A 56,724-nucleotide genomic window follows, 5' to 3' on the forward strand; every position below is an offset into this window, starting at 1 on the left:
TGGTGCCGCCGGCGGGGCGGCGGTCGCCGCTGCCTGCGGGGCCTGCTGAGGCACGGGCTGGCCAGGGGCCTGCTGGCCCGGAGGCTGCTGACCCGGGGCCTGCTGACCGGGAGCCTGCTGGCCCGGCGCGGGGGCGTAGCCCTGCGGGGCCTGGCCGGGCATGCCGGGGTGACCCTGCTGCGGGGTGCCGGGCTGGCCGTAGACCTGGCCCTGCTGCGGCGGGCGCTGGCCCTGCGGCGGGCCGTACTGCGGCTGCCCCTGCGGGTGGCCGTAGGTCTGCCCCTGCTGCGGCTGGCCCTGGCCGGGGTGCGGCTGGCCGTACTGCTGGGGGCCGTTCGGGTGCTGGTTCGGGCCGCCGTAGACCTGGCCCTGCTGCGGGCGCTGCTGGCCCTGCTGCGGGTGGCGTCCCTGTTGGGGCGGCCCGTACTGCCCCTGCGGGCCGGGGCCCTGCGACGGGTGCGGCTGGTTCGGGCCGCCGTAGACCTGGCCCTGCTGGGGGCCGTTCGGGCGGTACTGCGGGCCGGGCTGCGGGGGCATCGGGCCGGGGCGCTGGCCGCGCTGCGCGTTCGGGTCCCAGTTGCCCTGCTGCGGCTGGCGCTGCCCGTTGGCGGGCGGGAACGGGCCGGGCGGCGGGCCCTGACCGGCGTGCGGCTGGCCGTACTGCTGGGGGCCGTTCGGCTGCTGGCCGGGGGCGTGCTGGCCGGGCTGCTGCGGACCCTGCTGCTGGCCCTGCGCGTTGGCGGGCTGCTGCGCGGCGGGGTCGGGCGCGTCCGAGGGCGGGCGTTGTCCGGGCACCCGCGACCACGGCGACGTCGGCGTACCGGCCCAGGCCGGCGTGCCGCGGTGCCGCTCGTCGGTGCGCTCGTCGGTCACGCCCCACCTCGCCTGGTTCCGAGTCTTGTATGGCACAAATGCATCGCGAACCGGGTTGCCACGAAGGTATGGTCGCGCCCGGCCGAAAAAAGAATGCGGTTGCGAGTGGAGGGTACGGGGTGGGCTTCGTCACCGCCACTGCGGATCGGCTCACAATCCGAAACTTCATCGAAACGGTAGGGATTTTCCGGACATTAAGTTCATCCGGATTCCGGCGGTTCTCCACATATCGCCAGGCGACCGTGGCGGCCACGGCCACCAACACCATGTTCGGCTTCGTCAGGACCTACGTCATGCTGGCCGTGGCCGGTTCCGCGGTGGCCGCCGGCGGGCAGGTCGCCGGATACGACGCCCCACAACTGGTCACCTATGTATGGGCCGGGCAGGGCCTGATCGGCGTCGTGGCGCTGTGGGGCTGGACCGAGCTGGCCGACCGGATCCGCTCCGGCGACGTGGTCACCGACCTGCTGCGCCCCGTCCACCCCGTGCTCGGCTACCTGCTGCCCGACCTGGGCCGGGCGGCGTACGCCCTGCTCACCCGGTTCGTCGTGCCGGTCGCGGTCGGCGGGCTCGTGTTCGACATGTACCTGCCGCAGCGTGCCGCCACCTACCCGCTGTTCGCGGCCTCGGTGCTGCTGGCGGTGCTGGTCTGCTTCGCCGGGCGGTTCCTGGTCAACGCGGCCGGCTACTGGCTGCTCGACACCCGCGGCGTACTCATGGGCTGGGCCGTCTGCGCGGGCATGCTCGGCGGGCTGTACTTCCCGATCCGCTTCCTGCCCGACGGCCTGGCGGCCGCCGTATACCTGGGCACCCCGTTCCCGTCGGTGCTGCAGATTCCGCTCGACGTGCTGGTGGAACGGGATCCGCCAGCCGGACAGCTGGGCCTGCTCGGCATCCAGGCGCTGTGGGCCGGGCTGCTGTTAACGGCCTGCGTGCTGGTCCAGCGCCGGGCCGAACGGCGGCTGGTGGTGCAGGGTGGCTGAGCCCTCGACCCTGGCGATCTACCGCAGGCTCGTCGCGGCGCAGGTGCGCTCGCAGGCCTCGTACCGGGCGAGTTTCGCCCTCGACCTGGTGTCCAACGTCGTCTTCCTCGGTGCCGACCTGCTGGCCGTGCTCGTCGTCTTCTACCGGGTGCCGGTCCTGGGCGGGTTCTCGCTGACCGACACGCTGCTGGTGTTCGGGCTGTCGTCGCTGGGCTTCTCGCTGGCCGACCTCACCGTCGGCAACATCGACAAGATGTCGCGCCACGTGCGCACGGGGCTGCTCGACGCGGTGCTGATCCGCCCGCTCGGCGTGCTGTGGCAACTGCTGGTGCTCGACGTGGGCGTACGGCGGCTGGGCCGGGTCTGCTCCGGCGTCGTCGTGCTCGTGATCGCGGTGCGCCTGGCCGAGGTGCCGGTGACACCGGCCAACCTGCTGCTGCTGGTGGTCACGCCCTTGGCCGGCGCGGTGTTCTTCAGCGCCGTCTTCGTGGCGACGGCGACGGTGGCGTTCTGGTGGGTGGACTCCGGCGAGCTGACCGCCGCGCTGACCTACGGCGGGCGCGACTTCACGTCATACCCGATGACGGTCTACGGCGGCTGGTTCCGGCACCTGCTCGCCTTCGGGCTGGGCTTCGGCTTCGTGGCGTACTACCCCGCCCTGGTCCTGCTCGACCGCCCCGATCCGCTGGGCGGTCCCGCCTGGCTGGGCTGGTGCGGCCCCCTGCTGGCGGCGGTCGCCGCGGCCCTGGCCGCGCTCGTCTGGCGCACCGGGGTGCGCCAGTACCGCAGCACCGGCTCTTGACCGCGAACGGAGGCACGGCGGCGTGAACGTCATCGAGGCGCACGGGCTGCGCAAGGACTTCACCGTACGGGTGCGCAAGGGCCTGCTGCGCCGGGAGAGCCGCGCCGTCGCCGCCGTCGACGGGGTGGACCTGACGGTGCGGCGCGGCGAACTGCTCGGCTACCTCGGGCCCAACGGCGCGGGCAAGTCCACCACGCTCAAGATGCTCACCGGCGTGCTGCACCCGTCCGGCGGCACCGTCGCGGTGTGCGGGCTGACCCCGGTGCCGCAGCGCATCCAGCTGGCCCGGCGCATCGGCGTGGTGTTCGGGCAGCGCTCGCAACTGTGGTGGGACCTGCCGCTGGGCGACTCGTACGAGCTGCTGCGCCACATCTACCGGGTGCCCGCCGCCGAGCACGCCGCCCGCCTGCGGCGCTGCCGCGACCTGCTCGAACTCGACCCGTTCCTGGACACCCCGGTGCGCCAGCTCTCGCTGGGCCAGCGCATGCGGGGCGAGCTGACCGCCGCCCTGCTGCACGGCCCCGAGGTGCTGTTCCTCGACGAGCCGACGATCGGCCTGGACGTGGTCAGCAAGCAGGCCGTCCGTGGCTTCCTGGCCGAACTCGGCGCCACCGGTGACACCACGATCGTGCTGACCACGCACGACCTCGCCGACATCGAGCGGCTGTGCCGCCGCATCGTCGTCATCGACCACGGCCGGGTGGTGCACGACGGCGGCATCGACGCCCTGCACGCCCGCTACGGCTCGCAGCGGCGGGTGGTCGTCGACTTCGACACCGCGCCGGCTGCCGTGCCCACGCTTCCCGGCGTACACCTCGAAGCCACCGCCGGGCCTCGCCTGACCTTCACCCTCGACGGCACCGCCTCGGTGGGCGCCCTGGTCTCCGCGCTCTCGGCTCTCGGCGGACTGCGCGACCTCGCGGTGACCGAACCCGAGATCGAGGAGGTGATCGCCCGGCTCTACCGCTCCTGAGAAAGGAGGTCACCCTCACAGGCGCATCCGCCTACCGGAAGCGATCTTGGCTGGTTACACTGGGTGCTGCACAGGGCCGCAAGGGGTGCGCCGGTTGGGTGGGACGGCGTACATCGCCCCTGCCGTACCCGGAGTTGATTCGTGGCCGCCCGTGCCTCCTACCGTGACCTCGTCCGCATCACCGGACCCTGGTTCCTCGTGCTCGCCTTCCTCGCCCGGCTGCCCGCCGCCATGGGTCCGCTCGGCGTGATCACCCTCGTCGTCGCCGCCACCGGCAGTTACGGCACCGCCGGTCTGGCCGCCGCCGCGTTCGGCATCGGCGCGGCGCTCGGCGGCCCCGTCACCGGCACCCTGGCCGACCGTTTCGGCCAGCGCGCCGTCGGCATCGCCACCGCCGTCGTCGACGCCGCCGCGTACGCCGCGCTCGTGTTCGCCGTCACCGGGGGCCTGTCCGCCGCCGCCGTGCTGCCGTTCGCCGCGCTCGCCGGATTCGCCATGCCGCAGGTCGGGCCGCTGGTCCGGGTGCGCTGGGCGGTGCTGCTCGGCGACCGCGGCCGGCAACGGCAACTACCCACCGCCATGGCGTACGAGGGAGCGGTCGACGAGGCCTCGTTCCTCGCCGGTCCGGCGCTGGTCGGCATCCTGGCGCTGACCGGCTGGGCGGGCGTGCCGCTGCTGGTGGCGGCCGTGCTGACCGTGCTCGCCGCGGTGCCGTTCGCGCTGCACCGCACGGTGCCCCCGGTGCTGCGCGCGCCCCACGCCGCGTCGCCGTCGCCCGCCCAACCTGTCGGGCGGATGCCGTTCGCGCGGGTCGCGGTGCTGGTCGCGGCCATGTCCGTGATCGGCGTCGTGTTCGGGGCGACGCAGACCGGGGTGACCGCGTTCGCCGACACGATCGGCTCGGCCGGGTCGGCCGGTCTGATCTACGCCGTGCTGGGCGTCGGCAGCGCCGCCGCCGGGCTCGCCGTGGCGTGGCTGCCGGAGTCCCTCGGGCCGGTCAGCAGGTACGTCTGGTCGGCTGTCGCGCTCGTCGGGGGCACCGCGGCGCTGCTGCTCGCGCACTCCACGCTCACCGCGCTGGCGGCCGTGGTCGTGCTCGGGGTCACCGCCGCGCCGTACCTGATCTCCGGGTACGCCCTGGCGGGACGGCTGTGCCCGCCCCGCCGCGCGGGCATGGTGATGACCCTGCTGGCCAGCGGCGTGGTCGCCGGGGTGTCGCTGGGCGCGGCCGCCGCCGGCCGCCTCGCCGACGCGTACGGCTACCGTGGCGCGTTCGCGGTGCCGCTGGTCGCCGCGGTGCTCGGCCTGCTGCTGGCCGCGCTGGTCACGCCCGGCCTGCGCCGCGCGGTCCGCGCCGCCGACGCGGCCGACGCCGCAGTCGCCGCGAAGGCCGCCCGGCGTCCCGCGCTCACCGCTGCCTGAGCCGACCGCCGTCGCCCACAGGATGGGCGGCCCGCCGGCCGTCGTCAGCGCATCACCGGACGGCGCTAGCGTGGCGGTAACTGACGAAGTGACTTGAGGTGATTACCGGTATGCGGCAGGCTGACGGGCGCGACGCCAGGCTGTGGCGGGACGCGGCGGCCATCGGCGCGGCGGTCGGCGTCATCGGGCTGTCGTTCGGCGCGATCGCGGTGGCCTCCGGTCTGCCCGCCTGGGTGCCGGCGGCGATGTCGGTGCTGGTGTTCGCCGGTGGTTCCCAGTTCCTCGCCGTCGCCCTGATGACCGGCAGCCCAGTGGCCGCCGTGGTCGGCGGGGTGCTCATCAACATCCGGCACCTGCCGTTCGGCCTGGCCGTCGGCCCCGCGATCGGCCGGAGCAGGGTGGCCCGTTTCGCCGGGGCACATCTGATCATCGACGAGAGCACCGCGTTCGCGCTGGCCGAGCGCCACCCCGAACGCCGGGGTCGAGCGTTCTGGACCGTCGGCGTGACCATCTTCATCACCTGGAACATCGGCACGCTGATCGGTGTCCTGCTCGGCGGCGCGGTCAGCGACCCTGCCGTGTACGGGCTCGACGCCGCGTTCCCGGCGGGTCTGCTGGCCCTGCTGCTGCCGTCGCTGCGCGACCGGGCCACCCGCGCCGCCGCGATCGCCGGTTCCGTGCTCGCCATCGCGTCGACGCCGCTGCTCCCGGCGGGCCTGCCCGTACTGGCCGCCCTGCTGGGCGTCGGCGCGGCCCTGCTGCTGCCCACCCCGCCGACACGAGCAGGCGACCAGCCGGAACGCGTGACTCCGGCGCAGCGGGGGCCACGATGACGATGCTGCTGGTCGTGCTGGCGCTGGCCGTGGGCACCTACGCCGTCCGGATCGCCGGAGTCCTGCTCCACGACCGCCTGGTGCTGCCCGAGCGGCTGCGCCACCTGCTGCCGATCGCCGCCACGACACTGCTCGCCGCCCTGGTGGCGACCGCGGTGTTCACGGAGGCGGGACGGCTGTCGGTCGGCGTCGCCCGCCCGCTGGGCGTCCTGGTCGGTGCGGTCCTCGCCTGGCGCAGGGCCCCGTTCGTCCTGGTCGTGGTGGCCGCCGCCCTTACTGCGGCTCTGCTCCGCCTCGCCGGCCTTCCCTGAGCCGCTGCCGCCCGCTGGAGGTGGGTCACAGCCAGCCCTGGGTGCGGGCGGTCTGGAGGGCTTCCATGCGGTTGCGGGTGCCGGTCTTGCCGATGGCGGCGGAGAGATAGTTGCGGACGGTGCTCTCCGACAGGTGCAGGCGGATGGCGAGGTCGGCGATGGTCGCGCCGTCGGCGGCGCTGGCCAGGACCTCGCGCTCGCGCTCGGTCAGCGGGTTCGGACCGGCGGCCAGGGCGGCGGCGGCCAGCGCCGGGTCGATGACGGTCTGGCCCGCGAGCACCCGGCGGATCGCCTCGGCCAGTTCCTCGACGGGACCGTCCTTGACCAGGAAGCCCCGCGCCCCGGCGTCCATGGCCCGGCGCAGGTAGCCGGGCCGGCCGAAGGTGGTCAGGATCAGCACCCGGCACGACGGCACGGCGGTGCGCAGCAGCGCGGCGGCGTCCAGGCCGGACAGGCCGGGCATCTCGATGTCGAGCAGTGCCACGTCCGGCGACGCCGCGACGGCCGCGGCGGCGACCTCGTCACCCCGGCTCACCTGGGCGACCACCTCGATGTCGGGTTCCAGGCCGAGCAGCAGCGCCAGCGCGCCGCGCATCATGCCCTGGTCCTCGGCGAGCAGCACCCTGATCACGAGTGGCCCCCGGCCGCGCGTGACCCGAGCGTGGCCCGCCGCCGGATCACGCGTGGCCTCCCTCGGGCACGGTGGCGCGCAGCACGAAACCGCCGCCGGACAGGTCCACGGTCGACAGCGTGCCACCGACCAGCGCCAGGCGTTCGGCCAGGCCACGCAGGCCGTTGCCGGGAGCCGGGTCGGCGGGCACGCCACGGCCGTCGTCGCGTACCTCCAACTGCCAGTGCCCGGCCCGGCTGAGCGCGATCACGCACGAGCTCGCGCCGCTGTGCCGGATGACGTTGGTGGCGGCCTCGCGCACCGCCCAGGCGAACGCGTCGTCGACGGCGGCGGGCAGCGGTTCGGCCGTGGTACGCACGGTCGGCTCGATGCCCGCGTCGGACAGCGCCGCCCCGGCGGTGGCGAGTTCGGCGGTGAACGCGCGGGCCCGGTAGCCGGTGACCGCCTGCCGGACCTCGGCCAGCGCCGTGCGCCCGATCTGCTCGATCTCGGCGGCCTCCCGCGCGGCGGCCTCGGCGTCGCGCCCGGCGGTGCGGCGTACGACCTCGGCTTTGACGACGATCAGGGACAGGCTGTGGCCGAGCAGGTCGTGCAGGTCGCGGGCGAAACGCAGGCGCTCGCCCTCGACGGCGGCGCGGGCCAGCTCCTCACGGGTCGCGCTCAGCTCGCGGATCAGGCGCATCATCCGGCGGACGACCATGATCAGCGCACCGGCCATGATCGTGTTGAAGACCGACTCGGCGATCTCCGGGGCGGGCTCGCCGTGCATCATGCCCAGCACGACCTGCACGGCGACCATCGCGCCGAGCCAGTAGTAGGCCAGCGGCAGGCCGTACAGCGCCACTCCGGCGGCGGCCATGTAGAGCACCAGTCCCAGCCAGCCGCCCGGCTGCCCGCCGTATGCCGCCGCCAGGGTCACCCCGAGGACCGTGACCAGCGCGAGCAGGGCCTGGTTACGCAGGGTCGGCTGGCCGGTGCCGCTGAAGCCCTGCACCACGACGAACAGGTACAGCACGATGAACGCGGCCAGCCCGGCACCGGCCGCCAGGGGAGCGGTGACCTGCCCGACCAGTACGGCATGGATCGCCGGAGCCATCGGCCACAGCCAGAGCGCGGCGAACACCGCGCCCCGGCGCTGCCCGCGCCGTCTCGCCTGGCCGGACGCGGCCGAGCCGGGCCGGTGCGACGAGGTCGCACCCGCCCGGCTCAGGCCGTCCAGGAACCCGGACATCACCGCAGTGCCGCCGAGCGACGGTAGGCCCACGCCGCGAGCGCGCCGAAGACCAGCGCCCAGGCTGCGAGGATGGCGAGCCCGCCGACCGGCGGGGCCTGCCCTGCGACCACGGACCAGCCCAGCTCGGCGAAGCGGTTGCTGGGCAGCCAGGTGGCGATCGAGGCGAGCACGTGCGGCATCACGGCGACCGGCACGAACAGCCCGCCCAGGAAGGCCAGGCCGAACACGCCCAGCATGCTCACCGGCTGGGTCAGCTGCGGCGGCAGGGTGAAACCCAGGGCCAGGCCGAACGCCGCGAAGGGCAGGCTGCCCAGCCACATCAGCACGACCAGCGCGACCCACTGCCCGGCGCTGAACGACACCCCGTTCGCGAACGCGGCGACCAGGCCCACCGAGACCACCGGCGGGATCGCCAGCAGCGAGGCCAGCAGTGCCTTCACCGCGACCACCTGGGTCGGGGCGAGCGGCGTGATCCGCAGCTGGCGCAACCAGCCGTTGGCGCGCTCCTGGGACACCGCGATGCCGACCGACAGCGCGCCGACCAGCGCCCCGTACGCGGCCATGCTGACCATCAGGTATGCCGCGACGTCCACGCCGCCGACCTGGCCGGCGTCCCCGGAGCTGCCGCTGCTGATCGTGTAGATCAGCACGGGCAGCACCACGGTGAAGATCGCCATGCGCGGCTCGCGGATCAGGCGGCGCAGTTCGAAGATGAGATAGGCGCGCATGGTCACTCCTTGCCAGCGGACGCGGTCAGGGACAGGAAGGCCTCTTCCAGGCCCGCCCCGGTGATCTCGAGGTTGCGCCAGGCGTGGCCGTCGGCCAGCAGGGCGCGCACGGTGCGGTCGGAGTCGTCGCAGCGCAGCAGGGCACGCTCGCCGCGCTGCTCGGCCTCGACCACGCCCGGCAGGCGGCGCAGCACGTCGAGGTCGGTGCCCGCACGGTCGAAGCTGACCGTACGCCCACCGGTGAGCTGCTTGATGTCCGCGCCGCTGCCGTCGGCGACGACCTGGCCGCGTGCGATCACGATGACGCGGTCGGCGAAGTCGTCGGCCTCTTCGAGATAGTGCGTCGCGAACAGCACCGTGCGCCCGGTCGCCGCGTAGCGTCGCATCGCCGCCCAGAACGCCTGGCGGCTCTCCACGTCCAGCGCGGCGGTCGGCTCGTCGAGCACGAGCAGTTCGGGGTTTCCGGCCAGCGCGAACGCGAAGCGCACCCGCTGGGTCTGCCCGCCGGAGAGCTTGTCGAGCCGCCGCCCGGCCAGGTCCGTGAGGTCGGCCGTGGCCAGGACCTCGGCGGTGGGCAGCGGGTCGCGGTACAGCGCGCGGGCGAGTTCGACCAGCTCGCGTACTGTCGCGTTGGCGGCGAAGCCCGACTCCTGCAGCATCGCGCCGACCTTGCCGGCCCGCACCGCCTCGGTGGGAGTGCCGCCGAACACGCGCACCGTGCCGGCCGTGGGTTCCAGCAGGCCGAGCAGCATGTTGATGGTGGTGGACTTGCCTGCACCGTTGGGGCCGAGCAGCGCCACCGTCTGCCCGCGGGCGATGGACAGGTCGATGCCGTCCACCGCCCGGACCGGGCCGTAGTTCTTCGCGACCGCTTGCAGCCGCACCGCTTCCGTCATGCGTCCGACGCTAGGCGGAGCCGGGACGGCCGGGCAGATCCGGCGATCCCGACTCCGGCAGGACAGATGTCCTAGGCCTTGGTGGGAACGACCGGGTCACCGATCTTGACCTGCGGGTTCGGCATGCGCATGCGGCGGAAGGTGATCCCGCGCATGACCGCGTACATGTACAGCGAGCCCATACGCTGGGTGGTCTTGGGGTAGTTCGCCTTGATCAGCTTCTTGATCTTCCGGCAGATCAGGATGCTGTCCACGATCACGGCCAGCGCCAGCAGCAGCCAGATGATGTTCGCGGCGAGCGCGATGCGCGGGTCGCGGACCTGGATCAGGAAGAAGATCAGGAATGCGCCGCCGAAGAACCAGGTGCCGACGGTACGCCGGGAGTCGACGTAGTCGCGCACCAGCCGCCGCTCCGGTCCCTTGTCCCGGGGCAGCAGGAAGCGCTCGTCGCCCGCCTTCATGCCGGCCATGGACTCGGCCCGCTCGGAGCGCATCTTCTCGCGCGAGCGCTTCATCGCCTCGCGGCGGTTCGCCGGCGGCGGCTCGGCCTTGCGGCGCTGGGCCTCGGTGCGCTTGGGCGTCGCCTTGCCCTTGCCGGGCGTGTGGGAGCGCGACGCGCGCACGATCTCCGAGGCGGCCTCGGGCTCAGCACCCGTGGTCGCGGCGGAAACGTCGGTGGTCTTGCGGGAGAACAACGGCACGCAGCAAGGGTAGCCGACCCGGCGGCGCACCCGACGCCCACCGCGTCGCGCCCTGTGACGAACAGCTCCCCACCCACCCCGCCCCTGCCCACCGCCCCACCCCGCGCCCGCTCCACCCGCCTCACCGAGCCTGCTCCCCCCGCGCGCCCCACCGCCCCCGAACCGCCCCCGAACCGCCCCCACCCCGGTCGCGCCCACCGGGCCGCAAATAGACGTTGGCCTATCTGGATGAGTTTTTGGCGATCGAACTCATCCAGATAGGCCAACGTCTATGTAAAACGGGTTGCCCGACGGCGATCGGACGGGCGGGCCGGTGGGGTCGGGTCAGCGGGAGACGGTGGCGCCGAGGTTGGCGAGCTTGGCCTCGAAGTCCTCGTAGCCGCGGTTGATCAGGTCGACGCCGTGCACCCGCGAGGTGCCCTCGGCGGCCAGGGCCGCGATGAGGTGGCTGAAGCCCGCCCGCAGGTCGGGGATGACCAGGTCGGTCGCGTGCAGCTTGGCCGGGCCGGCGATGACGGCGCTGTGGCGGAAGCCCATCCGGCCGAAACGGCACGGGGTGCCGCCCAGGCAGTCCTGGAAGACCTGGATGTGCGCGCCCATCTGGTTCAGCGCGCTGGTGTAGCCGAAGCGCTTCTCGTACACCGTCTCGTGCACCACGGACAGGCCGTTGGCCTGGGTCAGCGCCACGACCAGCGGCTGCTGCCAGTCGGTCATGAAACCGGGGTGAACGTCGGTCTCCAGCGCCACGGGGCGCAGGTCGCCACCGGGGTGCCAGAAGCGGATGCCGCCGTCGACCGGGTTGTCGTCGATCTCGAACTCGCCGCCGATCGACCGGAACACGTTGAGGTACGTGGTCATGTCGGCCTGGCGGGCGCCCTTGACGGTGATGTCGCCCTTGGTGGCCAGCGCGGCCGAGGCCCAGCTCGCGGCCTCGATGCGGTCGGGGATGGGCCGGTGCGAGAAGCCGCCCAGGCGCGGCACGCCCTGGATCTCGATCACCCGGTTGGTGTGCACCTTGATGATCGCGCCCATCTTCTGCAGGATGCAGATCAGGTCGATGATCTCGGGCTCGACCGCGGCGTTGCTCAGCTCGGTGACACCCTCGGCGAGCACGGCGGTGAGCAGGATCTGCTCGGTCGCGCCGACCGACGGGTAGTCCAGCTCGTACTTGATGCCGTGCAGGCCGTCCGGGGCCGACAGGTGCAGGCCTTCCGGGGTCTTGTCGACGACGGCACCGAAGCGCCGCAGCGCCTCCAGGTGGTAGTCGATGGGGCGCGGGCCGATGTGGCAGCCGCCCAGGTCCGGGATGAACGCGTGGCCGAGCCGGTGCAGCAGCGGGCCGCACAGCAGGATCGGGATGCGGCTGGACCCGGCGTGCACGTTGATCTCGTCGACACCGGCGCGCTCGACGTTGGACGGGTCGAACCGCAGCTCGCCGTCGAGGGCGCCGTTGGTCACCTTGACGCCGTGCAGCTCCAGCAGGCCGCGCACGATCTCGACGTCGCGGATGCGCGGGACGTCGTACATCGTGCTCGGACTCTCGCCCAGCACGGTCGCGACCATGGCTTTGGAGACCAGGTTCTTGGCCCCGCGAACCCGCACCTCGCCCTTGAGCGGGCTACCTCCGCTGACGATGAGCACGTCGTCCGACAAGGCGACCTCCTGGGTATGGCGCGAGTGAAAAGCAAACCCCGGCAGCATAGCGCTGCGTGATGTGTGACGGAATACACGGCAAGCTTAAATGAGTACGAGCGCCGCGATTCGGGCGCGGCGCTCGCACGGAGAGTTACCGGTTGCCTACGGCAGGGCCAGCATCTGGTCCAGGGCGACCCGGGCGTGGTGCGCGGTGTCGGGGTCGACCGTGATCTGGTTCGGCACCCGCCCCGCGACCAGCTCCTCCAGCGCCCAGACCAGGTGCGGCAGGTCGATCCGATTCATCGTGGAGCAGTAGCAGACCGTCTTCTCCAGGAACATGACCTGCTTGTCCGGGTGCGCGGCGGCCAGGCGGCGGACCAGGTTCAGCTCCGTGCCCACGGCCCACGCCGAGCCGGGCTCGGCAGCCTCCAGCTTCTTGATGATGTACTCCGTCGAACCGACGTAGTCGGCCGCGGTGACCACCTCGTGGCGGCACTCCGGGTGCACCAGGATGTTGACGCCCGGCACCTGCTCGCGCATGGCCAGCACGTTCTCCAGGGTGAACCGGCCGTGCACCGAGCAGTGCCCGCGCCACAGGATCATCTTGGCGTCGCGCAGCTGCTGGTCGGTCAGCCCGCCGTTCGGCTTGTGCGGGTCGTAGAGCACGCAGTCGTCGAGCGAGTAGCCCATCTCCAGCACCGCGGTGTTGCGCCCCAGGTGCTGGTCGGGCAGGAACAGGACCTTCTCGCCCTTCGCGTATGCCCAGTCGAGGGCGCGCTTGGCGTTGGAGGAGGTGCAGACCACGCCGCCGTTACGGCCGACGAAGCCCTTGATGTCGGCGGAGGAGTTCATATAGGTGACGGGCACCACATCATCGGCGATGCCCAGGTCGCTCAGCACATCCCAGCACTGCTCGACCTGCTCCAGCACGGCCATGTCGGCCATGGAGCAGCCCGCGGCCAGGTCCGGCAGGACCACGCGCTGGGCCTCGGTGGTGAGGATGTCGGCGGACTCGGCCATGAAGTGCACGCCGCAGAACACGATGAACTCGGCGTCGGGCCGTGCCGCGGCCTCGCGGGCCAGCTTGAAGGAGTCGCCGGTCACGTCGGCGAACTGGATGACCTCGTCGCGCTGGTAGTGGTGGCCGAGGACGAAGACCCGGTCGCCGAGCGCGGCCTTGGCGGCGGCGGCACGCTCGACCAGACCGGGGTCGCTGGGCGCGGGCAGGTCACCCGGGCAGTCGACGCCGCGTTCGGAGTTCGAGTCCTTGCCGCGGCCGAGCAGCAGCAGTACGGGAGCAGTCACGCCTCCCATCGTCGCACCAACCGGGCACGGCAGGCGCGCCCCCATGACTGTGGCCTGCCCCACGGCGGGCACCTGCCACACCCTCGCCGGAGCAATCCGCCGGAACAGGCGTGCCGCGCACGTGGGCCGGGCATAGGGGCGGGATGGCGTGCCGCGCACGTGGGCCAGGTAACCGGGCCGGGGCAGGCGTTCGCGGCGCTGGGGCGTGGGACGGGGCCGCGCCGGTCGCCCACCCGGCCGGGGCGGGTCACTATCGTGCAGCCCATGCGAGTGCTGATCTGTCCCGACAAGTTCGCCGGCACACTCACCGCGGTCGAGGCCGCGCAGGCCGTCGCCGACGGCTGGCACGAGACCGCCCCGGCCGACGAGCTGATCTGCCGTCCCATCGCCGACGGCGGGCCGGGCTTCGTCGAGGTGCTGCACGCCTCGATCGGCGGAGACCTGATCGAGGTCGACACGACCGACCCGCTGGGCCGCCCGGTGCTCGGCGCAGTGCTGCTCACCGGCGACGCCTCGGCCACCGCGTACGTGGAGAGCGCACAGGCCTGCGGCCTGCACCTGGTCGAGCCGGGGGAGCGGGACCCGAAGGTCACCTCGTCGTACGGCCTGGGCGCGCTGATCACGGCGGCGATCGAGAACGGGGCCCGGCGCGTGGTGATCGGCCTGGGCGGCTCGGCCACCAACGACGGCGGCGCGGGCCTGCTCGCCGCCCTCGGCGCGGTCGGCCTCGACGCCGCAGGCGAGCCCCTGGCCCCGGGCAGCGCAGCCCTGACCACCTGCACCTCCCTAGCCCTCGCCGCCGCCACCCAGATCCCGGCCGTCGCCCAGAGCGTGGACGGCGTGGGGCTCCAGGCCGGTGCGGGCCTGGTGCCCGCCGGGGTCGAACTGATCGCCGCGACGGACGTCGACAACCCGCTGACCGGCCTGCACGGCGCGTCCGCGGTGTACGGCCCGCAGAAGGGCGCCACCTCCCAAGACGTGACGCTGCTCGACGCCGCCCTGGCGAACTGGGCGGCGGTGCTGGAACGGGAACTGCCGGGCTGCCCGGCCAAGCTCGCCGAACTGCCCGGCGGCGGCGCGGCGGGCGGCCTCGGCGCGGCGATCCTGGCGCTCGGCGGCACGGTCTCCTCGGGCATCGACCTGGTACGTGAGCTGACCGGCCTGGACGAGGTGCTGGAGAACGCCGACCTGGTGATCACCGGCGAGGGCTCGTTCGACCACCAGTCCCTGCGCGGCAAGGCGATCTCCGGCCTGGCGGGAGCCGCCCGTGACCTGGGCGTCCCGTGTGTGGTGCTCGCGGGCCGGGTCACCACCGGCCGCCGCGAGCAGGGTGCGGCCGGTGTCACCGAGGCGTACGCCCTGGTGGACCACTTCGGCAGCGTCGACCTCGCCCTCGCCGAACCTGCCCGCGGCCTGCGCGAACTAGCCACCCGCCTCGCCCGCCAGTGGTCCCGGCGTTGATCGCTGTTTGAGGTCAAAACCTATGGTCAGACCGCAGTTTCTGACACGAGATAGCGATCATCACCGCGCTCCGCCCCACCAAGGCCGCGCCTAGCGCCGGGCGGGCGGCTGGACGACATGGGGCGAACGCTAGTTGCGCGTGCATTGAATGCGTAAGCATAAGATGCGTTCACATTTACTGCATCTGCATGTTATGCTCGCGGGCATGCCCGACGAGGTGGCGGTGAAGGCGTGGCGTGAACTGTCCCGGCAGTACGCGGCACTGTCCTGCGCGCTGGAGAGTGCGCTGCAGGATCAGCACCAGCTCGGCATGAGCGAGTTCGAGGTGCTGGACCGCCTGGTCGACGGCGGCGAGTGCGCCACCGGCCTGCGGATGCAGGAGCTCGGCGAGCAGATCCACCTCAGCCAGAGCGCGCTGTCGCGCACGGTCGCGCGGCTGGAGAAGGACGGCCTGGTGGAGCGCAAACTCTGCACCTCCGACCGGCGCGGGGTGTTCGTGCACCCCACCGACGCCGGGCGGGAACGGCACGCCGAGGCGCGGCCCACGCACCGCGCAGTCGTGAACACCACACTGGGGCAGTAGCCCGTGAGGCGCTCTGGGGAATCAAACCGGGGCGCGCTAGCGTTACCTCGAAGGATTATCAGCACTTCACGCTTGGGGAGCACCACGTGACGACGCCAGACATCTCGACGACCGACAGCAAGACGGACGCCACCGGCATCAACCTCACCGAGGTCGCGGCCGGCAAGGTCAAGGCTCTGCTGGAGCAGGAGGGTCGCGACGACCTCCGGCTGCGGGTCGCGGTCCAGCCCGGTGGCTGCTCCGGCCTGCGTTACCAGCTCTTCTTCGATGAGCGCGAGCTCGACGGCGACGTCGTGCACGAGTTCAACGGTGTCGAGGTCGTGGTCGACCGGATGAGCGCGCCGTACCTGGCGGGCGCGACCGTCGACTTCGCCGACCGCATCGACGCCCAGGGTTTCACCATCGACAACCCGAACGCGGGCGGCTCCTGCGCCTGCGGTGACTCGTTCCACTGATAGTCAGAGCAACACGGCGCCCGCTGTGGGCGACGACACAAGCGGCACTCCGGCCACGCTGGAGTGCCGCTGTCGTATGTGCGTCAACCGGTACGCTTTCCGCGCCCATCTTTCGCCGACCTGAAGGTCAACCATGAAGATCTGCGTTACCGGATCGATCGCCACGGATCACCTGATGCACTTCCCGGGCCGCTTCGCGGACCAGCTCATCGCCGACCAGCTGGACAAGGTCTCGCTGTCGTTCCTGGTCGACGACCTCGTGATCCGCCGTGGCGGCGTGGCGGCCAACATCGCCTTCGGCATGGCCAAGCTGGGCCTGCGCCCCGCCCTGGTCGGCGCGGTCGGCGCGGACTTCGCCGACTACCGCTCCTGGCTGGAGCGCCACGGCGTCGACTGTGACTCGGTGCACGTCAGTGAGGTGGCGCACACCGCCCGCTTCGTCTGCACCACCGACGAGGACCTGTGCCAGGTCGCCTCGTTCTACGCCGGTGCGATGAGCGAGGCCCGCAACATCGAGCTGTCCCCGGTGCACCACCGCCTCGACGGCCTCGACCTGGTCATCGTCGGCGCGAACGACCCGGTGGCGATGGTGCGCCACTCGCAGGAGTGCCGCGACCGGGGGTACGCCTTCGCCGCCGACCCGTCGCAGCAGTTGGCCCGGATGGGCGGCGAGGACGTGCTGCAGCTCATCGAGGGCGCGGAGTTCCTGCTCACCAACGAGTACGAGAACTCGCTGCTGGAGCAGAAGACCGGCCTGACCTCCGACCAGGTGCTGGAGCGGGTCAAGGTGCGGGTCACCACGCTGGGCAAGAACGGCGTGCGCATCACCGGACGCGACTTCGCGCCGATCCTGGTGCCGGTCGCCCGCGAGATCCACGCGTACGACCCGACCGGTGTCGGCGACGGCTTCCGGGCGGGGTTCTTCGCCGCGCTGTCCTGGGGACTGGGGCTGGAGCGGGCCGCGCAGGTCGGCGCGCTGCTGGCCACGCTGGTCCTGGAGACGGTCGGCACCCAGGAGTACGAGGTCGACGCGGACAACTTCCTCAAGCGCCTGGCCGAGTCCTACGGCGAATCCGCCGCCGCGGACATCCGCCCCCACCTGAACTGACCCACTGCACCCGCCGCGCCGCCCGTTTTTCATAGACGCTGGCCTATTACATCGAATTCGAGCGCCGGATTTTCGATGTGATAGGCCAGCGTCTATTTCGAGAGGGTGGGAGCGCGAGCACCGGCGGCGGACGGGCGGAGGCGCGGGCGGGTCAGGTGAGGCGGCGGACGTCGTAGGCGGGGGAGCCGTCGACGGTGGTCGCGCCGATGTACTGCTGGGCGCGCATGCGGCACCAGGCGGGGATGTCCACGGCGGCGGCGGGGTCGTCGGCGAGCACTCGGATGATCGTGCCGACGGGCACCGTGGGCAGGTGCTTGGCGAGGGCGATGACCGGTAGTGGGCAGCGCTGGCCGAGGCAGTTCAGGACGTCGGGGGTCACATGCCCACCTCCGCCCGTAGCGCGGCGACGATGCCGGGCAGCTCGGCCAGGAAGCGGTCGACCTGTTCGGCGGTGCTGTCGCGGTGCAGGGACAGCCGGATGTTGCCGTGGGTCAGCACGCCCATCGCGGCCAGCACGTGACTGGGCTGCAGCGTCGAGGACGTGCACGCCGAGCCCGACGACACCGCGAAGCCGCGCCGGTCCAGGGCGGTGAGCAGGGCCTCGCCGTCGACGTACAGGCAGGAGAAGGTCACGATGTGGGGCAGCCGGTCGACCGGGTCGCCCACGATCTCCACGTCGGGCACGGTCGCCGCGACGGCCGCGCGGACCCGGTCCACCAGTGCGGACAGGCGCTCGCCGTCGACGGCCGCGGTCTCGTGCACGGCGTGCAGCGAGGCGGCGGCGGCGAGGATCGCGGGCAGGTCGGGCGCGCCGGGCCAGCGGCCGGACTCGCGGTCGTCGGCGGGGTACGGCGACACCCAGCGGGTCCCTTTGCGCACCACCAGCACCCCGACGCCGGGCGGGCCGCCCCACTTGCGGGCCGACCCGGTGAGCAGGGACCAGCCGCCGGGCACCGGCATCCGGCCCAGTGACTGTGCGGCGTCGACATACAACGGCACGCCGGAATCACGGCATGCCGCCGCGGCCGTGGCGACGGGCTGGACCGTGCCGACCTCATGACTCGCGCTGATCAGTGAGGCGAGCGCCACACCGGGCGCGGACACCGCCCTCGCCCAGGCGTCGCCGTCGACCCGGCCGAGCGGGTCCACCGGCACCGCGGTCTCCGTGCCGCCGGAGCGTAGGTGCTGTTCACCGGCGTGCAGCACGGCCGAGTGCTCGATCGCGGAGCGGACCAGGGCCGCTCCGGCGCGGCGGCGGCCGGCCAGTCCACCCAGGACCGCGGCGTGTACGGCCGTGGTGCCGCTGCCGGTGAAGGTGACTTCGTCCGGGCGTACGCCCAGGACCTGCGCGAACGTGGCTCGCGCCGCGTCGAGCAGCTGGCGTGCCCGGCGGGCCTGCGTGTAGAGCTTGCCGGGGTCGGCCCAGCCGTCGTCGAGCGCGCCGAGCAGCGCTTCGCGCGCGGCCGGGTGCAGCGGCGTCGCGGTCGCCGCATCGAAATACGCGCCACGGACGCTCTCGCCCTGATCGATTGGTCCGGCCTGCCGGGGATCTCCCACCCCTCGACGGTATCGTGATCTAGCGGTGACGGCTGTCGTCACCGCCACCAGTCCCGCGGACACGCCGGATCACCGGGCCGACCCCAGGCCCGGCCGGGGCCCCGGGGTGAAGTACTCTGCGACCGTCGGTCACGCCCCCTCACCGGTGCGTCCGAAGGTGGCGCTGCTAAGGGAGGCAGGAGCAGGTGGTCGCAACACGAGCCCGCAGGCGAGCCGTCGGCTTGAGCGCGATGTCGGTGGTCGCACTGACGCTGCTCGCGGGGTGCAACGTCGGCGAGGCGTTCGGCGGCTTCGGCTGGCCCGAGGGCGGCATCACCGAGCAGTCCGAGCGGATGTACGACCTGTGGGTCGGTTCGGTCGTCGCGGCACTGGCCGTGGGCGTGTTCGTGTGGGGTCTGATCTTCTGGTGCGTGGCGGCCTACCGCCGCAAGCGCGGTGACGCCGAACTGCCCACGCAGACGCGGTTCAACCTGCCGATCGAGATCCTGTACACGGTGCTGCCGTTCCTGGTGATCGCGGTGCTGTTCTACTACACCGCCGTCGTGCAGACCGACGTCAACAAGCTGACCAAGAACCCGGACGCCACCGTCGAGGTCGTCGCGTTCAAGTGGAACTGGCAGTTCAACTACCTCACGAGCCCCGAGCTGGACGCCGAGCGGGTGAAGAGCACGCCCGGTGACAGCAACTACATCCCGGTCGTGGTGGTCCCGGTCGGCAAGACGGTGCGCTTCGTCGAGCACAGCAACGACGTCATCCACTCGTTCTGGGTGCCGGAGCTGCTGTTCAAGCGGGATGTCTTCCCCGGCAACGTGATCAACCAGTTCGAAGTCAACATCATCCAGCCGGGCAGCTACGTCGGTCGGTGCGCCGAGCTGTGCGGCACGTACCACTCGATGATGAACTTCGAGCTGCGCGCGGTGACGCCGGAGAAGTACGCGCAGTTCGTGGCGGCGTTGAAGGCGGGCAAGAGCACTCCCGAGGCGCTGACGGCGATCGGCGAGAACCCCTACGCCACGACGACGACTCCGTTCCCGACCCTGCGCGACGCGAACTGAGGGCTGAGACATGAAGACCGAATACCGCATCTTCGTCGGCGTCGCACTGTTCCTCGCCGTCACCGCGGTCGTCTATGGCTGGTGGACGAACCTGTCCATGGGCGGGATCGAGTGGATCGGCACCACCGCGCTGGCGCTGTCGTTCCTGCTGTGCTCGATGTGCGGCGGCTACTTCTGGTTCGTCTCGCGCCGCATCGACCCGCGCCCGGAGGACCGGCTCGACGCCGAGATCGCCGACGGCGCGGGCGAGCTGGGCTTCTTCAGCCCGGGCAGCTACTGGCCGTTCGGCATCGCGCTGTCGGCGCTGATCGCCTCGCTCGGCCTGGTGTTCTGGATGTGGTGGCTGATCGCCCTCGGCATCGTGTGCGTGCTGCTGTCGACCGCGGCGATGCTGTTCGAGTACTACACCGGCACCCGCCGCACCGCGGAGCACTGACCCGAAACCAAATGAAACCGGCCCCCTCCACAGTGGAGGGGGCCGGTTTCATTGGCGTGTCCGGCGGCTACTCGGCGTACTTGGCGGCCGCCGCGGCGGTGACCCAGCGCTCCAGGACCGACGCGGCCGCGCCGGAGTCGACGGCCTCGGCGGCGCGGCGCATGTTCGCGTGCAGCGCCTCGGTCAGCTCCTCGATCAGCGCGTCCGGTGCGGCGTGTGCCGCGCCCTGGCGCGCCCAGTCGTGGGCGGTCAGCCCCGCGGCGGTGTTGACCAGCACGGCGTCGCGCACCGGGCCGGTCTGGCCGCCCAGCAGGCGGCGCACCACGTCGGCGTTGAGCGACACGTCCCCGCCGCGCAGGTCCCCGGCGGCCGAACGGGCCACGCCGAGGTCGGCGGCGTCGATCGTGAGTGGGGTGACGCGCCCGCCACGAGCCACCCAGACGCGCGTGGGCGCGGCGGTGGTGAACTCGTCCAGGCCGTCCTCGCCGCACAGCACCAGGGCCGTGTCACCGCGATCGGCGAACACCTGCGCCATGACCCCGGCCATCCGGACGTCGGCGCAGCCGATCGCGCCCGCGCGGGGCCGGGCCGGGTTGGTCAGCGGGCCGAGGAAGTTGAACGCGGTGGGCACCCCCAGCTCGCGCCGCACCCCGCTGGCGTGGCGCAGGCCCTGGTGGAACGTCGCGGCGAAGCAGAACGTGATGCCCGCCTCGTCGGCGACGGCCGACACCTGCTCCGGGCTGAGGTCCAGCGGGATGCCGAGGAACTCCAGCACGTCTGCGGTGCCGCAGGAGGACGACGCCGCCCGGTTGCCGTGCTTGACCACGCGCGCCCCCGCGCCGGCCGCCACGATCGCCGACATCGTCGAGATGTTGACGGTGTGCGCCTGGTCGCCGCCGGTGCCGACCACGTCGAGGGTGGCCGTGCGCTGCTCGTCGGTCTGCGGCAGCGGGGCCGCGTTCGACAGCATCGTGGCGACCAGGCCGGAGACCTCACCGGCCGTCTCGCCCTTGGCCCGCAGCAGCAGTGCGAACCCGGCGATCTGCGCCGGTGTCGCCACGCCCGACATGATCTCGCCCATCGCCCAGGCCGTGTCGTCCGGCGTGAGCTCCTCCCGGCGCAGCAGCGCGCCGAGCAGGTGGGGCCAGGTGTTCCGGTCGCCCATCGGGCCTCCAGGGGTGAAGGGCGTGGCGCGCGGTGCTCGGGTCAGGCGGCCACGGGAGAGTCGTCGCGGAGCAGGGTGGAGATGACCTTCGCGGTCTCGAACGGGTCGAGCGGGTGCAGCAGCGTCCCGTCGACGCGCGCGTACGCCGCGAGCCAGCGGTCGGCCGAGCGGGCGATGACGACGCAGCACGGCGGGCACTCGTCGATCTCGTCCTTGAGCTGACGCGCCACGCCCAGGCCACCGCCCGGGGTCGCCTCGCCGTCCAGCACCAGCAGATCGATCTCGTAGTCGTCCACCAGCGTGACGCACTCGCCGTAGGTGGACGCCTCGACGAACTCGACCTCGAGGTCGGGTGCCGGGTGCTCGCCGATGGCCAGCCGCATCCGGTCGCGGACCTGCGGGTCGTCGCTGTAGAGCAGGACGGTCTTGGTACTCATGCGCTCATCCTAAGCGGTGAAGTGATCTCGTGGTCGTGCGGTGCGCCGTCCGCGTCCACCTGCGCCGCCGCGGCCTGCGCGGCCTCCTCGCGGTCCAGCTGGCGGTCGATGCGGGCGGCCTCCTGGCGGGACTGTTTGATCCACTGGACGACGAGCACCGCGAGCATGGTGACCGAGACGAGCTCGCCGCCCGCCCACAGCACGCCGCCCGCGGTCACCTGGTCGGCCCAGGGGTCCATCCAGGACAGGTTCAGCGACGGATACCAGTCGCCGCCGAGCAGCGTCTTCTGCTGCATGATGGTGAGCCCGAGCACGGTGTGAAACGGAACACTCAACAGCATCAGCAGCGCGCGGGCCGGATAGGGCCAGCGGCCGGGCAGCGGGTCGCGGCCCAGCAGAGGCCAGAAGAACAGGCAGCCGGTGGCGATGAAGTGCGCGTGCATCACCTCGTGCAGCCACTGGTGGCGCAGGGTCTGCTCGTACAGGCTGGTGAAGTACAACGCGAACGGGTTCGCCACGAAGATGCCGAACGCGACCAGCGGGAACGCCAGCACCCCGGCGACCTTGCTGTGCAGCGCCGCCAGCAGCGTGCGGCGGGGGCGGGCGGGCAGCGTACGCAGGGCGAGCGTGACCGGCGCGCCCAGCGCCAGGAAGATCGGGGCGACCATGGACAGCGCCATGTGCTGGAGCATGTGCACCGACAGCAGCGTGGTGTCGTAGCCGCCGATCCCGCTCACCGTGACCAGGGCCAGCGTGCCCAGACCGGGGCCGAGGAAGGCGATGGTGCGCCCGACCGGCCACCGGTCGCCGCGCATCCGCAGCCGGTGCGTGCCGTAGAGATACAGCGCACCCGCCAACAGCAGACCGACCGCGAGCCACGAGTCGAGCCGGGCTCCGGTCACCAGCGTCGCCACCGTGAACGGGGGAGTCTCGGCGGTCAAGGTCGCAACGGGCGAGGTCAGCGCGGTGAAATGATCGACAGGCGGCACCACCCGAGGCTAGACCGCGCTCGGCCGCGCCGGTTCGCCGGGGCACGACACGCCGCCAACCAGGCACCCCGACGCTCGCCGATGCAGGTAGGGGGCAATAATGACCGCGTGACTGCCGCCTCAGCCATCGACAAGAGCAGGATCCACTCCCTGACCAGGCCCAACATGGTCAGCGTCGGGACCATCGTGTGGCTCTCCAGCGAACTCATGTTCTTCGCCGCGCTTTTCGCGATGTTCTTCGCGATCCGCGCCGCGGACTACGACCAGTGGATCCAGCACTCCCACGTGCTCAATCTCCCGTACGCGGTGTTCTTCACGACGATCCTGGTGCTGTCTTCCATCACCTGTCAGATCGGCGTGCTGCGCGCGGAGCGGGGTGACGTGTACGGGCTGCGGCTCTGGTTCACCATCACGTTCCTGATGGGCCTGACGTTCGTGCTCGGCCAGGTCAACGAATACCGCGTACTGGTCAGCGAGGGCATCAAGATCAACGCTGACGGGTTCGGGTCGATGTTCTACCTGACCACCGGTTTCCACGGCCTGCACGTGACAGGCGGCCTGATCGCCTTCATCATCTTTATGATCCGCACCACCATGGGACGGTTCACGCCGGCGCAGGCGACCTCGGCGATCGTGGTGTCGTACTACTGGCACTTCGTCGACGTGGTCTGGGTCGGCCTCTTCTTCATGATCTACCTGCTGGAGCGGATGTGAGCTCGGCCATGACACCAGACACCCCACGCCCGGCGGCGGGTGCGCCCAAGCAGCGCAGCCGGGTACGCCGGCGGCTGAACTCGGCGCTGCGCATGTTCGCCGCGCTGGTCTTCGCGGGCGGCATCTACGCGATCGTCGCGCCCGGCGGAGCCCAGGGCGCCGCCCCCCTCACCCCGGCCGCCGAGGCCGGCAAGGCGCTGTACGACGTCAGCTGCATCACCTGCCACGGCGCGAACGCGCAGGGCGTCGACGGACGCGGACCGAGCCTGATCGGCGTCGGCTCGGCGGCTGTCGAGTTCCAGGTGGAGACGGGCCGCATGCCGGCCGCCCGCCAGGAGGCGCAGGCGGAGCGCAAGGACCCGATGTTCACCGTCGACCAGTCACGGCAGCTGGGCGCCTACATCCAGGAGCTGGGCGGCGGCCCGCAGCTTCCGGAGGGCGAGGACTTCGCGTCCAAGGGCAAGATCGCCCGTGGCGGCGAGCTCTACCGGATCAACTGCTCCTCCTGCCACGCCTTCTCCGGCGGCGGCGGTGCGCTGTCCAGCGGCAAGTACGCGCCCAGCCTGGAGCCCGCCACTGACCGGCAAATCTACGCAGCGATGCTGACCGGTCCGCAGAACATGCCCGTCTTCGGCGACAATGAGCTGTCGCCGCAGGACAAGTTCGACATCATCGCGTACGTGCAGAGCCTGCAGAGCGACAGCGACCCGGGCGGTTGGGGCCTCGGCCGGTTCGGTCCGGTGACCGAGGGCCTGGCGATCTTCCTGGTCGGTGTGGTGGCTCTGGTCTTCGCAGCGCTGTGGATTGCGGGTAAGTCATGAGTGAGACGAACACCCAGGTGCGTGACGCCGCAGGCGTCGACCTGGACAACCCGAACCTGACCCGGTTCGACATCGTGCGCGAGGGTGCGCGGCGCGACGGAGTGGAGATCGTCCACTACGAGCCGCAGTACCCGCCGGGCTCGAGGGGCGAGCGGCGGATGACCCGTATCGTCGCCTTCTTCTTCCTGCTCACCGGCATCATGTCGACCCTGTTCGTGGTCGCCTTCATCTGGTGGCCCTGGGAGTACGAGCTCGGCCCGCACGCCAGCAAGTACTACACGCCGATCCTGGGCCTGACCCTTGGCCTGGCCCTGGTCGGCGTCGGTCTGGGCGTGCTGACCTGGGGCAAGAAGCTGCTCCCGCACGAGATCGCGATCCAGGAGCGGCACGACGGCCCGTCCTCGGCCGAGGAGCAGAAGCTCACCGGCACGACGATGCAGTTCATCGGCGACGAGATGGGCCTGGGCCGGCGGCCGATCCTGAAGTGGTCGCTGCTGGGCCTGGCCCCGCTGGGTCTGGCCGCCGCGGCCATCCCGATCGGCGCCCTGATCAAGGACCCGCACCACCCGGACATCCTGTTCAAGACCGGGTTCGCCGGCGCCACGCCGGACAACCCGATCCGCCTGATGCACGACGACGGCACGCTGGTGCGGCCGGAGATGGTGAGCACCGGCGGCCAGATCACGGTGTTCCCGAACATCCCGGGCGGCGCCAGCAACCACCACGCGGACTCCCCGACGCTGCTGATCCACCTGCGTGAGGACGACGCGGCGAAGCTGAACCAGAAGCTGTACACGATCAACCAGGGCAGCACCTGGAGCAGCTTCGTGGCGTACTCGAAGATCTGCACCCACGCGGGCTGCCCGGCGAGCCTGTACGAGCAGCAGACGAACCGCCTGCTCTGCCCGTGCCACCAGTCCCAGTTCCTCATCACCGACAACGCCCGGCCGATCTTCGGCCCGGCGACGCGGTCCCTGCCCATGCTGCCCATCAGCGTGGACAAGGAGGGCTTCCTCGTGGCGACCGGCGACTACAAGGTGCCGGTCGGGCCGGCGTTCTGGGAGAAGGACTGACCATGAAGCGTCGCAAGGTTGACCTGAAAGCCCTCCCGGGCAAGGCCGCGGAGGAGGTGGACACCCGGCTGCCGGTGGCGACCCCGCTGCGTAGCGTGCTGAACAAGGTGTTCCCCGACCACTGGTCGTTCCTGCTGGGCGAGATCGCGCTGTTCTCGTTCATCATCCTGCTGCTGACCGGCACGTTCCTCGCGCTGTTCTTCGAGCCCTCCCTGCAGGAGGTGCGCTACGACGGCTCGTACCTGCCGCTGCAGGGCGTCGAGATGTCGCGGGCGTACGAGACGGCGCTGGACCTGTCGTTCGACGTGCGCGGCGGCCTGGTCATGCGCCAGATGCACCACTGGGCGGCGCTGCTGTTCATGGCCGCGATCGTGGTGCACATGTTCCGGGTCTTCATGACCGGCGCGTTCCGCAAGCCGCGTGAGATCAACTGGATCATCGGCCTGAGCATGTTCTGGCTGGGCTTCACCGAGGGCTTCGCCGGGTACTCGCTGCCCGACGACGCGCTGTCCGGCACCGGCCTGCGCATCGCCTCGGCGATCATGCTGTCCATCCCGGTGATCGGCTCCTGGGTGACCACGTCGCTGTTCGGCGGCGAGTTCCCCGGCGAGATCATCCTGTCCCGCCTGTACATCCTGCACGTGTTCCTGCTGCCGCTGATCCTGCTCGCGCTGGTCTCCATCCACGTGGGCCTGGTCTTCGTGCAGAAGCACACGCAGTGGCCGGGTCCGGGCCGCACCAACAAGAACGTCGTCGGCGAGCGCATGTTCCCGCGCTACGCGATCAAGCAGGGCGGCTTCTTCATGCTCGTCTTCGCGGTCATCGCGCTGATGGGCGGCCTGTTCCAGATCAACCCGATCTGGCTGTTCGGCCCGTACGAGGCCGCGGTGGTCTCGGCGGGCAGCCAGCCCGACTGGTACGTCATGTTCCTCGACGGCTCGACCCGTCTGATGCCCGCCTGGGACATCAGATTCCTCGGGTACAACATCCCACCGCTGTTCTGGCCCACCGTGGTGCTGCCAGGCATCCTGTCGGTGGTGCCGATGGCGTACCCGTGGATCGAGGCGCGCTGGAAGAAGGACAAGGGCTCGCACAACCTGCTCCAGCGCCCGCGCGACGTGCCGGACCGCACCGGTCTGGCCGCCATGGCCGGCGCGTTCTACCTGGTGCTGACGATCTCCGGTGGCAACGACATCGTCGCCGACAAGTTCCACATCAGCCTGAACGCGATGACCTGGGCGGGCCGCATCGGCCTGCTGGTCCTGCCGCCGCTGGCGTACTACTTCGCGCGCCGTCTCGCGCTGGGTCTCCAGCAGCACGACCGTGAGGTGCTGGCGCACGGCGTCGAGACCGGCATCATCAAGCGGCTGCCGGACGGGCGCTTCGTCGAGGTGCACCAGCCGCTGGCCGCCCCCGACGAGCACGGCCACACCGACCTGCCGTACGTGGGCTGGACGGTGCCGAAGAAGATGAACCGCGTCGGCGCGCTGGGGCCCGCCATCCGCGGCTTCTTCCGGCCGATCGAGCAGCCCGCTCCGCCCCGCCAGGAGGAGCAGCCGCGCGAGGAGATCACCACCGGCAAGCACTGACCCGGCGACGGGTTCACGGCGAAGGGCGCTCACCCTGGGGTGGGCGCCCTTCGCCGTGTCCGGATACCGCCGCCGGGCGTCGCGGTCGCCCCCACGCCGTAGGCTGCCCGCAGACGGCGGCGGCAGGGGAGCGGCGAATGCAGGACGCACTGGCGGCGATGCAGGCACTGGCCACGACGGAGGGCCGGGCCGACCCCTACCCGCACTACGAGCGGCTGCGCTCGGCGGGGCCGGTGGTCGAGCTGGGCGAGGGGTTCGCGGTCGTCACCGGATACGCCGAAGCCGACCAGGTGCTGCGCGACGCCTCGTTCCGGGTCACCGACGCCGCCGTGCTGGACCGGGCGCTGCCCGGCTGGCGCGACGTCGCGTCCTGGCAGTGGCTGAGCCGCACCATGCTCTGGCACAACGCGCCCGACCACACCCGGCTGCGGCGGCTGGCTGGTGCGGCGTTCACCGCCCGCCGCGTCGCGGCGCTGCGCGCCGACGTCGCCGCCCTGGCCGGGGAGCTCATCGCGCCGATCGCGGCCGGGGGTGGGCCGGTGGACTTCATGGACACCGTGGCGTATCCGCTGCCCGTGTCGGTGATCTGCGCCCTGCTCGGCGTGCCCGCCGCCGACCGGGACTGGTTCCGCCCCCGCGCGCAGGACCTGACCCTGGCCCTGGAGGTGTTCGCGGGCGACCCGCAGGAGCTCGGCCGCGCCGACGCCGCCGGCGAGGACCTCGCGGAGTACTTCGTCGACCTGCTGGCGCGCCGCCAGCGCGAACCCGGCGACGACATGATCAGTGACCTGCTGGCGGCGGGCGCGGACGGCCGCATCGGTGGCGCGGAACTCGTCGCGCACCTGGTGCTGCTGCTGGTGGCCGGGTTCGAGACGACCACCAACCTGCTCGGCAACGGCCTGGCCATGCTGCTCGACCGGCCCGAGCAGCTGGCCCGGCTGCGCGCCGCCCCGGAGCTGGCCGCGGCGTACATCGAGGAGATGCTGCGGCTGGACCCGCCGGTGCAGGTCACGTCGCGATACGCAGGGCAGGACAGCGAGCTGGCCGGGGTCCGCCTGCGCGCGGGCACCGAGCTGATGGTGGTGCTCGCCGCGGCGGGCCGCGACCCGCGCCGCTTCACCGCACCGGACAGCTTCCTGCCCGACCGCCCGAGTGTGCCGTCCCTGTCGTTCGGCGCGGGCGCGCACTACTGCCTGGGCGCCCCGCTGGCCCGCCTGGAGGCGCAGGTGGCCTTCCCGTTGCTGCTGGCGGAACTGCCGCACCTGCGCTCGGCCGGGGTCCCCACCCGCCGCGACCGCCTCGGCTTCCGCGGCTACGCGACCCTGCCCATCACGGCCTGACCGCCTCACCACCCGGGGCGGCCGAGCCCGGTGCGGCGTCAGTGGCGGATCGGGAGCCAGGCGGCGATGCGGGGGGCGAGGGCGGCACCGGCCTTGACCCAGGTGAAGTGGTCCAGGGGTGCGGCGGCGTCGGCGGCGGTGAGGTGCTCGCGGCGGACCTTCGCGCCGGTCAGCGCGGCGACCAGGTGGTCGGTGGTCTCCGGCGGGGTGTACTGGTCGTCGTCGACGCTGATCGCGAGCACCGGCAGGTCCACCGCGGCCAGGCCCGCGGTCGCGCCCAGGTGGGCGGGGAACGCGCCCCGGCGGGCGGTGAACGCCCAGTCCTTGATGACGCCGCGGGCCTGGCGGCCGCCGAAGCCCCAGCCGGGCCAGACCTGCAGCAGCCCCGAGACGGCGTTGACGAACTGCGTCATGGCCAGCACGCCCAGCCCGCGCCGGGGGTAGATGCGCCAGTACGGCAGCCCGACCGCGATCAGGACCAGCCCGTCCACGCGGTGCCCGGCCCCGCGGGCGGCCTCGCGGGCCAGGTGCAGCACGCAGACCTGCCCGCCGAGGGAGTGTCCGAGCAGGATGGTGCGCCGCCCGGCGCGGTGCTCGGCCAGCGCGTCCAGGACGGCGTCGACGTCGTCGGCGAGTTCGGGGTAGCCGTACCGGCTGGCCCGGCTCGGTGGCGGTGCGCTGGTTCCGGTGCCGCGCAGGTCGGTCACGGCGACGCCGAACCCGGCCGCGTTGAGCGCGTGGGCGAAGCGGGTGTAGTAACCGGCGGGCACGCCCATCGCCGGGAAGACGACGATCAGGGGCGCGGCCGGGTCCTGCGCCGGGTGGAGCTGGACGCCGAGCCGGTCGCTGCCACGGTCCACGGTGAGCTGCATGGCAGCAGCCTAGACCGCGACGTTACTCACAAGTAAGAACCGCCGGGTGTGACGCGGGCCGCTCGCCGGGGCCGCCTCAGAAGCCGATGGCGAACGCCTGCTCCAGGTCGTGGCGCGAGTACGACCGGAACGCGATGTGGGTGTCGGTGTTGAGCACGCCGGGCACCTTCGAGATGCCGCCCGCGATGACCTCGGCGATGTGGTCGAACTCGCGCACCCGGATGATCGCGATCAGGTCGACGCCGCCCGCGACGGAGTACACCTCGCTGACGCCCTCCAGGTTGGCCAGCTCCTCGGCGACCTCGGGGATCGCGTCGGTCGCGCAGTCGATGAGAACGATCGCTGTGATCACCGGAGACTCCTCGCGTCGGGCGTGCATCTGTCGATCATGAGGCTGTGGCCCTCACCCATGCTATGCGGCGGGCACGGTCAGGTCCCGGCCGACCCTGATCACGCGGTACAGCTCCTCGTGGGGCGCTACGTACGCCCCGGGCCACAGCACGCAGTCGCGGACGGCACCGTCCACCTGGGAGCCGTTGCCGAGCACGCTGCCGTGCGCCTGGCCGGTGACCCGTACGCCGTCGCCGGACAGGTTGCGGTCACCGGCGGCGTGCAGGTTGGCGGCGAGGTAGTCGGCGGGCGTGCCGCAGTCCAGGTACAGCCCCGGCAGGGGGACCACGTCGAGTCGTCCGGCCTGCTCGGCGGGCCGCCAGGTGGTGCGCGCCAGCTCGCGCGGCTGGTCGGCCAGCGCCGCCACGTCGGCGGCGGGCAGCAGCGACGCGCCCGCGAAGTTGTAGCCGTGGAACGGGTCGGGCAGCCCGGCCTTCACCCCGTGCATCCGGACCCGGTCGCCGTCCCAGCCCGCCAGCAGCGCGGCGAGGTCGTCGGGGGCGTCGGCGGCGACGTACGCGTCGGCGTTGAGCACCAGCACCGCCCGCCCGCCGATCCAGCCGCGCAGGTTGCCCAGCGCCCCGGCGGTGCCCAGCGGCTCCGGCTCGAACGACAGCCGCGCCCGGCCGTCGACGTGCTCGTCGATCTGCCCGGCCAGCCAGTGCGTGTTGACCGCGACCCGGTCCGCTCCGGTCAGCCCGACCTCGGCCAGGCGGGCCAGCGTACGGTCGAGCAGCGTGACGTTGCCGACCGGCACCAGGGCCTTGGGCCGCAGCATGGTCAGCGGCCGCAGCCGCGTGCCGAGCCCGGCGGCGAGCACCACCGCGCAGACGCCGTCGGGCGCCCTCACCGGGCGAGATCCATCTCGTCGCGCAGGTGCGCGTCCGGGCCGATGCCGTAGTGGCCGAGCAGCCGGGCCGTCGCGGGGGTGATCACAGGCAGCTCGTCGACGGCGTGCCAGCGGGCCTCCCACACCTCCGCGCCGTCCACGCTGAGCGAGGTGCGGGCGGCGGGCACCTTGGCCGTGAACACCATGTCCACCCAGTGCCCCCGGTGGTGCACCACCGCGTTGGGCACCGCCGGGGCGACCTGGTCGGGGGTGAGCCGGATGCCGGTCTCCTCGGCGGCCTCGCGACAGGCCCCGACGATCGGCGGCTCGCGCCGCTCCAGCAGGCCCGCGGGCAGCGTCCAGCCGCGACCCGGGGGCTGGCGCAGCAGCAGGATGCGCTGCGGGCTGTCGGCCTCGCTGTCGAAGATGAGCAGCACCGAGCCGACCGAGTAGCGGGCCGTCACGAGCTTCACCATGCGGTTACGCCAGCGCGGCGGGATGCGGTAGAAGACGCCGTAGCCGAGCGAGACCAATTTCAGGCGCAGCGGGGAGCGCCGGTTCACCGGACGATCCTGCTGGGCTCGTACGCGCGGTCCTGGTTCTTCACCGTGCCAGGCTAGTCGACGAGCGGCGGACAGGAGCGTCAGCGGCCTCGCGGCGCGGGGCGACGACGTTGACCGGGGGCGTGCGGGCCGCGTCGTTCTGGTTGTCGACGCTGGCGATGAGCTGGTCGACGATGGTGTCCGCGGAGACCTTGTGCTCGGCGACCGCGATCAGCAGCGTGTCCAGATCGGGATAGTCCAGCGCCTGGGCGAGGCTGATCAGCCGCTGCTCGTCGGCCAGCGCCCGGTCCCGGCGGCGCAGCGCCAGCCCGATCGCGGCCCGGCCCAGCTGCAGCCGGTCGCTGACGGTGCCCGCGGCGACCTCCGGTTCGGTGAACCGGCGGCTCAGCCGCAGCCGTGCGTTGGGGGCCTTGACGAACTCCAGCCACTCCCGGCGCGGACCCGGATGGTTGCGCGCCCGGCTGACCAGGATGTCGACCACGTCGCCGTCGGTCAGCACCGCGTTGAGCGGGGTGAGCACCCCGTTCACGGTCGCGGCCACGCAACGGTCGCCGGTGCGGGTGCCCAGCTCGTACGCCACGTCGACCGGGCTCGCGCCCGCGGGCAGCAGCAGCTGGCGTCCCCAGGCGAACACCTGGATCTGCTGCTCGGCCAGGTCGCAGCGCAGCGTCTCGACGAACTGCACCGCGTCCGGCGCGGCCTGCTCCAGGTCCAGCGCGCGGCGCAGCCAGGCGTGCTCGCCGTGCTGGCGAGGTGCGGGCGCGACGTCACGCGGGGCGGTGCGCGGGTTGAAGACCCGCAGCGCCCCGCCGCGCCGGGTGGACCGGGCCGGGTAGCGGTACGGGGCGACCACGCCGTACTCCACCGCGCGGTGCATCTGCTCGGTGCGGATCAGCACCTCGACCATCTGGTCGCCGGGGCCGAGCACCGTGGTGTGCAGCGAGCGGTAGAGGTTGTTCTTCGGCGCGGCGATGAAGTCCTTGAACCGGCCCGGGATCGGCTTCCACTGCTGGTGGACCGCGCACAGGGCGGCGTAGCAGTCGGGCTCGTCGCCGTCGAGGATCACCACGATGCGGGGCAGGTCCATCGGGACCGGGCTGCCCGCCTGCTGGGTGTCCTTCCAGATCGAGTAGTAGTGCCGCGGGCGCGGCTTGACCCGGCCGTCGAGCTTCTCCCGGCGCAGCGCGCCGCCGCCCAGGGTGACCAGGTTCTGCACGTAGGCGTTCCAGTCCGGCCGGTTGGAGACCATGCCGTCGATGCGCTCGTACTCCTCGGGGTCGAGGAAGAGCAGCACCTTGTCCTCCAGCTCGCGCTTGAGGGCCTGGATGCCGAGCCGGTCGCACAGCGGCACCAGCACCTCGCGGGTCGCCCCGGCGATGCGGGCGCGGGAGGCCGCCGAGCGGGCGTCGAGGGTCTGCATGTTGTGCAGCCGGTCGGCGAGCTTGATGACCAGCACCCGGATGTCCTGCCCCGCGGCGACGATCATCTTGCGGATGGTCTCGGCCTCCGCGCGGGCCCCGAAGTGCGCCTTGTCGAACTTGGTGACCCCGTCGACCAGGTGCGCGACGTCCGGGCCGAAGTCCTCGCGCAGCTGCGCCAGGGTGTAGTCGGTGTCCTCGACGGTGTCGTGCAGCAGCGCAGCCACCAGCGTGGTGCCGTCCATGCCCAGGTGGGCCAGGATCTCCGCGACGGCCAGCGGGTGGGTGATGTAAGGATCACCGCTCTTGCGCATCTGGCCGTGGTGCATGCGCTCGGCGACGCGGTAGGCGCGGCGCAGCAGGGTGACGTCCGAGCCCGAGTGGACCTGGCGATGCGCCTTGATCAGCGCGGTGACCGGGTCGGCGGGAGCGGGTGTGCGCTCTCTCGCGTTCGGCCAGCTGAGCATCGATCTGAGCCGGGTGGTGAGCATGCTCTCCCCGGCCCGGCCCGCGACCGGGATCCCCGTCGCCACCGCAGCGGCTTCCGCGTCCATTGCGGACACCCCCCTCACCGCCTGGCCGTGGAGCGTTGCGCGCTGCGTACGCGGCCTGCGCGCCCCGTCACGACCGCCCACTTCCGAGAGATCTCTGGATATCGCTCCATAGCCTAGTAACGAACGTCGTGGCCGAATGGTCAAGACCTTTCATGCGATCGGTCAAGTAATGGCCAAACGGGTATGCCGACAGTGACGCTGCGGGGGCTGGCGGACTCGCGGCGACCACGCTCGCCTATCCGCGCCCGGCCTGCAGGAGCATCTTCCAGCGCGCCGCGCCGCGGGCCGGGGACGCCCAGCCCGACGTGGCCTCGACCAGGCGCGTCTCCGGTCGTTCGAGCCAGTCGAGGATGCGCTCGGTCTCCTCCGGGGTGGCCGCGGGCGTCGGGCCGAACGCGGGCAGCACCGTCTCGGCGGTCGGCCGCAGCACGTCGAGGGTCCGTCGCGGATGGACGCCCGGCTCGGCGGTCGCGGCGGCGGCCAGCCGCCCCCGGCGCACGATGGCGATCTCCCACGCGTTGCGCTCGGTGCGCCGGGCCGCGACCAGCTCCTCGATCGAGGTGAGCGCCGACAGCCGCTGCATGCGCACCGCCGCCCGCAGGAACGCCGCGAGCCGGTCGCGTACCGCCGCGGCGTCCTCGTAGCGCTGCGTGTCGGACAGCTTGCGGATGCGGGCCAGCAGCGGGTCCACCACCGCGTCCGGGTCGCCGTCGAATGCGGCCCGCAGCGGGGCGGCGGCCTGGGCGTCGTACTCCTCGACGCTGATCGCGAGCTGGCAGGGGGCCGGGCACTTGCCGAGCTCGGCCAGCGCGCAGGCGGGGGAGGCCTTGCGGGCCGACAGCCTCGGCGTGCACTGCCGCAGCGGCAGCGCCTCGTGGATCGCGTCCACGGCGGCCTGGGCCGTCGCCCGCCCCGCGAACGGCCCCAGGTAGGACGCGCCGTCGGCGGTCAGCTGGCGGACCACGGACAGCCGGGGGAAGGCCTCGGCGGTCAGCTTCAGCCACTGCACCCGCTCCGGGTGCTTGGACCGCCGGTTGTACGGCGGCGCGTGCACCGCGATCAGCCGGAGCTCGCGGACCTGCGCCTCCAGCGCGTGGGCGCACTCGACCGCGTCGACCCGCACCGCCGCGCCGAGCATCTCCTTGATCCGGGCCCGGCGCTCGGCGGCGGTGAAGTAGCTGCGCACCCGGGTCGCGATGTCGTTGGACGTGCCGACGTACAGCGGGCGGTCGTCGGCGGCCCGGAACAGGTAGACACCCGGCGCGTGCGGCAGGTTCTCGGCCAGGTGCTTCTTGGCCCGCTGCACCGGCGCGACGGCCTTGACGAACTCGATGGTGTCGCCGAGCGTGTGCACCTTGTGCCCGCCGAGCCGGGCGATCAGCGCGTGCAGCACCCCGACGGTGGCCCGCGCGTCGTCCATCGCCCGGTGGTTGGGCTGGTCGCCGACCCGGAAGTAGGCCGCCAGGGTGCCCAGCTTGTTGTTGGGCACCTCGTCGCGCAGCAGCACCCGCCGGGCCAGCGCCACCGTGTCGACCACCCGCGGGTTCGGCCAGCGGTAGCCGTGCGCCGCGCAGGCAGCCTTCAGGAAGCCGGTGTCGTACGGCGCGTTGTGGGCGACGAAGACCGCCCCGGACAGGAACTCCAGCAGCGAGGGCAGCACCGCCTCGATCGGCGGGGCCTCGATCGTCATCGCGGTGGTGATGCCGGTCAGCACCGTGATGAACGGCGGGATCGGCACCCCCGGGTTGACCAGCGTGCCGAACGAGCCCAGCTCCTCGCCGCCGCGCACCTTCACCGCGCCGATCTCGGTGATGCCGCCGCCGTCCGGCGCTCCGCCGGTGGTCTCCAGGTCGAGCACGACGAACGTGGTGTGCCGCAGATCCAGCTGCAACGGATCGGCCAGCATGCCGTCGAGGGTCGGCTGTTCGAATCGGTCACCGGGCGCGGCGGGGCGCGGGGACGGCACCTGGGACGGGGACGGCACAGACCGGACGCTAATCGTCCGGTACGACATGGGTGGTCGGCGCGGACGCCGAGCCGCGAACCTGAGCGACAAGATCGGCAAGTCGGTGGAACACTAGGACCATGTCAGCCGCTGAACTTTCGTTCGACGCCTCTTCCGGGGACCCGGTGGGGGCGGCTGACTTCGTGCCCGAACCGATCCTTCCCGAGCCCATCCGCCAGCGGGTCGTCGCGCTGGCCGCGGCGGTGCTGACCGCACTGCCCAACGACGAGATGCCGATCGCGCTACGCAAGGTCGCCAAATTCGCGCCCAACCGCCGGGCCCGGCTGGGCGGTGCGGCCATCGCCGCGCAGCTCACCGCGGACGCGGTGTTCCGGCAGCGGATCAGCACGCGGGTGCTGGACGACGCGGGCGAGCTGGGCGCGGCGGTGCTCGGCGGCATGGCGCCGGCCGCCGCCGACCCGATCGAGGTAGCCGCGCTGGCCTACCTGGCCCGCCCCGACGGCTGGCGGGAACTGCTCGACGCCGCCGGTCAGGCGGTCGCCGCCGAGGCGGAGAGCACGGCCGTGGCCGAGCACATCCGCGACGCCGAGGCGCGGGCCGCCCGTGCCGAGCACGACCGCGCCGTGGCCCGCGTCGAGGCCGACAAGCTGCGCGACGAACTGGCCCGGGTGCGCGACGAGCTGAACCAGCTGCGCGAGGAGACCCGCTCCGGCGGCAAGGCGCTGCGCGATACGCAGGCGCAGCTCAAACGCGCCAACGAGCTGCTGGCCATCGAGAAGGGCCGGGCCGCCAAGGGGCACGGCGACCACGAGGCCGAGCTGCGCCGGTTGCGGGCCAGGCTGGCCGACGCCGAGGCGGTGGCGGGCGACGCGCGCCAGGCCGCCCGCGACAGCCGGGCCGTCGACGAGGCGCGGCTGTGGCTGCTGCTGGAGACCATCGGCCAGGCCGCCGTCGGGCTGCGCCGGGAGCTGGCGCTGGACCCGGCGAAGGTGCTGCCGGGCGACACCGTGGCCGCGGCGTACGCCGACATGGCCGCCACCCCCACCGCCACGAACCGGGCCACCGACGGCGACGACCCGGCCCGGCTCGCGCAGCTGCTCGCCCTGCCCAAGGCGCACCTGGTCGTCGACGGCTACAACGTCACCAAGCGCGGCTTCGCCGAGATGTCGCTGGAGCAGCAGCGCAACCGCCTCGTCACCGGCATGGGCGGGGTCGCCGCGCAGACCGGCGCGGAGGTCACCGTCGTCTTCGACGGGGCCGAACGGGTGCACGGCCTGCCCGCCCCGCCGCGCGGGGTGCGGGTGCTGTTCTCGCGCAAGGGCGAGACCGCCGACGAGGTCATCCGCCGCCTGGTCCGGGCCGAGCCGCCGGGCCGCCCCATCGTCGTGGTCTCCTCCGACCGCGAGGTCGCCGACGGCGTACGCCGCCACGGCGCGTACCCGATGAACTCCGAGTCGCTGGTGCGCCGCCTCACCCGCAGCTGAGCCGGGCTTAGGATCGGGCGATGACGGTGCGGGGCTGGGCCTGGCTGACGTTGGTCGTCCTATGTGCCGCGCTGGCGGTGACCGTGGCGGTGCTGGTGCCCTGGCACCGGCCGCCCGCGCCGCGCGCCGACCAGCTCGCCGCGCTCGCCGAACTGCCCGCCGACCGGGTCGCCAAGGCCCGCGAGCTGCGCGGCGAGCTGCGCTGGATCACCTACCCGGCGATGCTGCTCGGGCTGGCCGTGGCGCTGGTGCTGGGGCTGACCCCGCTCGGCTCCTGGCTGGTCGGGCTGGTGCCCGGCCCGTGGGCGGCCAAGGTGCTCGGCGGCGGCCTGCTGGTGCTGGGCGTGGCGGACCTGATCACGCTGCCGTTCGCGGCGTGGCGGCACACGGTGGCGGTGCGCTACGGGCTCTCCACCCAGGACTGGGGCGGCTGGGCGGTCGACCTGCTCAAGGGGTACGCCGTGGGCGCGGTGCTCGGCGCGATCGCCCTGCTCGGCTTCTTCGGCCTGACCAGGCTGGCGCCGAACTGGTGGTGGGCCTTCGGCGCGGTCGGCGCGGCGGCGCTGGTGGTGCTGCTCAGCTTCGTGTTCCCGGTGCTGATCGAGCCGGTGTTCAACAAGTTCACGCCGATGGCCGACGGCCCGCTGCGCACCGAACTCATGGAACTCGCCCAGCGCGACGGGGTGCCGGTGCGCGACGTGCTCGTCGCCGACGCCTCCCGGCGCACCACCGCGCTCAACGCGTACGTCAGCGGCATCGGCCCGACCCGGCGCATCGTCGTCTACGACACGCTGCTGCGCGAGGCCCCGCAGTCGGAGATCGTCGCCGTGGCCGCGCACGAGCTGGGCCACGCCGAACGCGGTGACGTGGTGATCGGCACGGTCATCGGGGCGCTCGGGACGTCGATCTTCGTGGTCGGCCTGTACCTGCTCGGCGGGTGGGGCTGGCTGCTGCGCCGGGCCGGGGTCGACTCGATCGCCGAACCCCGCGCGATCGGCCTGCTGCTGGCCGTCGCCACGTTCGGCGGCCTGCTCGCGGGGCCGGCGCAGGCGTACGTGTCGCGGCTGCTGGAGGCGCGCGCCGACGAGCACGCCCTGGAGCTGACCGGCGACCCGGCCGGGTTCGAGCAGATGCAGGGGCGGCTGTCCCTGGTCAACCTCGGCGACCCCGACCCGCCCGCCTGGGAGCAGGGACTGTTCGGCAGCCACCCGACCACCGTCGAGCGGATGGCCGCCGCCCGCGCCTACGCCCGCGACCACTGACCCCTGCCGCCGGTGACCCCTGCCGCCGGTGACCCCTGCCACCGGTGACCCTTGCCGCCAGACAAGATCAGTGTTTGTGGTCATGATCTGTGGCTGGACCGCAGATCATGACACCAAACCGCGATCTCGGCGTTGCCGGACGGGGATCGCAGGCCCGGTAGGCTGCCCGGATGCGCACGCTGCTGGTGACCAACGACTTCCCGCCCCGCCCCGGAGGCATCCAGCAGTTCCTGCACAACCTCGCCATCCGCCAGCCCGACGGCGAACTCGTCGTCTACTCCTCGACCTGGCGCGACCCGGGGCAGTTCGACGCCGAGCAGCCCTATCCGGTGGTCCGGGACCGGACCGGGGTGCTGCTGCCCACCCCGCGCGTCGCCCGGCGGGTCGCCGAACTGGCCCGCGCGGAGGGCTGCGACCGGGTCTGGTTCGGCGCGGCCGCGCCGCTCGGGCTGCTGGCCCAGGGCCTGCGCAAGCGGGCCGGGGTGCGGCGGGCGGTCGGCATCACGCACGGGCACGAGATCGGCTGGGCGGCCCTGCCCGCCGCGCGCAGCGCGCTGCGCCGCATCGCCGACGGCAATGACGTGCTCACCTACCTAGGCGAATACCAGCGGGTGCGCCTCGCGAAGGCGCTGGGGGAGCGGACCAGCCTGCAACGGCTCGCCCCGGGCGTGGACTCGGCGATGTACCACCCCGACGTGAACGGCGCGGTGGTACGCGACCGGCACGGCCTCACCGGCCGCCCCGTGATCGTCTGCGTCTCCCGGCTGGTGCCCCGCAAGGGCCAGGACACGCTGGTACGCGCGCTGCCGCTGGTCCGCCGCGCGATCCCGGACGCGGCGCTGCTGCTGGTCGGCGGCGGACCGCACCGGCCCACCGTGCAGCGGCTGGCCCGCGAGCTGGACGTGGCCGACCACGTGGTGTTCACCGGCTCGGTGCAGTGGGCGGAACTGCCGATGCACTACGCGGCCGGGGACGTCTTCGCGATGCCGTGCCGCACCCGCAACCGCGGCCTCGACGTCGAGGGCCTGGGCATCGTCTACCTGGAGGCGTCCGCCGTGGGCCTGCCGGTCATCGCCGGGGACTCCGGTGGCGCGCCCGACGCCGTCCGTGAGGGCGAGACCGGCTACGTGGTGCCCGGCCGGGACGTGGCCGCACTCGCCGCCCGCCTGGTCGAGCTCCTGTCCGACGACGCCCTGCGGGCCAAGATGGGCGCGGCGGGGCGCTCCTGGGTCGAGCAGGAGTGGGGCTGGGACCTCCAGGCCCGCCGCCTACGCGCCCTGCTGTCCGGCGACCCCGCCTGACCGGATTCCACCCGAACGGCCGACCCGATACGAGTGCCACTCGTCGTCGGGGTCAGTCTTCGCGGGGCCATTCGTGGACGGGGATGTTCTGGTGCATGTGGGTCATGTAGCGCAGCAGCATCTCGCGGAGGGCCTCGGGGCGGTCCAGGCCGCCGCGTTCGAGGCGGTGGACGGTGTCGATCTGCCAGGTCGCGCCGTTGCGGCGGAGCAGGCAGCGCTGCTCGATGATGCCCAGCAGGCGGTCGCGCTCGCGGGAGTCGACGCCCCAGCTCTCCAGGCCCTGGTGGGCCAGGGGCAGCAGCCTGCGCAGGACCAGTTCGTACGCGGTGAGGTAGCCGAGGTCGGGCCAGTACAGGTGGGCGCCGATGCCGTGGCGCGCGCCGGTGTAGAAGTTCTCGTCGGCCTGCTTGAACGGCATCCGGGACCACACCGGCAGGCCGCCCTCGGCCAGGGTGCGGACCAGGCCGAACCAGAACGCCGCGTTGGCCATGATGTCGATGACGGTCGGCCCGGCGGGCAGCACCCGGTTCTCGACCCGCACGTGCGGCATACCGTCGGCGACGTCGTACACCGGGCGGTTCCAGCGGTAGATGGTGCCGTTGTGCAGGCGAAGCTCGGTCAGCTCGGGCACCTCGCCACCGGCGAGCTGGTCGGCGGGGTCGTCGTCGGTGCTGATCGGCAGCAGGGCGGGGAAGTAGCGGACGTTCTCCTCGAACAGGTCGAAGACCGAGGTGATCCAGCGCTCGCCGAACCAGACGCGGGGGCGTACCCCCTGGGCCTTGATCTCTTCCGGCCGGGTGTCGGTGGCCTGCTTGAACAGCGGGATGCGGGTCTCGTGCCACAGCTCGTGCCCGAACAGGAACGGCGAGTTGGCCGCGATGGCCAACTGCACCCCGGCGATGGCCTGGGCGGCGTTCCAGTACGCGCCGAACTGCGCCGGGCTGACCTGCAGGTGCAGCTGGGCGCTGGTGCAGGCGGCCTCGGGGGCGATGGTGTCGGCGGTGACGGTGAGCGGGTCCGGCCCGTCGATGCTGATGCGCAGGTCCTCGCCCCGGGCGGCGAACACCTGCTCGTTGATCAGCGCGTAGCGGGGGTTGGTCGACAGCGCCTCGCCGGTCAGGTGCTCGGTGCGCAGCGTCGGCAGGATGCCGATCATGGAGGTGTGCGCGCCGACGGTGCGGGCCTTGTCCTCGGCGGCGTTCAGGCTGGCCCGGATCTGCTCCTCGTACGCCGTCAGCCCGCCGCCCGCCAGCTCCCGGGGCGGAACGTTGATCTCGATGTTGAACTGGCCGAGTTCGGTGACGAACGACGGGTCGGCGATGGCGGCGAGCACGTCGGCGTTGCGCATCGACGGCAGGCCCCGCTCGTCGACGAGGTTGAGCTCGATCTCCAGGCCGGTGAGCGGGCGCTCGAAGTCGAACTGGGACTCGCCCAGCATCAGCGCGAACACGTCCAGGCACCGGCGGACCTTCTCCCGGTACCGCGCACGGTCCGCGCGGGTGAAGACGTGTCGCTGCACCTCGTCGCCCATCGGGCGATCACCGCCCCTGCTCTGCGATCCTTCGCTAATGTCCCATAGATCCCTGCCCGAAGGCAGCCGGACGGAAACATGGCTCCCCACGCGAAGGGCGCCCGACCACACGCGGCCGGGCGCCCTCAGGTCGCGTCGGCTCAGGCGAGGCGGGCCAGTTCGGCCGCGATGGCCTCGCGGAGCTGGTCGTACTCCTCGGCCTTCGGCGAGACGAGCACGTCGTGCTCCTCGGCGAAGCGCACCTCGTTCGGATACCTCCACACGGGGGCGTCGCGGAACTCGCGGGCCTCCCACGAGTAGCGGGGGTGGATGTGCGCGTGCAGGTGGTGCAGCGAGTTGCCGAGGATCTCGTAGTTGAGGCGGCGGAACGCGGGGTCGAAACCGTTGCAGGCGGCGAACACCGCCTCACCGAGCAGGCCCATGTCGGCCAGGAAGTCCGCCCGCTGGGTGCGGGTCAGGTCGGTGAGATGGTCCGCGTTGTCCACGTCGGACAGCAGCACGCAGTAGCCCGGCAGGTGCTGCGTGTCGCCGAAGACGGCGTACCCGCTGTTGAGCTTGGCCATGACGAGGGGGTTGTCGCCGCGCCGGGCAGCACCCAGCCGGTCGGTCCGCCAGTCGGTGAGCAGCTCGTCACCGCTGGCGTGGGCGTGCCGCCCCATCAGGACAGGTTCGGGGCGTCGGGCGCCTGCAGCAGGCCGAGGCGCAGCGCGGTCATCAGGGCCTGGGCGCGGTTGGCGGCGCCCAGCTTCTCGTACAGCTTCGAGATGTGCGTCTTGGCCGTCGACTCGCTGACGAACAGCTGCTTGGCGATGCCGGACACGCTCATGCCCTCGGCCAGCAGCTTGAGCACCTGGCCCTCGCGCGGGCTGAGCTGCGGGCCGCTCGGGGTCAGTCGGCGCTTCATGGCCTCGGCCAGGTCGGCGGCGGTGAACGCGCTGGGCGCGCTGGCCGCGTGCCGGGCCGCCGCGACGACCTCGTCGGCCGGGGCGGTCTTGGGCACGAACGCGCTGGCACCGGCCTCGAGAGCGCCGAAGAGCTGGTCGTCGCCCGCGTACATGGTGAGCACCACGATGCCCATGGTCGAGCTGGACTTGCGCAGCGTGCGGGTGGCCTCCAGACCGCTGCCGTCGGGCAGGCGGAGATCCATGATCACCACGTCGGGGTGCAGGGCGCCCGCCTGGCGTACGGCCTCGGCGGCGGTGCTCGCCTCGCCGACGACCTCGAACTGGCGGTCCCGCTCGAACGCGTGACGAAGTCCCTTGCGGATCAGGTCATGATCGTCGACGAGCAGGACTTTGGTGCGCCCTGTCGGCACAGTACTGGTAGACATGCCCGCTTTTCTCCCCTTCTGGCACCCGCGCTCTGGCTGTGCGGGTGACACACGTTATCGCGTCGCCCGGCCCTCTTGTCGAGAGGAACCGCCCACGACCACGGCGACGGTCGTCCCCACCGGGTCTCGAGGCCTGATCTCGAGTCGGCCCCGGATACGTTCCGCCCTCTCCGCCATGATCGCAAGACCGTAGCGTCCGTCCGTACGCTCATCGGGTATGCCCTTGCCGTCGTCGGACACCTCGATCAGGCCGTATGGCGGGTCGACGGTGCAGGTCACCCATAGGTTCGCGGCATTCGCGTGCTTTCGGGCGTTGGTGATCGCCTCCTGCGCGATCCGGAGCAGCTCCGACTCGATCGAGGCGGGCAACCGGCCCGCCTCGTCCAGCGACAGGTTCACCTTCAGCCCGGCCTGGTTGCCCGAGATCCGGGCGAACTCGGCGATGGCCGCGGTGAGCCCGCCATGCCGGTCAACCTCGCTGCGCAGCTCGAACAGGCTCAGCCGCAGCTCGGTGATGACCCGGGTGATCTCGGCCCGGAGCACGCGCAGCTCGTCGGCGGTGTCCTCGGCCCCCTCCGGCAGCGTCGCCTGCGCGTTGTCCACGCCGTACCCGATCATCACGAGTTCCTGCGCGACGCCGTCGTGGATCTCGCGGGCCAGCCGCTGGCGCTCCTCGTTGGTGGCGATCGAGCGCACCTCCTCGAACAGCAGCGCGGCCTCCAGCCGCAGTGCCGCCGGGGTGGCCGCCGAGACGATCCGGCCGGTCAGCGCGGGCGGGTAGCCGTTGGTGCCGTCGCGCTCCAGGGCGACCAGGCCCACCGTGCGCACCCCGGCGATCAGGGGCACCACCAGGGCCGAGACAGGCCCGGTCTGGTCGAAGGAGCGCAGCTGGGAGCGGCCCGAGACCTGCGGCTGCTGGCTGGCCCACGCGTCGGCGATGGCCGAGTCCGCGTCGAGGCTGGTCTCCCAGGCCGCGCGGGTCGAGGTGTCGTCGGCCTCCACGCCGAACTGGGCCAGCACCACCAGGCGGCCCGCGCCGCTGGCGGCCAGCACCGCGGCCCGCTGCGGCCGGCCGATCGGGCGCAGCTCCTCCAGCAGGTGCTCGGCGATGCTGCCCGGGTCCAGGGTCGCGCCCGGTAGCTGACGGGCCACCTGGCGCAGCTGGGTGAGCAGGCGGGTGGCCTCGGCGTACGGCTGGGGGGTGCGGCGGATCAGGGCGGCCCGCTGCATCGCGCCGGTGGTGATGGTGCCGACCGCGGCCAGGATCAGCCACTGCGCGCAGGCGGCCAGGTAGCCGAAGTGGCTCAGCTGGCTGGTGCCGTCGGGCAGCACGGTCAGCCAGCCCGCCACGGCCAGCGTCACCGCGGCCGTGCTGAGCAGCCCGGCCGACTCCAGCGGGCGGTGGTTGAGCATCGCGGCGGTGATCGGCACGGCCAGGTACGGCAGGATCGCCGAGGCGCCCGCGCCGTCCGACAGCGCGTACATCTGGTCGGCGGCCAGCGCGATGGCGCTCGCGCCCAGGCCGACCAGCACCGTCTCGGCGAACCGGCCCAGCGGCGCGAGCACGGCGTGCCGGGGCGTGAGCACGCCCGGCAGCCCGGCCAGGGCCAGCAGGGCGACCCAGCGCAGCTCACCCCAGTCCTTGGTGGCCGCCATGATCAGCACGCCGACCAGCAGCAGCATGGTGCCGCGTACCGCGATGGCGATCAGCTGCGAGGCCGGGATGCGCCGCATGAGGCGGCGCTTCGGGCGCTCAGCGGTGGTAGATGGCATCGATCTCCTCCGCGTACTCCTTCATCACGACCGCGCGCTTGACCTTCAGCGACGGGGTCAGTTCGCCGGTTGCCTCGGTGAAGTCACGGGGCAGGATCGTGAAGACCTTAATGCCCTCGGCCGCCGACACGGCCTTGTTGGCCTCGGTGACCGCGGCCTGGATCTCGGCGCGCAGGTCGGCGTCGTGCACCAGCTCCGAAACGGGCGTGTCCGGGCGGTCCCGCCCGGCCAGCCAGGTCGGCAGCGCCTCGGGGTCGACGGTGACCAGCGCGGCGATGAACGGCTGCCGGTCGCCGACCACCATGCACTGGCTGACCAGCGCGTGGGCGCGGACCCGGTCCTCCAGCACGGCCGGGGCGACGTTCTTGCCGCCCGCGGTCACGATGAGCTCCTTCTTGCGCCCGGTGATGCGCAGGAAACCGTCGGCGTCGAGCGAGCCCAGGTCTCCGGTGTGGAACCAGCCGTCGGCGTCGATCGCCTCGGCGGTGGCGGCCGGGTTGTTCCAGTACCCGGGGAAGATGACCTCGCCGCGGGCCAGGATCTCGCCGTCGTCGGCGATGGCGATGGTCACCCCGGGCAGCGGCTGGCCGACCGTGCCGATGCGCTGCGCGTCCGCCCGGTTGAACGTGATCGCGGGCGAGGTCTCGGTCAGGCCGTAGCCCTCCAGCACGTTGAGCCCGACGCCGCGGAAGAAGTGGCCCAGCCGTTCGCCCAGCGGCGCGCCGCCGGAGATCGCGCTGTGGCAGCGCCCGCCCAGGGCGGCCCGCAGCTTGCCGTACACCAGCTTGTCGAAGACCGTGTGCTTGATCTTCAGGCTCAGCCCGGGGCCGCCGGGCGTTTCGAGGGCCTGGCTGTACGCGATCGCGACGGCCTCGGCCCGGTCGAAGATCGCGCCCTTGCCGGAGCCGTGCGCCTTCTGCCAGGCGCTGTTGTAGACCTTCTCGAACACCCGGGGCACGCTCAGCAGGAACGTCGGCTGGAACGTGCCCAGGTCGCCGACCAGGTTCTTCACGTCGGCGGTGTGGCTGGTGCGCACCCGGCCCTGCACGACGCCGATCTGCAGCAGCCGGGCGAACGCGTGCGCGAGCGGCAGGAACAGCACCGTCGAGGAGCCCTCCTGGAACAGGACGTCCAGGGCCGGGATCGCGTTGCCGATGTCGGAGAGCATGTTGCGGTGCGTCAGCACGCAGCCCTTGGGCCGGCCGGTGGTGCCGGACGTGTAGACGATGGTCGCCGGGTCGTCGGCGCTGCCCGACTTGCGCCGCGTCTCGATCTCGGCGGGGTCGACACTCTCTCCCCGCGTGACGAGCGTGGACAGGTCACCACCGTCGATCTGCCACAGCCGCGACAGGCCGGGCGCGGCCTCGCGCACCGTCGCGGTGTGCGCCGCGGTCTCGGTGAAGCAGCCCACCGCGCCGGAGTCGGCCAGGATCCACTGCACCTGCTCGGTGCTGGAGGTCTCGTAGATCGGCACGGTGACCGCGCCGCACGCCCAGATCGCGTAGTCGATCAGCGTCCACTCGAACCGGGTGCGGCTCATCAGCCCGACCCGGTCGCCGGGCCGCACCCCCGCTTCGACCAGACCGCGCGCCAGCGCGACCACCTCGGCGTGGAACTCCGCGCTGGTGACGTCGGCCCAGCCGGTCCCCGCGCGGCGGGAGAACTGCACCAGTCGGGGCGTCCGTGCCGCGTTGTCCCACACCGGGTCGGTCAAGCGGTCGGTGTCATCGATGATCACCGCCGGGGCCTGTGAAAACTGCCGCACCAAACGCTCCTTGAGCTGCTCGTTCGGGCACCTGACGCGTCCGCGCCGCCCGGCGGCCAGCGCCGCTGCCGCCCCCGGCACTGTAGAACGTCGTCCCGGTCCCCCTGCAAACGCTGTCCCTGTTCCGATGGGTTGCCGCCCGTCCGTCGTGGCGGGTCGGTCATGCCCCGGGCGCTACGGGTAGCCTGCTGTTCATGGCGGAATCCTCCTCCCAGTCGATCGTGATCAACGCCGACCCGGCCCGCATCGCCGAGGTCATCTGCGACTATCCCTCGTATCCCCGGTGGACCCAGGCCATCAAGGCCGCTGAGGTGCTCGAGGAGTACGAGGACGGCTACCCGGCCACCGTGCGCTTCGTCATCGACGCGGGCATCGTGCAGGACGAGTACACCCTGCACTACGACTACGCCGAGGACATCTCGCGGATCGAGTGGCACCTGGTCGCGCCGTCCAAGATGCAGAAGGCGCAGGACGGGTCCTATGACATCACCGACAACGGCGACGGCACCTGCACGGTGACCTACACGCTGTCGGTGGACCTCTCGATCGGCATGCTGGGCATGTTCAAGAAGAAGGCCGAGAAGGCGATCATGGATACCGCCCTGAAGGAGCTCAAGAAGCAGGTCGAGGCGGCCTGAGCATGGACATCTCGCCGGGCACTGCCCGAGAGGAGGCGGAGCGGCTGGTGGCGGCGGTGCTCGCTGCCGCGACGCTGGCCGCCAACGCCAATCCGCACCTGGCCACGGGCTCCCCGGAGTGCTGCGTGTGTCCACTCTGCAAGGTGATCGCGGCGGTCCGCGACCCCGACCCGGAGTTGGTCGAGCGGGTCGCGACCGGAGCCGGTGACCTGGCCGCAGGCCTGGCCAGCTTCCTGCGCAGCGTCTCCACCCACCAGCCTGCCAAGGGCGATGCGTGGCGCGACGCCACGGCGGGTGAAGGCGGCGACGCCACAGCAGGACAGGGCGACGCTCCGGCGGCCGACACGCCGGTGGCCGAGGCTCGGCCGATGGCAAAGAAGGCCGTGAAGAAGATCGTCAAGAAGGCTGTCGCGAACCCGACATCCGGTGTTTCCGAGCCTGAAACCTCGCCGTCACCCGACCGGGTTAAGGCAGTAAAGAAGGCCGTCCGCAAGGCTGAGCCGCACCCGCCGCCGGAGTTGTGACATCGATCTTCGGCGGGCGACGCTCGCCGGGGGTCCTTCCGGCGTTAGGGTGTTGCCCAAGTAGCACGGCGTGGGCTCCCCAAAAGCGTCACCGCCGGCAAGCCCAGCAAGAAAGGGTTCGGCCGTGGCACTCACCATCGGCGTGGACATCGGTGGCACCAAAGTGCTCGGCGGTGTGGTCGATCCTGACGGCACCGTCGTCGCGACCTGTCGTCGCGACACCCCGGCCGGCGACGTCGCCGCGACCCGGGACGTGATCATCGATGTGGTGAAGGATCTGTCCGCCGAGCACGAGGTGGACGCGGTCGGCATCGGCGCCGCCGGATGGATTGACGCGACCCGGTCGACGGTGCTGTTCGCACCGAATCTGGCCTGGCGTGACGAACCGCTGCGCGACTACGTCGCCAAGGCGGTCAACCTGCCCGTGGTGGTGGAGAACGACGCGAACGTGGCCGCGTGGGCGGAGTTCCGCTACGGCGCGGCGGCCGACGCCGAGGACTCGATGGTGATGTTCACCGTCGGCACCGGCATCGGCGGCGGCATCGTGCTCGGCGGCGCTCTCGTGCGCGGCGCGCACGGCATCGCGGCCGAGATCGGCCACATGCTGGCGGTGCCCGACGGTCACCTCTGCGGCTGCGGCCGGCACGGCTGCATCGAGCAGTACGCCAGCGGCAACGCCCTGGTCCGGTTCGCCCGCGCGGGTGCGCAGGCCGAGCCGGAGCGGGCGGCACTGCTGCTGGGCAAGGCCGACGGCAGGGTGGACCACATCACCGGCCCGATCGTGACCGCGGCGGCCCAGGCCGGCGACGAGGTGGCGATCGACGCCTTCACCCAGATCGGATACTGGCTCGGCCAGGGCCTGGCCGACCTGGTCCAGATCCTGGACCCGCAGGTCCTCGTGGTGGGCGGCGGCGTCATCGACGCCGGCGACCTCCTGATGACCCCGGCCCGCCAGTCCTACCTCGACAGCCTCGCCCAGCGGGGCCGCCTCCCGGTGGCCGAACTCCGCGCCGCCAAGATGGGCAACGTCGCAGGCCTGGTCGGCGCAGCCGACCTGGCTCGCCGCTGACCCCTGCAGATCGCCCATGAACGTGGAGACACGCCGGACGGTGTGTCTCCACGTTCGTCAGTGACGAGCGCGGGTGGGGCATGCTGGGCGGCATGTCGGTGCGGGTGGTGTCGTACAACGTGCACTCGTTGCGGGACGATCTCGGGGCGCTGGCGGGCGTGGTGCGGGGGCTGGCGCCGGATGTGCTGATCGTGCAGGAGGCGCCGCGGCGGTGGCGGTGGCGGACGAAGTGCGCTGACCTGGCCGCCTCGTTCGGGATGGTCATGGCGGCCGGGGGGATGCCCAGCCTCGGGAACGTGATCATGACGAACCTGCGGGTGCGGGTGCTGGAGCAGTGGTGCATGCGGTATCCGCTGACGCCGGGACGGCACATGCGCGGGGCGTGTTTCGCCCGGCTGGAGGTGCCGGGGCGGGGGCCGTTCGTGGTCGTGGGGTCGCATCTGTCGACCGACGACGCGGAGCGCCCGGCTCAGGCGGCGCTGCTCAAGCCCGCGCTGGCGCTGGACGACCCGGTGATCGTGGGGCTGGACCTCAACGAGACCCCGGACGGCAGCTCCTGGGGGTTGCTCACCGACCGGCTGGCCGACGCCGCGGCGCTGGCCGACCGGGAGGACCGGTACACGTTCCCGACCCCGAACCCGAACCGGCGGATCGACGCCATCCTCCTGGACCCGCGCCTGGAGCTGGGCAGATACCAGGTCGTGACGTCGGACGCGGCCGATCGGGCCAGCGATCACTATCCGCTGGTAGTGGACATCGTCTAGGAATCCGCGCTTTACAACCTCTGCCGCAAACGGGAAAGATGCTCTGCGTTCTCACCAAGACGTGGAGGTCGCGGGTGACGTATTCGGCCGGTTACGGCGATCCCGAGTCGGGTGGTCCCGCGACGGCGTGGCGTGACGGCTGGCCGGTCTACGACCGCAGCGGCACGGTCTGCGTCATCGGCGCGGGCCCCAGCGGGCTGACCGCGATGAAGAACCTCAAGGAGCAGGGGTTCGGCGTCGATTGCTACGAGCGCGACACCAGCGTCGGCGGCGCCTGGAACTGGCGGCACGACCGCAGCCCGGTGTACGCGAGCACGCACCTGATCTCGTCGAAGCCGTTCAGCCAGTTCCCGGACTTCCCGATGCCGGACAGCTGGCCGGACTACCCCAAGCACAGCCAGGTGCTGGAGTACCTGGAGCACTACGCCGACCACTTCGACCTCAAGCCGCACATCTGGTTCGGCACCGAGGTCGTCAAGGTGGAGCCCGCCGAGGGCGAGCGCTGGGACGTGACCACGCGCAGCACCGGCGGCTACGGCGGCGAGCGCATCCACCGCTACGCGGCCGTGGTGATCGCCAACGGCCACAACTGGTCCCCGAAGCGCCCCGAGTACGAGGGCCTGGAGGACTTCCGGGGCGAGGTGATCCACGCCGCGCAGTTCAAGGACGCCGCGCAGCTGCGCAACAAGAAGGTCCTGGTCATCGGGGCGGGTAACACGGGCTGCGACATCGCGGTGGAGGCGGCCCAGCAGGCCGCCCGCTGCTGGCACTCGACCCGCCGGGGTTACTGGTACACCCCGAAGTACACCCTGGGCCGCCCGGCCGACCAGGTCAACGACCTGATGCTGTGGCTGAAGCTGCCGCTGCGGGCGCGGCAGTTCCTTGCGCACCGGACCCTGAAGTCGACCGTGGGCGACCTGACCCGGTTCGGCCTTCCCCAGCCCGACCACAAGATCTACGAGACGCACACCATCGTCAACAGCCAGCTGATCTACTACCTGGGCCACGGCGCGGTCTCGCCGGTGCCGGACGTGGCGCGCTTCCACCGCAACAGCGTGGAGCTCAAGGGCGGCGAGGTCATCGAGCCCGACCTGGTCGTGCTGGCCACCGGCTACCACCCGTCGTTCGACTTCATCGACGGCAACCTGCTCGGCGTCGACGCCCACGGCCGTCCCCGGCTGGCCATGCACGCCTTCCCCAAGCGCCAGCCGACGCTGGCCGTGGCCGGGCTGCTGCAGCCGGACTCGGGGCTGTTCCCGCTGGTCCACTGGCAGATGGTGGCGTTCGCCCGGATGCTGCGGGTGCGCGAGGCGGCCCCGGCCAAGGCGGTCGCGGTGCAGCGCAAGCTGGAGGCCGAACTCGACCGGCGCTGGATTACGGCGAAGGTGAAGGACTCCACCCGGCACTGGTTCGAGATCAGCCACACCACGTACCTCAAGGCCATCCAGCGCCTGCTCGACGAACTCAGTCTGGAGGGGGCCAAGTGAAGGTCTTGCGGGCCCGCGAGTGGGCGTTTCCGATCGCGCCGGTGCGCCGGGAGGTGCGCCGCGCCACCCCCGAGGTCGACGAGGGCAAGCCGCCCGTGCTGTTCGTGCCCGGATTCGGCCACGGCGCGTGGGTGTTCGCCGAGCACTGGCTGGAGCACACCGCCGACCGGGGCTTCCCGGCGTACGCGGTGAGCCTGCGCGGGCACGGCGACAGCGCCAAGGCGCCGAAGGCGACCCTGCGGGCGTACGCCCACGATGTGGCCCAGGTGGCGGCCTCCCTGCCGCGCCGCGCGGTGATCGTGGGGCACGGGGCGGGCGCGCTGGTGGCCGCGCACGCGCTGGCGCGTTACCCGGCCCGCGCGGCGGTGCTGCTGTCGCCGGTCTTCGGCGGGGCGGGCACCGCGCTGCGCAACCCGATGCTCAGCCTGCCCGCGCTGTTCGGCGGCGGCCTGCGCCTGCCCGCCGGGCAGCTGTTCAGCCGTGAACTGCCGACCAGCGCCTCCCGCGGGTACGCCGCCCGCCTCGGCCGGGCCTCGACCCGCGCCCAGTGGCAGCTGCTGCGCGGGCGCGCCCCGCAGCCGCCGGTGGGCGACCCGCCGGTGCTGGTCGTGGGCAGCCCCGACGACCGCATCGTGTCCGACACGGCGCTGCGCCGGGTCGCCCGTGGCTACGGCGGCGCGCCGCTGCTGTTCCCCGGCATGGGCCACGACCTGATGCTGGACACCCGCTGGCGCGAGCCCATCGACGCCATCCTCGACTGGCTGGAGAAGTCTGCCTGACCCCCGCCCCACCCCCTGCCGCAACTCTTAAAGAGTCGCGGCCTCGGGGTGCGCCGGTGGCCGCGACTCTTTAAGAGTTGCGGCGCAGACGGGGCGGGGTGGGTGGGTGGGTGGGGGCTAGACGACGGCGCCGTCGTCGGGGGGGAGTTCGTCGTCCTCGTCGCCGGGGCGCAGGCGCATGATCAGGGCCGTCGCGCCGCCGAGGATGCAGACCAGCGCCAGCAGCATGCTCGCGCGCTCGTTGAAGGGCAGCAGCCGGGTGTCGAAGAACAGTACGAAGCCGAAGATGATCGACAGCACCGCGACGATCGCCGCGAACGGCACCCGTGGCAGCGGCGGAGGCGGCGGCGGCACGAACTCGTCGGGCGTGTCGTCGGGCACGCCGCTGCCGAACGTGTCGAGCGAGTCGAGCAGCGACGGGTCGCCGGGGGAGACCCCCCGGGGGTCGCCGGTCAGCGCGGGGCGGTTGAGGATCGGGCCGCCGGCGGGCCACACGGGTCCGGGCGCGGCGGGCGGGCCGGTGGGCGGCTCCTCGCCCGGGGGTCCGGTCCGGGCGGTCAGCGGCGTGTCGAAACCGGCGACGATGCGCGCGAACTCCGCATCCACCTGCTCGGGCGTCGCCTCGTTGCCCGAGCCGGGACGCGCGGGGTCGGCCGGCGTGCGGTCCGGGTCGTCCGTGGCTGGCACCTGGCACACTCCTTGGCGGGATAGGGGCTCGTCGTGGGGCCGGTGGGCATCGCTTCAAATCCTGACACGTGACACCCTGGTTCCGGCAGTAGGCTCTGCGATGCATGCCACAAACTCGGTATGTCCCGGCTGGCCGCCCCGAGCCGGATCGTCAAGCGCCACACCACGTTCGCCGATCGACTTGGACGGGACTCAGTGCTCTACTGGCTGCTGAAATACATCTTCCTCGGCCCCCTGCTGCGGTTGATCTTCAGGCCGCAGGTCGAGGGTCTCGAACATGTGCCGGACCAAGGCCCGGCGATCCTCGCCAGCAACCATCTCTCGTTCTCCGACTCCATCTTCATGCCCCTGGTGGTGAAGCGGAAGGTCACATTCGTGGCCAAAGCGGAATACTTCACTGGCAAGGGCCTCAAGGGCTGGCTGACGAAGATGTTCTTCGTGGGCACCGGCACCATCCCGGTGGACCGTTCGGGTGGCCGTGCCGCCCAGGCGGCGCTGGACACCCAGCTGCGGGTGCTGCGCGCGGGCGGGCTGGCCGGGATCTACCCCGAGGGCACCCGCTCGCCCGACGGGCGGCTGTTCCGGGGCAAGACCGGGGTCGCCCGGCTGGCGCTGGAGAGCGGCGCGACGGTGGTGCCGGTGGCGATGCTCAACTCCGACGTGGTGCAGCCCACCGGCAAGCTCATCCCGAAGGTGATGCGGGTGAAGATCCGCTTCGGAGCCCCGCTGGACTTCTCCCGGTACGCGGGCATGGCCGGGGACCGGTTCGTCGAGCGGGCCATCACCGACGAGATCATGTACGACGTGATGGAGCTCTCCGGGCGTGAGTATGTCGACACGTACGCCGTGAAGATCAAGAACGTGGCGGCGGCGGGCGTCTAGCCGAGCAGGCCCCGCGCCCGGTTGCGCTCGGCGAACTCGCGCACCTCGGCCAGGTCGCCGGCGTCGAGCGCGCCCGCCCGCGCGGCCCAGGCCAGCGAGAGCATCCGGTTGCTGGCGTCGCCGATGCGGGCGAAGATCGCGGCCGCCTCGACGTGCTCGCCCGACACGGTGGCCAGGGCCGCCCGGACCCATGGCGTACGCCGTGGCGAGCGGGCCAGGATCGCCCGCACGCGCTCGCGCTCGGCGTCCCCGAGCAGCGCTGCCGCATGCCCGGCGGCGGCGACCCACTCGCCGAACGGCAGCATCACCCGGGCCTGCCAGTCCCGCTCCAGCTCGCCGAGCAGCGAGGCGGCCTCCTCGGCCCGGCCCTGCAGCGCCCGGCACAGCGCGGCGGGCGCGGCCGCGCCCCGCAGCACCCGGTGGAAGCCGCTGCGGCGGGCGAAGTAGAGCAGCTTCTCGATGGCGTCGTCGTCGGGCTCCTCGCCCCGCAGCACCCGGATCCAGGACGAGGTCAGCACCGACATGGCGTCCCACTCCGCCGCGTTGGAGCGCATCGTCTCGCTGATGGCCCGCACCTGGGTGTCCCAGTCCCCGCAGAAGAAGGCGTCGGCGGCCTCCTTGTGGAAGTTCGTGGCCAGGCTCAGGCCGCCCGCGATGTCCACCGTGCGCTGCTCGTCCAGCAGCCGGTGGTGCCGGGCCAGGTCGCCCTCCTCCAGGCAGGCCCAGGCGAAGTTCTGCGCGGCCCGGCGGCGGCTGGTCAGCCGGTGCTCGCGGCAGTGCTCGGTGAGCAGCTCCAGCTCGCTGAACCCGGTCGGGTCGCCCGCGATGTACCGCGCGGTCGCCGACGTGATGCGCGCGTTGGCGTGCACCTCGGCCAGGCCGAGCCGGTCGGCGATGTCGGCGGCGGCCTCGGCCGCGCCGATGGCCGGCTCGGTCTCGTAGTTCATCATGTGCACCCGGGCCAGCTCCAGCAGCGCCTCGGCCTTCTCCAGGGTCTCCGGCAGCTCCTCGTAGCGCTCGACCGCGGCGTCCAGGTGAGCCAGGGTGGAGGCGCGGTCCGCCCGGCTCCACGCGACCGTTCCCAGCAGGGTCAGCGCGCGGGCCGCGCCCGCCCGCTCGCCGAGCCGGTCCAGCTCCTCGGCCAGCTCGGCCAGCCGCTGCGGGCCGCCGCTGTCGCCGAACGACTCCCCGGTCCGGAACAGCGACAGCTCCGCGGCGAACAGGTCCAGCAGCGGGTCGTGCGCCAGCTTCAGGCTGAGGGCCCGGTCCAGCAGGGTCGCCGCGGCGTCCAGGGCATGCAGGGCGTACGCGCGCCGGGCCGCCCGGTGCAGCGCGGCGCGGGCCGCCGGGGCGTACGGCTCGGGGTCCATGCCCAGCGTCCGGGCGATCTCGTGCGCGGCCCAGCGGTGGTTGGCCAGCACCTCGGCCAGGTCGGTGGCCCGGTTGTCGGTGATCTGCTCCAGCCAGTCGGCGGTGCGCTGGTGCCGGGTGACCCGCTCGGTGCGCGGCAGCCGCTGGTAGCAGACGTCGCGGACCAGCACGTGCCGGAACGCGTACTCCGGCTCACCGGCCATCGCCGAGGTCGGGTGCTCGGCGACCAGGTCGCGCTGCTGCAGCCGCTGCAGCGACCGGGTCACCACGTCGACGGGCAGGCCCAGGGCGCCCGCCACCGCGCCCGGCCAGAACTGCGTGCCGACCACCGCGGCGGCCTGCAGCACCGAGCGGTCGGTCGAGTCGAGCAGGTCGAGCCGGTTGGCGATGACCGCCTGCACGGTCTGCGGCATCGGCGTGGCGTCGCCGTCGGCCAGCGCCCAGTTGCCGCCGACCGGCCGCAGCTCGCCCCGCTCGACCAGCATCCGCACGAACTCGTGGGCGTAGAGCGGGTTGCCGCCCGCCAGCTCCACCAGCGGGGCGACGCCCGTGGCGGGGAAGACCGCCTGGCCGAACATCAGCCGGTACATGGCGGCGATGTGCTCGTCGTGCATCGGGCCCAGCGACACCGACACGGTGCCGGTCACCGCGCTGGTCCAGCCCGGACGGCGCTCGCGCAGCTCCGGCCGGGCGGTCGCGACGACCAGCAGCGGCACGCCGGGGCCGATGCTGCCGAGCATCTCCACGAAACGCAGCATCGCCTCGTCGGCCCAGTGCATGTCCTCGAAGACCAGCACGGTCGGGTTGGCCGTGGTCATCGCGAGCAGGAAGCGCCGCCACGCCGACTCGGTCTCGGCCGGGGTCAGGCCCGCACCGGGCAGGCCCACCAGCGGGCCGAGCGCGTCGCCCAGCCTGGCCGCCTCCAGCTCGCCGCACATGGCCCGCAGCGTGCTCTCCAGGCGGCTGCGGGCGGTCTGCTCGTCGTCGGTGTCGAGGATGCCCGCCTGTGCCTTGACGATCTCGGCCAGCGCCGAGTAGGTCACGTTCTCGCCGAACGGCGGGCAGTGCCCGACCCGCCAGCACACCGTGGTCTCCGGGATGCGCTCGGCGTGGCGGGCCAGTTCGCGCAGCAGGCGGCTCTTGCCGATGCCGGCCGGGCCGAACACGGTGACCAGCTGCGGGCTGCGGTCGCGGATGGTCCGGTGCAGGGCGGTGACCAGCAGGCCGCGTTCGTGGTCGCGGTTGACCATCGGGGTGGACTCGTCCCGGTCGCGCCGCTGCAGGCGCGCGGACACCGCCAGGAAGACCCGGCTGCTGGTGCTGCGGCCCTTGAGCGTCTGCGGGGCCTGCTCGGCGTACTCGATGTCGTCGGCGGTCGCCCCGGCCGTCTCGGCGCACACCAGCACGGTCCCCGGCGCGGCGGCCGACTGCAGCCGCGACGCCGTGTTGACCACGTCCCCGGCCACGATGGCCTGCCCGCCGTCGCGGGCCGCGTCGACGTCGACCAGCGCCTCGCCGGTGGCCACCCCGGCCCGGAAGGTCGCCGCGTCGGCCAGCGGACCGCGCCCGAGCACCCGCTGCGCCTCCAGGCCGGCCCGCACCGCGCGCAGCGCGTCGGTCTCGGTGGCGACCGGCGCGCCGAAGATGGCCATCACCGCGTCGCCGATGTACTTCTCGACCACGCCGCCGAACTGCCGGACCACCTGGCGCACCGCGCTGAAGTACTCCTGCTGCAGGGTGCGCACCTGCTCCGGGTCGGTCTGCTCGGCGTACGTGGTGAAGCCGACCATGTCGACGAACAGCACGCTCACCTGACGCCGGTCCTCCCGCGCTGGCGGGCCGGAAGCCGCGGCCAGCGGGTTGCCGCAGCCGGTGCAGAAGAGGTCGCCGAAAGCCACCGTACGTCCGCAGTGGACGCATGGTGGCGTGAGGTTAGCCCCGCAGCCGCCGCAGAACCTGTCGTCCGGGCCGGCCGCGCGGGAGCAGTGCGCGCAGGTTGGGGTCTTCACATCTCCGCCAGGTCGCCGGAGGTCCAGTATGGCCTGACCGACCGGGTCGATTCCTTACCGCTGTAGCTAACGCGACAAGGGGTCCGCACCAACACCGCCGCGCGGCTACAGTTTCGTGCACTGACAGACCGCGGCCTGCGCGCCGGGGTCTCGTGTGGCGCTGATGGCGAGTAAACGGGGGTTCCACCGACGTGGACCGCCGGTGCGCGTCGCCAGCGGACGCTAACCAATCGATGGTCGTACGTGGGAGGCCGAACGATGTTGGTGCGACTGGCGCTCGACTGGACCGATCCCTTCGGGATCGCGCACGGCGTGGGCGAGCTTGTGGACATCGACGCGGTCACCCTCGCCGAGCTCGAAGAGCAGGGAGTGGTGGAGAACATGACCGAGATTCAGCCGACGCCCGACCAGCCGCAGAAGGCATGGGTCGGCCCTGGCGCCCCGCCCGCCGGTGACAAGGCGTGGGTCGGCCCCGGCGCCCCGCCCGCCGAGGAGAAGGCGTGGGTCGGCCCCGGCGCGCCGCCGGCCGGTGACCCGGACGCGGATCCCGACGACAAGCCGTGACCGCCTGACGGCGGCGTCACCGCACCTCGGGTGCGTGACCTGACGCGGGGGCGGGCCGGGTGACCGGTCCGCCCCCGCCCCTGTGTTCAGCTCGCGGCGCAGGCCACGCCGTTGAGCTTCACGTTGCTCGGGGCCGTGGACGGCCCGGAGCCGGTGAAGCTGACCGTCCAGCTCTGGCCGGGCAGCAGGTTCGGGGCCCAGCCGGGCGCGGTGACCGTGACCGTGCCGCCGCTGGTGCTGAACGTGCCGTTCCAGCCGTTGACGATCACCTGGCCGCTGCCGAGCGTGAAGGTCAGCACCCAGTTCGTGAACGTCGTGCTGCCGGTGTTCGTCACCACCAGCGAGGCGTTGTAGCCGCCCGGCCAGGAGTTGTCGATCCGGTACACCGCCCGGCAGCTCGTGCCCGCGTTGGGGCTGGGGCTGGCACTCGGGCTGGGACTCGTGCTGCGCGACGGGCTGGGCGACGGGCTCGCGCTGCGGCTCGGGCTGGCGCTCGGACTCGGGCTGGCCGACCGGGACGGGCTGGCGCTCGGCGACGGGTCGACGACCCCGCTCTTGGCCTTCATGTTCAGCGAGTGCTGCCGGAACACCGCGTGCTCCGGGCAGCCCTCGCCGGAGTCGAACCCGCCGCAGTTGGTGTTGGCCGGATACCACCAGAACGCGTCGCCGTCGCCGCCGGAGGCCTCCATCTCGGCGTACATCTCGGTCCACCAGGTGGTCTTGCTGTCGTGCACGTTCCACTCGCCGAGGAAGAACGGCTTGCCGACGACCGTGTGCGCGTCGCTGATCCACCGGCGCAGCA

At 72.3% G+C, this 56,724-nt stretch carries 55 protein-coding genes (2 of these 55 only partly in view); 28 read left to right on the top strand and 27 right to left on the bottom strand.

Annotated features, from left to right (window positions below; genetic code table 11):
• On the bottom strand, positions 1-873 hold the start of the coding sequence (locus HAV40_RS38470; RefSeq protein WP_239085850.1) for a WG repeat-containing protein. It extends 1,866 nt beyond the left edge of the window; only the first 873 of its 2,739 coding nucleotides appear in the window; the start codon lies at positions 871-873; its stop codon lies off the left edge, out of view.
• A gap of 242 nt (positions 874-1,115) precedes the next feature.
• Between HAV40_RS38470 and HAV40_RS16760 the strand changes: the two genes are divergently transcribed.
• From HAV40_RS16760 to HAV40_RS16785, 6 genes are all read left to right on the top strand, one after another.
• Positions 1,116-1,856, top strand: coding sequence for an ABC transporter permease (locus HAV40_RS16760; RefSeq protein ID WP_239085849.1), 741 nt, complete (start codon positions 1,116-1,118; stop codon positions 1,854-1,856).
• Positions 1,849-2,658, top strand: coding sequence for an ABC transporter permease (locus HAV40_RS16765; protein ID WP_239085842.1), 810 nt, complete (start codon positions 1,849-1,851; stop codon positions 2,656-2,658). The genes HAV40_RS16760 and HAV40_RS16765 overlap by 8 nt, the downstream gene beginning before the upstream one ends.
• A 22-nt stretch (positions 2,659-2,680) precedes the next feature.
• Positions 2,681-3,631, top strand: a complete 951-nt coding sequence (locus HAV40_RS16770; protein ID WP_166382262.1) for an ABC transporter ATP-binding protein — start codon at positions 2,681-2,683, stop codon at positions 3,629-3,631.
• Positions 3,632-3,772: 141 nt separating this feature from the next.
• Positions 3,773-5,053, top strand: coding sequence for an MFS transporter (locus tag HAV40_RS16775; protein WP_166382264.1), 1,281 nt, complete (start codon positions 3,773-3,775; stop codon positions 5,051-5,053).
• Positions 5,054-5,163: 110 nt separating this feature from the next.
• Complete coding sequence (locus HAV40_RS16780) at positions 5,164-5,886, top strand: AzlC family ABC transporter permease (protein WP_166382266.1); 723 nt, start codon at positions 5,164-5,166, stop codon at positions 5,884-5,886.
• Complete coding sequence (locus tag HAV40_RS16785) at positions 5,883-6,197, top strand: AzlD domain-containing protein (protein WP_166382268.1); 315 nt, start codon at positions 5,883-5,885, stop codon at positions 6,195-6,197. The genes HAV40_RS16780 and HAV40_RS16785 overlap by 4 nt, the downstream gene beginning before the upstream one ends.
• Before the next feature lie 25 nt (positions 6,198-6,222).
• On the opposite strand, the gene HAV40_RS16790 is transcribed toward HAV40_RS16785, so the two are convergent.
• The 7 genes from HAV40_RS16790 to nadA all read right to left on the bottom strand — a co-directional run bounded on the left by HAV40_RS16790 (position 6,223) and on the right by nadA (position 13,336).
• Positions 6,223-6,828, bottom strand: a complete 606-nt coding sequence (locus HAV40_RS16790) for a response regulator transcription factor (RefSeq protein ID WP_166382270.1) — start codon at positions 6,826-6,828, stop codon at positions 6,223-6,225.
• A 46-nt stretch (positions 6,829-6,874) separates the two neighbouring features.
• The gene (locus HAV40_RS16795) at positions 6,875-8,092 is read right to left on the bottom strand and encodes a sensor histidine kinase (protein WP_166382272.1); all 1,218 of its coding nucleotides are present in this window, start codon (positions 8,090-8,092) and stop codon (positions 6,875-6,877) included.
• Complete coding sequence (locus HAV40_RS16800; protein ID WP_166382274.1) at positions 8,059-8,790, bottom strand: ABC transporter permease; 732 nt, start codon at positions 8,788-8,790, stop codon at positions 8,059-8,061. Before HAV40_RS16800 ends, HAV40_RS16795 begins: the two co-directional genes overlap by 34 nt.
• A gap of 2 nt (positions 8,791-8,792) precedes the next feature.
• A complete protein-coding gene (locus tag HAV40_RS16805) occupies positions 8,793-9,686 on the bottom strand; it encodes an ABC transporter ATP-binding protein (protein WP_166382276.1) in 894 nt (297 codons plus the stop codon).
• 71 nt (positions 9,687-9,757) lie between these two features.
• Positions 9,758-10,387 carry a DUF3043 domain-containing protein gene (locus HAV40_RS16810; protein ID WP_166382278.1) on the bottom strand — a complete coding sequence of 210 codons (630 nt, stop codon included), beginning with the start codon at positions 10,385-10,387 and terminating at the stop codon, positions 9,758-9,760.
• 324 nt (positions 10,388-10,711) lie between these two features.
• On the bottom strand, positions 10,712-12,040 hold the full coding sequence (gene murA / locus HAV40_RS16815; RefSeq protein ID WP_166382280.1) for a UDP-N-acetylglucosamine 1-carboxyvinyltransferase: 1,329 nt from the start codon (positions 12,038-12,040) through the stop codon (positions 10,712-10,714).
• 144 nt (positions 12,041-12,184) lie between these two features.
• Positions 12,185-13,336, bottom strand: a complete 1,152-nt coding sequence (gene nadA / locus HAV40_RS16820; protein ID WP_203671060.1) for a quinolinate synthase NadA — start codon at positions 13,334-13,336, stop codon at positions 12,185-12,187.
• Positions 13,337-13,591: 255 nt separating this feature from the next.
• Here nadA and HAV40_RS16825 point away from each other — a divergent pair, with 255 nt between their 5' ends.
• The 4 genes from HAV40_RS16825 (at position 13,592) to HAV40_RS16840 (ending at position 16,934) form a co-directional block, all read left to right on the top strand.
• The gene (locus HAV40_RS16825; RefSeq protein WP_166382282.1) at positions 13,592-14,788 is read left to right on the top strand and encodes a glycerate kinase family protein; all 1,197 of its coding nucleotides are present in this window, start codon (positions 13,592-13,594) and stop codon (positions 14,786-14,788) included.
• Between the two features lie 205 nt (positions 14,789-14,993).
• Positions 14,994-15,371, top strand: a complete 378-nt coding sequence (locus tag HAV40_RS16830; RefSeq protein ID WP_166382284.1) for a MarR family winged helix-turn-helix transcriptional regulator — start codon at positions 14,994-14,996, stop codon at positions 15,369-15,371.
• Between the two features lie 101 nt (positions 15,372-15,472).
• Positions 15,473-15,826, top strand: coding sequence for an iron-sulfur cluster insertion protein ErpA (gene erpA / locus HAV40_RS16835; protein WP_239085893.1), 354 nt, complete (start codon positions 15,473-15,475; stop codon positions 15,824-15,826).
• A 133-nt stretch (positions 15,827-15,959) separates the two neighbouring features.
• Positions 15,960-16,934, top strand: coding sequence for a carbohydrate kinase family protein (locus tag HAV40_RS16840; RefSeq protein ID WP_166382288.1), 975 nt, complete (start codon positions 15,960-15,962; stop codon positions 16,932-16,934).
• A gap of 151 nt (positions 16,935-17,085) precedes the next feature.
• On the opposite strand, the gene HAV40_RS16845 is transcribed toward HAV40_RS16840, so the two are convergent.
• Entirely contained in the window at positions 17,086-17,313 is a 228-nt protein-coding gene (locus HAV40_RS16845) for a sulfurtransferase TusA family protein (protein WP_166382290.1), read from the bottom strand.
• A complete protein-coding gene (locus tag HAV40_RS16850) occupies positions 17,310-18,491 on the bottom strand; it encodes a cysteine desulfurase family protein (protein ID WP_239085840.1) in 1,182 nt (393 codons plus the stop codon). The genes HAV40_RS16845 and HAV40_RS16850 overlap by 4 nt, the downstream gene beginning before the upstream one ends.
• Before the next feature lie 230 nt (positions 18,492-18,721).
• Between HAV40_RS16850 and ctaC the strand changes: the two genes are divergently transcribed.
• Positions 18,722-19,546, top strand: coding sequence for an aa3-type cytochrome oxidase subunit II (ctaC, locus tag HAV40_RS16855; protein ID WP_166382637.1), 825 nt, complete (start codon positions 18,722-18,724; stop codon positions 19,544-19,546).
• A 10-nt stretch (positions 19,547-19,556) separates the two neighbouring features.
• Entirely contained in the window at positions 19,557-19,982 is a 426-nt protein-coding gene (locus HAV40_RS16860; RefSeq protein ID WP_166382292.1) for a cytochrome c oxidase subunit 4, read from the top strand.
• Positions 19,983-20,049: 67 nt separating this feature from the next.
• Here HAV40_RS16860 and trpD read toward each other — a convergent pair whose 3' ends face one another.
• The 3 genes from trpD to HAV40_RS16875 are packed head-to-tail and all read right to left on the bottom strand — an operon-like array spanning position 20,050 to position 22,573.
• The gene (gene trpD / locus HAV40_RS16865; RefSeq protein ID WP_166382294.1) at positions 20,050-21,147 is read right to left on the bottom strand and encodes an anthranilate phosphoribosyltransferase; all 1,098 of its coding nucleotides are present in this window, start codon (positions 21,145-21,147) and stop codon (positions 20,050-20,052) included.
• A gap of 41 nt (positions 21,148-21,188) precedes the next feature.
• Positions 21,189-21,584, bottom strand: coding sequence for a response regulator (locus HAV40_RS16870; RefSeq protein ID WP_166382296.1), 396 nt, complete (start codon positions 21,582-21,584; stop codon positions 21,189-21,191).
• Complete coding sequence (locus HAV40_RS16875) at positions 21,581-22,573, bottom strand: cytochrome c oxidase assembly protein (RefSeq protein ID WP_166382298.1); 993 nt, start codon at positions 22,571-22,573, stop codon at positions 21,581-21,583. The genes HAV40_RS16870 and HAV40_RS16875 overlap by 4 nt, the downstream gene beginning before the upstream one ends.
• Positions 22,574-22,681: 108 nt before the next feature.
• Here HAV40_RS16875 and ctaE point away from each other — a divergent pair, with 108 nt between their 5' ends.
• The 5 genes from ctaE to HAV40_RS16900 all read left to right on the top strand — a co-directional run bounded on the left by ctaE (position 22,682) and on the right by HAV40_RS16900 (position 28,110).
• Complete coding sequence (ctaE, locus tag HAV40_RS16880; RefSeq protein WP_155386612.1) at positions 22,682-23,287, top strand: aa3-type cytochrome oxidase subunit III; 606 nt, start codon at positions 22,682-22,684, stop codon at positions 23,285-23,287.
• A gap of 8 nt (positions 23,288-23,295) precedes the next feature.
• Positions 23,296-24,108: a cytochrome bc1 complex diheme cytochrome c subunit gene (gene qcrC, locus HAV40_RS16885; protein ID WP_166382300.1), complete on the top strand. Its 813-nt coding sequence runs from the start codon at positions 23,296-23,298 to the stop codon at positions 24,106-24,108.
• Positions 24,105-25,181 (top strand): cytochrome bc1 complex Rieske iron-sulfur subunit, encoded by a 1,077-nt coding sequence (gene qcrA / locus HAV40_RS16890; protein WP_166382302.1) that lies wholly within the window; start codon positions 24,105-24,107, stop codon positions 25,179-25,181. Before qcrC ends, qcrA begins: the two co-directional genes overlap by 4 nt.
• Positions 25,182-25,183: 2 nt before the next feature.
• Entirely contained in the window at positions 25,184-26,770 is a 1,587-nt protein-coding gene (gene qcrB, locus HAV40_RS16895; RefSeq protein WP_166382304.1) for a cytochrome bc1 complex cytochrome b subunit, read from the top strand.
• A 137-nt stretch (positions 26,771-26,907) separates the two neighbouring features.
• Positions 26,908-28,110 carry a cytochrome P450 gene (locus tag HAV40_RS16900; RefSeq protein WP_239085839.1) on the top strand — a complete coding sequence of 401 codons (1,203 nt, stop codon included), beginning with the start codon at positions 26,908-26,910 and terminating at the stop codon, positions 28,108-28,110.
• A 38-nt stretch (positions 28,111-28,148) separates the two neighbouring features.
• Here the strand turns inward: HAV40_RS16900 and HAV40_RS16905 are convergent, their stop codons facing one another.
• The 6 genes from HAV40_RS16905 to HAV40_RS16930 form a co-directional block, all read right to left on the bottom strand.
• Entirely contained in the window at positions 28,149-28,982 is an 834-nt protein-coding gene (locus HAV40_RS16905) for an alpha/beta hydrolase family protein (RefSeq protein ID WP_166382306.1), read from the bottom strand.
• Between the two features lie 76 nt (positions 28,983-29,058).
• Complete coding sequence (locus tag HAV40_RS16910) at positions 29,059-29,334, bottom strand: Lrp/AsnC family transcriptional regulator (RefSeq protein ID WP_144121539.1); 276 nt, start codon at positions 29,332-29,334, stop codon at positions 29,059-29,061.
• Positions 29,335-29,394: 60 nt separating this feature from the next.
• Positions 29,395-30,222 (bottom strand): nucleotidyltransferase family protein, encoded by an 828-nt coding sequence (locus HAV40_RS16915; protein ID WP_166382308.1) that lies wholly within the window; start codon positions 30,220-30,222, stop codon positions 29,395-29,397.
• Positions 30,219-30,764, bottom strand: a complete 546-nt coding sequence (locus HAV40_RS16920) for an NUDIX hydrolase (protein WP_239085833.1) — start codon at positions 30,762-30,764, stop codon at positions 30,219-30,221. Before HAV40_RS16920 ends, HAV40_RS16915 begins: the two co-directional genes overlap by 4 nt.
• 40 nt (positions 30,765-30,804) lie before the next feature.
• Positions 30,805-32,736: a RelA/SpoT family protein gene (locus tag HAV40_RS16925; protein WP_166382310.1), complete on the bottom strand. Its 1,932-nt coding sequence runs from the start codon at positions 32,734-32,736 to the stop codon at positions 30,805-30,807.
• Positions 32,737-32,971: 235 nt separating this feature from the next.
• Complete coding sequence (locus HAV40_RS16930; RefSeq protein WP_166382643.1) at positions 32,972-34,642, bottom strand: DEDD exonuclease domain-containing protein; 1,671 nt, start codon at positions 34,640-34,642, stop codon at positions 32,972-32,974.
• 179 nt (positions 34,643-34,821) lie between these two features.
• On the opposite strand from HAV40_RS16930, the gene HAV40_RS16935 reads away from it, so the two are divergent.
• From HAV40_RS16935 to HAV40_RS16945, 3 genes are all read left to right on the top strand, one after another.
• Positions 34,822-36,186 carry an NYN domain-containing protein gene (locus HAV40_RS16935; protein WP_166382312.1) on the top strand — a complete coding sequence of 455 codons (1,365 nt, stop codon included), beginning with the start codon at positions 34,822-34,824 and terminating at the stop codon, positions 36,184-36,186.
• A gap of 20 nt (positions 36,187-36,206) precedes the next feature.
• On the top strand, positions 36,207-37,448 hold the full coding sequence (locus HAV40_RS16940) for a M48 family metallopeptidase (protein WP_166382314.1): 1,242 nt from the start codon (positions 36,207-36,209) through the stop codon (positions 37,446-37,448).
• Between the two features lie 170 nt (positions 37,449-37,618).
• Positions 37,619-38,749, top strand: a complete 1,131-nt coding sequence (locus HAV40_RS16945) for a glycosyltransferase family 4 protein (protein ID WP_166382316.1) — start codon at positions 37,619-37,621, stop codon at positions 38,747-38,749.
• Between the two features lie 52 nt (positions 38,750-38,801).
• Here the strand turns inward: HAV40_RS16945 and HAV40_RS16950 are convergent, their stop codons facing one another.
• From HAV40_RS16950 to HAV40_RS16970, 5 genes are all read right to left on the bottom strand, one after another.
• Positions 38,802-40,280, bottom strand: coding sequence for a glutamate-cysteine ligase family protein (locus HAV40_RS16950; RefSeq protein ID WP_166382318.1), 1,479 nt, complete (start codon positions 40,278-40,280; stop codon positions 38,802-38,804).
• 140 nt (positions 40,281-40,420) lie between these two features.
• Complete coding sequence (locus HAV40_RS16955) at positions 40,421-40,939, bottom strand: HIT family protein (protein ID WP_166382320.1); 519 nt, start codon at positions 40,937-40,939, stop codon at positions 40,421-40,423.
• Entirely contained in the window at positions 40,939-41,610 is a 672-nt protein-coding gene (locus HAV40_RS16960) for a response regulator transcription factor (protein ID WP_120316171.1), read from the bottom strand. Before HAV40_RS16960 ends, HAV40_RS16955 begins: the two co-directional genes overlap by 1 nt.
• 54 nt (positions 41,611-41,664) lie before the next feature.
• Entirely contained in the window at positions 41,665-43,383 is a 1,719-nt protein-coding gene (locus tag HAV40_RS16965; RefSeq protein WP_166382322.1) for a sensor histidine kinase, read from the bottom strand.
• Positions 43,364-45,148, bottom strand: coding sequence for an AMP-dependent synthetase/ligase (locus HAV40_RS16970; protein ID WP_166382324.1), 1,785 nt, complete (start codon positions 45,146-45,148; stop codon positions 43,364-43,366). Before HAV40_RS16970 ends, HAV40_RS16965 begins: the two co-directional genes overlap by 20 nt.
• A gap of 194 nt (positions 45,149-45,342) precedes the next feature.
• Here HAV40_RS16970 and HAV40_RS16975 point away from each other — a divergent pair, with 194 nt between their 5' ends.
• From HAV40_RS16975 to HAV40_RS17000, 6 genes are all read left to right on the top strand, one after another.
• On the top strand, positions 45,343-45,786 hold the full coding sequence (locus HAV40_RS16975; RefSeq protein ID WP_155373198.1) for an SRPBCC family protein: 444 nt from the start codon (positions 45,343-45,345) through the stop codon (positions 45,784-45,786).
• 2 nt (positions 45,787-45,788) lie between these two features.
• Positions 45,789-46,310, top strand: coding sequence for a hypothetical protein (locus tag HAV40_RS16980; RefSeq protein ID WP_239085832.1), 522 nt, complete (start codon positions 45,789-45,791; stop codon positions 46,308-46,310).
• A gap of 124 nt (positions 46,311-46,434) precedes the next feature.
• Positions 46,435-47,379, top strand: coding sequence for an ROK family glucokinase (locus HAV40_RS16985; protein ID WP_166382326.1), 945 nt, complete (start codon positions 46,435-46,437; stop codon positions 47,377-47,379).
• 92 nt (positions 47,380-47,471) lie between these two features.
• On the top strand, positions 47,472-48,143 hold the full coding sequence (locus tag HAV40_RS16990) for an endonuclease/exonuclease/phosphatase family protein (protein WP_166382328.1): 672 nt from the start codon (positions 47,472-47,474) through the stop codon (positions 48,141-48,143).
• Positions 48,144-48,217: 74 nt separating this feature from the next.
• Positions 48,218-49,630, top strand: a complete 1,413-nt coding sequence (locus HAV40_RS16995; protein WP_239085829.1) for a flavin-containing monooxygenase — start codon at positions 48,218-48,220, stop codon at positions 49,628-49,630.
• Positions 49,627-50,409: an alpha/beta hydrolase gene (locus tag HAV40_RS17000; protein WP_166382332.1), complete on the top strand. Its 783-nt coding sequence runs from the start codon at positions 49,627-49,629 to the stop codon at positions 50,407-50,409. Before HAV40_RS16995 ends, HAV40_RS17000 begins: the two co-directional genes overlap by 4 nt.
• A 117-nt stretch (positions 50,410-50,526) precedes the next feature.
• Here the strand turns inward: HAV40_RS17000 and HAV40_RS17005 are convergent, their stop codons facing one another.
• Entirely contained in the window at positions 50,527-51,096 is a 570-nt protein-coding gene (locus HAV40_RS17005) for a hypothetical protein (protein WP_166382334.1), read from the bottom strand.
• Between the two features lie 195 nt (positions 51,097-51,291).
• Between HAV40_RS17005 and HAV40_RS17010 the strand changes: the two genes are divergently transcribed.
• On the top strand, positions 51,292-51,978 hold the full coding sequence (locus HAV40_RS17010) for a lysophospholipid acyltransferase family protein (protein WP_166382645.1): 687 nt from the start codon (positions 51,292-51,294) through the stop codon (positions 51,976-51,978).
• Here HAV40_RS17010 and HAV40_RS17015 read toward each other — a convergent pair.
• Complete coding sequence (locus HAV40_RS17015; protein ID WP_166382336.1) at positions 51,975-55,358, bottom strand: AAA family ATPase; 3,384 nt, start codon at positions 55,356-55,358, stop codon at positions 51,975-51,977. The genes HAV40_RS17010 and HAV40_RS17015 overlap by 4 nt on opposite strands.
• 258 nt (positions 55,359-55,616) lie before the next feature.
• Here HAV40_RS17015 and HAV40_RS17020 point away from each other — a divergent pair, with 258 nt between their 5' ends.
• Positions 55,617-55,922, top strand: a complete 306-nt coding sequence (locus HAV40_RS17020) for a hypothetical protein (protein ID WP_166382338.1) — start codon at positions 55,617-55,619, stop codon at positions 55,920-55,922.
• Positions 55,923-56,008: 86 nt separating this feature from the next.
• Here HAV40_RS17020 and HAV40_RS17025 read toward each other — a convergent pair whose 3' ends face one another.
• Positions 56,009-56,724 carry the 3' end of a cellulose binding domain-containing protein gene (locus tag HAV40_RS17025; RefSeq protein WP_166382340.1) on the bottom strand. 934 nt of this gene lie beyond the right edge of the window, so the window shows 716 of its 1,650 coding nt (coding positions 935-1,650); its start codon lies off the right edge, out of view — the gene reads right to left on this strand; it ends in the stop codon at positions 56,009-56,011.

Source organism: Catellatospora methionotrophica, assembly GCF_011297335.1.
GTDB classification, from domain to species: Bacteria; Actinomycetota; Actinomycetes; order Mycobacteriales; family Micromonosporaceae; genus Catellatospora; species Catellatospora methionotrophica.

Bases quoted from the DNA above. Each gene is read 5' to 3' on its own strand.
- HAV40_RS16945 (WP_166382316.1), top strand. From the start codon at position 37,619: ATGCGCACGCTGCTGGTGACCAACGACTTCCCGCCCCGCCCCGGAGGC.
- nadA (WP_203671060.1), bottom strand. From the start codon at position 13,336: ATGGGAGGCGTGACTGCTCCCGTACTGCTGCTGCTCGGCCGCGGCAAG.
- HAV40_RS16975 (WP_155373198.1), top strand. From the start codon at position 45,343: ATGGCGGAATCCTCCTCCCAGTCGATCGTGATCAACGCCGACCCGGCC.
- HAV40_RS16940 (WP_166382314.1), top strand. From the start codon at position 36,207: ATGACGGTGCGGGGCTGGGCCTGGCTGACGTTGGTCGTCCTATGTGCC.
- HAV40_RS16980 (WP_239085832.1), top strand. From the start codon at position 45,789: ATGGACATCTCGCCGGGCACTGCCCGAGAGGAGGCGGAGCGGCTGGTG.
- HAV40_RS16930 (WP_166382643.1), bottom strand. From the start codon at position 34,642: ATGCTGGCCGATCCGTTGCAGCTGGATCTGCGGCACACCACGTTCGTC.
- HAV40_RS17020 (WP_166382338.1), top strand. From the start codon at position 55,617: ATGTTGGTGCGACTGGCGCTCGACTGGACCGATCCCTTCGGGATCGCG.
- HAV40_RS16950 (WP_166382318.1), bottom strand. From the start codon at position 40,280: ATGGGCGACGAGGTGCAGCGACACGTCTTCACCCGCGCGGACCGTGCG.
- trpD (WP_166382294.1), bottom strand. From the start codon at position 21,147: ATGGGCGACCGGAACACCTGGCCCCACCTGCTCGGCGCGCTGCTGCGC.
- HAV40_RS16955 (WP_166382320.1), bottom strand. From the start codon at position 40,939: ATGGGGCGGCACGCCCACGCCAGCGGTGACGAGCTGCTCACCGACTGG.
- HAV40_RS16840 (WP_166382288.1), top strand. From the start codon at position 15,960: ATGAAGATCTGCGTTACCGGATCGATCGCCACGGATCACCTGATGCAC.
- HAV40_RS16935 (WP_166382312.1), top strand. From the start codon at position 34,822: ATGTCAGCCGCTGAACTTTCGTTCGACGCCTCTTCCGGGGACCCGGTG.
- qcrA (WP_166382302.1), top strand. From the start codon at position 24,105: ATGAGTGAGACGAACACCCAGGTGCGTGACGCCGCAGGCGTCGACCTG.
- HAV40_RS16785 (WP_166382268.1), top strand. From the start codon at position 5,883: ATGACGATGCTGCTGGTCGTGCTGGCGCTGGCCGTGGGCACCTACGCC.
- HAV40_RS16860 (WP_166382292.1), top strand. From the start codon at position 19,557: ATGAAGACCGAATACCGCATCTTCGTCGGCGTCGCACTGTTCCTCGCC.
- HAV40_RS16825 (WP_166382282.1), top strand. From the start codon at position 13,592: ATGCGAGTGCTGATCTGTCCCGACAAGTTCGCCGGCACACTCACCGCG.
- HAV40_RS16990 (WP_166382328.1), top strand. From the start codon at position 47,472: ATGTCGGTGCGGGTGGTGTCGTACAACGTGCACTCGTTGCGGGACGAT.
- HAV40_RS16900 (WP_239085839.1), top strand. From the start codon at position 26,908: ATGCAGGACGCACTGGCGGCGATGCAGGCACTGGCCACGACGGAGGGC.
- HAV40_RS16960 (WP_120316171.1), bottom strand. From the start codon at position 41,610: ATGTCTACCAGTACTGTGCCGACAGGGCGCACCAAAGTCCTGCTCGTC.
- HAV40_RS16800 (WP_166382274.1), bottom strand. From the start codon at position 8,790: ATGCGCGCCTATCTCATCTTCGAACTGCGCCGCCTGATCCGCGAGCCG.
- HAV40_RS16925 (WP_166382310.1), bottom strand. From the start codon at position 32,736: ATGGACGCGGAAGCCGCTGCGGTGGCGACGGGGATCCCGGTCGCGGGC.
- HAV40_RS16905 (WP_166382306.1), bottom strand. From the start codon at position 28,982: ATGCAGCTCACCGTGGACCGTGGCAGCGACCGGCTCGGCGTCCAGCTC.
- HAV40_RS16780 (WP_166382266.1), top strand. From the start codon at position 5,164: ATGCGGCAGGCTGACGGGCGCGACGCCAGGCTGTGGCGGGACGCGGCG.
- qcrC (WP_166382300.1), top strand. From the start codon at position 23,296: ATGACACCAGACACCCCACGCCCGGCGGCGGGTGCGCCCAAGCAGCGC.
- qcrB (WP_166382304.1), top strand. From the start codon at position 25,184: ATGAAGCGTCGCAAGGTTGACCTGAAAGCCCTCCCGGGCAAGGCCGCG.
- HAV40_RS16805 (WP_166382276.1), bottom strand. From the start codon at position 9,686: ATGACGGAAGCGGTGCGGCTGCAAGCGGTCGCGAAGAACTACGGCCCG.
- HAV40_RS16830 (WP_166382284.1), top strand. From the start codon at position 14,994: ATGCCCGACGAGGTGGCGGTGAAGGCGTGGCGTGAACTGTCCCGGCAG.
- HAV40_RS16870 (WP_166382296.1), bottom strand. From the start codon at position 21,584: ATGAGTACCAAGACCGTCCTGCTCTACAGCGACGACCCGCAGGTCCGC.
- ctaC (WP_166382637.1), top strand. From the start codon at position 18,722: ATGTCGGTGGTCGCACTGACGCTGCTCGCGGGGTGCAACGTCGGCGAG.
- HAV40_RS16965 (WP_166382322.1), bottom strand. From the start codon at position 43,383: ATGCCATCTACCACCGCTGAGCGCCCGAAGCGCCGCCTCATGCGGCGC.